Origin of the sequence: Oceanobacillus jordanicus, assembly GCF_022095695.1 — a bacterium.
Classification (GTDB): Bacteria; Bacillota; Bacilli; order Bacillales; family Amphibacillaceae; genus Oceanobacillus_B; species Oceanobacillus_B jordanicus.
On sequence record NZ_JAIFZM010000014.1, the window covers coordinates 1 to 57,671 of the forward strand.

A 57,671-nucleotide genomic window follows, 5' to 3' on the forward strand; every position below is an offset into this window, starting at 1 on the left:
TTTTTGGAGAGTAGGTATCTATCGTCAAAAATTACTAGAATTACTCTCTATAGGCACCAAAGTGGAGTTGTACGACATATAGATAGAAGGAATAAGGAGCAAAATAAGGAGGTTCGTTATGCAATTACGAGAATCTATTCCGGATCTTTCAGGTGCAACAAATTGGCTTCATCAGGAAATTAGAAAAGAAGAATTAGAACATGGTCTTCCCGTTCTTATACATTTTTGGTCTGTGAGCTGTGATTCCTGTAAGAGGAATATTCCAGTTTTAAACTCTGTTACGGAAGCCCATAAGGGGAAAATTCAAGTCATCGCGGTTCATATGCCACGTTCCGAGAAGGATAAAGATCTTAAGCAAGTTGTCCAACAAGCCCAAAAATATAATATCGCACAACCAATTGCAATCGATGACCAATATTCTTTAGCCCATTCTTTTTCTGTTCGGACAGTGCCTGCTTATTTTTTGTTCGATGGGCAAGGGCAACTGAGATATAAACAGACTAGTGGCTCTGCAAGGTTACTAAAAAAGCGCATTGAGCGATTTGTTGATTAAGCTTCATAGCTGTTGTGAAGTCACTTCAACAGAGTAGCCAATACGATTAGCTTTTATAAAGGCATCAAGGAAGCACTTATCTATAGGGTAAGTGCTTTCTTGATGTCTTTTTATATCCTTTTGTCTACGATGAATTTCTGTTTAACACTACATAAGAAGTAAAAATAACCTAACTTGAAAAATAATTTAAAAAATTAAGCAAAAGCAGTAGATATTTATTTCGGAACCCGTTATATTAGTAATTACGGAAATAAACATCCTGAGGGAGGGAACAACTTGAATACGTTTAAAAAGTTAAAGCAGTTTTATTGGCCGTATAAGAAATACTTCATTCTATCTCTAGTATTTCTTGTCTTTGTAACGGCAATTACTGTAGTTTATCCAATTATACTGCAACAAACCATCGACAATGTTGTCTATGGGGATCAATACTCTCTGATTCCATACATTGCAGGAATCTTTATCCTTTTAATGATTGTTAAAGGTTTTGCGACCTATTTTCATCAGTATTTGGGAGATTTATTTGGAATAGTATCTGTTTATAAACTTAGAAATGCATTGTATGGGAAGTTACAGACATTATCATTTAAATACTATGATAATGCTAAAACAGGTGACATCATGTCGAGAATGACAGCAGATGTGGAAGGTTTTCGTTTTTTTCTTTCCGCGGGCTTTGCAGAATTAATCCGGATTGTATTATTAATCGGACTTAGTTTAGCCGTTATGTTTTACTATTCCATTCCACTAGCACTGGTAACAATGGCAGCGATGCCTTTTCTAATTATTGTCGTATTTAAGTTCGATAAACGGGTTCACCCTGCATTTAGAAAGATTAGAAAGTCCTTTGGAAACCTTAACACCAGAGTTCAGGAAAATATTAGTGGCATGAATACAGTGAAATCATTATCACGAGAGGACTTCGAGATTGGGCGATTCTCCAAAAATAACGATAACTACCGACAGAATTACTTAAAGACGTCGTACATTTGGGCAAAGTATTTTCCATTAATGGAATTCATAGGGGACGTATGTGCTGTAGCTTTACTGACCTTTGGAGGATATCTTGTTATTTCAGGAAGCCTAGCTCCTGGTGAACTTGTCGCATTCTTCAGTTTGGTTTGGTATATTATGGGACCATTGATGAACCTAGGGTTTGTCGTAAATCAGTTTTCTCAAGCCAAAGCCTCTGGAGAAAGACTACTTGAAATTCTAGATGCTAAAGAAGATATTGTAGAAAAAGAAGATGCTCTTCAAACGGATATTAAAGGCCATGTTACGTTTAAAGATGTAACACTTACCTATATAGAGGATGATGATGCAGCACTAAAAAACATCTCATTTGATGCACCTCCTGGTAAAGTTATTGGATTGATTGGGGCTACGGGGTCAGGTAAAACAAGTATTACGCAATTGATTACCCGTTTTTACGAAGCGGAACAAGGTGATGTACTAATTGATGGTCGTCCAGTAGTTGATTATGAACTTAAAAAACTGAGGAGCAGCATTGGTTTTGTCTTACAGGAACCTTTCTTATTCTCAACGTCAATTAGGGAAAATATTGCATATGGAAATCCCAATGTGACAGATGAGCAAGTGATTGATGCTGCTAAACGTGCGCAAGCTCATGATTTTATTATGGAAATGCCGAAAGGATACGATACGATGCTAGGAGAGAGGGGGATGGGACTCTCAGGTGGCCAGAAACAACGTATTGCCATTGCTCGTGCTATTTGTGTGGATCCAAGCATCCTCGTCCTAGATGACGCTACCTCAGCAGTGGATATGGAGACAGAATTTAAAATACAAAAGGCCCTTAAGGAAGTAATGAAGGGAAGGACTTCTTTCATTATTGCGCACAGGATATCTTCTCTAAAGCATGCGGATGAAATATTAGTACTTGAAGATGGAAAAGTCGTGGAACGAGGCGTACACGAGGAGTTAGTTTCAAATAACGGAACATATCAACGTATATATGATATTCAATACCAGGACCGGGAAGCAATTCTGGGAACCGTACAAATATAAAGGGGGGATTCGATGGCGAATACTAGTAACGCTAAAGATAAAGACAGACATCTAACGCGATTTCACTATACGGTTGATCAGGCAATTGAAAAGCAATTTAACTGGACACAGATGATGCGTTTGCTCGTCTATCTGAAACCATATTCGAAAAATTATTTACCTGCGGCGATCATTGCCATGATGATATCTACCGCAGTTAGACTAACTGTACCAATTTTAATTGGTAAGGTTGCGATTGATATTGCCATAAAAAACAAGGATACTACAATGTTAACTTATCTCGTGGTTGGCATCGGCCTTCTTTATTTATTAAGCTTTGTAGGAAACACTTTCCGAATTAAGTGGGTAAATATTCTCGGTCAAAATGTTATTTATGACCTTAGACAACATTTGTTTTCTCATGTGCAACGTTTATCACATCGCTTTTTTGATTCGCGATCAGCGGGATCAATTCTTGTAAGAATTATGAATGATATCAATTCATTACAGGAATTATTTACAAATGGAATCATTAACCTGCTAATGGATGTTGTAACATTAATCGGCATTATCGTTATCTTATTTGTATTAAGTCCAAAGCTCGCACTTGCTATCATGGTTATATTGCCGATCATGTTCTATATTTCTACAAAACTGCGGAGAAACATTCGCCGCTCATGGCAAGAAGTGCGCATTCAGCAATCCAGGATGAACTCGCATTTAAATGAGGGCCTCCAAGGCATGCGAATTACACAATCTTTTTCACAAGAAAAGGAGAATGGGGAATATTTTAATGGTGTGAACCATGGTTTCTTTGAAAGTTTTCGTGGTGCTTCAAAGAAGAGTGCGATGTTTAGACCACTCGTTGAGATGTGTAATGCAGTTGGTACAGTTATATTAATTGCTTACGGAGCACATCTTATATTACTCGGTGAAGCGAATGGCGGCATAGAACTAGGAACGTTTGTAGCCTTTGCCTTTTTCCTCGGTATGTTCTGGGAACCAATCTCACGTCTCGGGCAAATGTATAATCAACTTTTAATGGCAATGGCGGCCTCGGAAAGGATTTTTGAGTTTCTTGATGAAAAGCCAAACGTCGACGAAAAGGAAAATTCTTATAACATTGAAGAAATGAAGGGGCATATAGAATTCGATAAAGTGGAATTCTCTTACGAAGAAGGTAGAATTGCTCTCCATGAAATATCCCTTGATATCAAGCAAGGCCAAACAATTGCTCTTGTGGGACATACAGGGAGTGGGAAATCGACTATTGCTAACTTAATCAGTAGATTCTACGACCCTACTAAAGGGGTGGTAAAGATTGATGGGCATGATTTACGAGACGTTAAAATTAATAGCCTTCGTCAAAAAATCAGTGTTGTTTTACAGGATACCTTTATTTTTTCGGGCACTATAATGGAAAATATCCGTTTCGGTAATCCTAACGCAACGGATGAGGAAGTTATGGAAGCAGCTAAAGTAGTTGGAGCAGATGATTTCATTCAGCGGTTAGGAGAAGGATATGGTACCGAAGTTGAAGAAAGAGGAAGTATCTTATCAGCAGGGGAGAGACAATTACTTTCCTTTGCTAGAGCACTTCTAGCGGACCCAACTATCCTCATTTTAGACGAAGCGACAGCAAGTATAGATACTGAAACAGAAGTGAAAATACAAAAGGCGTTAAATAGGTTGCTTAAGGGTAGAACCGCAATTATTATTGCGCACCGACTATCTACAATTAGAGAATCGGATAATATCTTTGTACTTGAAAATGGTAAAGTGCTCGAAAATGGGAACCATGAGGAATTGATGGCTAAGCGTGGAGAGTACTTTGGATTGGTGAAATCTCAGTTCCAAATGCTTGATGCAATGTAAAATTGGAAGGGGCAACTCGAAAAGAGGTTGCTCCTTTTTCGATTCATCATGTATGATAGCTATATCGACAAAGTTGAGTGATGGAGGAAAAATAATGAAACGTGATTATGCAGTAATCGGATTAGGAAGATTTGGGGGAAGTATTTGCCGTGAATTAAGCATGGAAGGAATGGAAGTACTGGTAATTGATAATGATGAAGATAAAATCAATGAATATAAAAATATAGCCTCTCATGCGGTAATCGCAGATGCTACGGATGAAGCTTCATTAAAAGAGTTAGGTATTAAAAATATTGACCATGTTATTGTAGCTATTGGAGATAATATCCAGGCAAGTATTTTGACTACTGTTATTCTTACTGATCTAGGCATTAAGAAAATTACAGTGAAAGCACAAAATGATTATCATGAAAAAATCCTCAACAAAATTGGGGCAGACAATGTTGTTCACCCAGAACGAGACATGGGGAAACGAATCGCCCATAATATAATCTCCAATAATATACTTGATTATTTGGAGCTTTCAGATGATCATAGTATTGTAGAGGTGAAAGCTGGTGAGAAAATGGTTGGCAAGACGTTGATTGATCTAGATATTCGTGCGAACTATGGCTGTAACGTTGTAGCGATTAAGCAAGGGAAGGACATTAATGTGTCTCCTGCTGCCGAGGATGTTCTTGTAGAAGAGGACGTGCTAATTGTAATAGGTTCAGACAAGGATATTTCTCGTTTTGAGAAAAATCTTGTTATCGAAGATTAAGTTAGATTAATTTCGCTGACTATTTATATGAAAAAGCCCGGGAACAATTCCCGGGCTTTTCGCATATTAATTAAACTTCCATTATAATCGGTAGAACCATTGGTCTACGTTTTGTCTTTTCATAAAGGAATGGTGCAATGGTATCTGTAATTTCATTTTTAATTTCAGACCACTGTGTTGTTCTACGTTCCATTACTTTATTCAAATGATTGGAGACAAGTTTCTGCGCTTCATTGATAAGGTCTTCTGATTCTCTCATATAAACGAATCCACGTGAAATAATATCAGGACCTGCAGAGATCTTAAACTCCTTCATATTAATACTAACAACAACGATTACCAAACCTTCCTCAGAAAGGATGCGACGATCACGTAATACAATGTTTCCAATGTCGCCAATTCCGCTTCCATCTACGTAAACAGATCCTGAAGGTATTTTACCTGCAATAATAGCATTATCCTTACCTAGTGCAAGTACATCTCCATTATCCATTACAAAGGAATTATCTTGATCCACAGCACATAATTCTGCCAACTTGGTGTGTTCCTTTAACATACGGTACTCACCATGGATTGGCATAAAGTATTTTGGCTGAATTAATCTTAGCATCAGTTTTTGTTCTTCTTGACTACCATGACCTGAGGTATGGATGTTGCTTAGTTTCCCATGAATTACATCTGCTCCGGCACGGTAAAGTTTATTAATCGTTCTACCAACACTTACTGTATTTCCAGGGATTGGTGAAGAAGAGAATACAACAGTGTCACCAGGAATGATTTGAATTTGCCTGTGTGTACCATTCGCAATACGTGAGAGGGCAGCCATAGGCTCACCTTGTGACCCGGTACATAAAATCGTAACTTCATTTGCAGGAAGTCGGTTTATTTGATTCGCTTCAATAAACGTATCTTTGGGCGCTTGAATATAGCCTAACTCCTGCCCGAGATTAATTGCCGATTCCATGCTACGGCCAAAAACAGCAACTTTACGGTTGTGCTTAACTGCCGCTTCTACAACTTGTTGGAGACGGTAGATATTAGAAGCGAATGTAGCAAATATTAATCTGCCATCCACTCTACTGAAAATATCATGAATGTTAGCCCCGACTACCTTTTCTGACATCGTAAAACCAGGTACTTCACTATTAGTACTATCAGAAAGTAAGCAAAGTACGCCTTCTTTGCCTATTTCTGCCATTCTGGAAAGGTTTGCAGGTTCCCCGACAGGTGTGAAATCAAATTTAAAATCACCAGTGTGTACAATATTTCCCGGAGGTGTCTTAACGACTACTCCATAGGAATCAGGGATACTGTGTGTTGTACGGAAAAAGCTTACAGATGTTTTACGGAATTTTATAACATCATCTTCTTGAATTGGGTTTAATTTTGCATTTCTTAATAGTCCATGTTCATCCAGTTTATTTCTGATTAATCCAAGTGCAAGTTTCCCTGCATAAATCGGCACGTTAATTTCACGGAGAAGATATGGTATTCCACCAATATGGTCTTCATGTCCGTGTGTAATGATTAATCCTTTAATTTTATCTTGGTTTTGCACAAGGTACGTGTAATCAGGAATAACATAGTCAATACCTAATAGTTCATCTTCTGGGAATTTAATTCCAGCATCAATTAAAATAATCTCATCCTGGAATTGTACACCATAGGTATTCTTTCCGATTTCACCTAATCCGCCAAGTGCAAAAACTGCTGCTTGGTCATTCTTAACAAATTTCATGTGTTAAGCGTTCTCCAATTTAAAGGTTTCAGATTGTTTTTCATATTCTAAATGTGCCTCGTCTAGAACATGGATGTATTCAATGTTGAATTTTTTCTCATTTAAACTGGAACGAACTTCTCGGACAGAGTCCGCTTCTACATATGCACACTTTGTGCGTTCTCGAACTGGAATCTCATTCTTTAATTCTTGGTATAATACTTTATAAATCAATCTCATCTCTCCTTACATGATCTTTCTTCATGATTTTTTATTTTATTTGTATTTCTGATTGCCTGATAGCCGATAAAAGCTATCATTCCGTAAATATGACAATCAGAGGCATCTGTTATTTCCGTAGCATTCATATTAGATATTGTACCTTTTTACACTGTGATTGGGAAACCTCAATGGTAGTCTTTTTTACAAGTTGTAGGTACACGTCCTTGGCCTAAAAAGTCTTTCCAGCGTTTCTTGAGCTTTTCTTTCAGGCGTTTTAACACACGAATGCAGCTCCTTTCGAATATTAAGAAAAGCAACAAAAACGTTCTACCGATCCAATCCCTCTTAGTTATAGTATAGTACGAGTTGAGGAATATTGAAATAAAAATACGTTATTTGTTGGAAAAATATTTATTATTTCACTTGGAATTGCTTGCTAGCATGATATATTCTATTTTTCACCTATCGCACTTTCTTATACATATACCGGAGTATTTTCATCATTAAATGGCCCTTATTTTGTATCATTTATTTAAAAAAGCCGAACCATTGATAAAGTTCGGCTTTTTCGCTCGTATCTAGTTTTGGGTCATTCAGTCAATTGCTTTTGCGTTGTCTGGTGCCGAAAATGGGTTCTTGCTGTTTATTCGGTCATAGAACATAATTCCGTTTAGATGATCAATCTCATGCTGGAATACGATTGCTGCATATCCTTTAAGTCTAAGCTTCAATGGATTATTGTCCATATCAGTTGCTTTTACTGTAATTCTTGCATGACGGATCACATATCCTTCAACGGTCCTATCCACGGAAAGACAACCTTCACCTGAAGACAGATATGCATCTTCAACAGAATGGCTAACAATTTTCGGGTTTACTAGACCGTAACTATATAGTTTGCCATTAAAGTCTTCAAAGTGAATAGCAACAAGACGCTTATTAATCCCCAGTTGTGGTGCGGCTAACCCAACCCCAGCTCGTAGATCATACTTTCTTGCTATTTCATCATCTTGGCTATTTCTTAAAAAGGTCAGCATCTCTTCAAGCAACTCCCGTTCTTCTTGCTGAAGAGGAGTTTTTACTTCTTCCGCTGACGTTTCCAAAGAAGGATGTCCTTCACGGACGATATCTTTCATTGTAATCATATTTGGTCACTCCTGCCTGCAAATTTAATTTGAAAATAGGTTTAAGTCAGGTTTTTTTTGCCAGTATGCCAATAGAAACTATCGTAATATGGTTGTTCATAATTAACGAGATAATTCATGCTAAACTTAACATACCATCTAACCTATATAACTTTCGTGCTTTATTTTATCATAACTTGTAACATTTGATCATAATGTTTGACTGGATCACTCTTTTTCAAAGTTTTTCACCAGAGATTTCACATGTTTTATGTTATACTTGGGGGCATACATCAAGATTGAGAGGGGAATAAGCCGATGCCATTTAAAAAAGCATCTATATTATTACTATTAGGCTTGCTTGCCATCATATCTGCCTGTAGCAGCGAATCGACTGAAGAGCAAATTCACGGACATTTAGAAGAGGCTGTAGCCCAGGAAAAAGGATTTGAGGAGCAACAGAGCAACATTACGGAACTTGAACGTCAGGAACAAGACCTATACAGTCAGATTATTGAACTGGGAACAGATGAGATGGATAAGATTAAAGAGCTTTCTGAAAAGGCCACGGAGGTCGTGACAGAAAGAGAGGAAGCACTTGAAGCTGAGAAAGATAGCATCAATTCTGCAAAAGAGGAATTCCAAAAAACAGAGGACTTGATCGCAGAAATCGAGGATGAGCAGTTAAAGGAAACGGCAGAAAATATGTATTCTACCATGATGGACCGTTTTACGGCATATGAAAAACTTTACCAAGTATATGCTACTGCCATTCAACAAGAGAAAGATTTGTATGGAATGTTGCAAGATGAAAGTACGGAACAGGAAGAACTTACAGATCACATCAACACTATAAATGAGAGTTATGAACAAGTCTTAAGTGCAAACGAATCATTTAATGAAAGCACAGCTTCTTATAATGATTTAAAGAAAGAGTTTTATTCTCAGGCAGAAATAGAAGTAGAGTATGAAGACGCTGAGTCCAAAAATGAAGACCAAGGACAAGAAGAGCAAGATCAAAGTGAATCTGAATAATATCATATCATTATAAAGAAGGACTGATTTTATCAGTTCTTTTTTTTATGTGTTAGAAAATGAAAAAATTGCTTGCTGGATGCTGGTTTGTGCAATTCTCAAGGGTAGGTATATTTAGTGAATGGAAGTCAAGATGAGTTGAGTTTCCGTTATCACAAATAATTTAACCTAACCACTACGTTTTTAAACAGACTCTATGTCTTTGCTTTACACCTGTTCAAGTAGATATTAATACAGATTTCGTTCTGAAATATAACAGTTTCTATTTATGGATTTGTATTACTTAATGGTGGGATTCGCTTATATGGGAAGGGTCGAGAAGGTTTCTTCAAAAGCTATCCTTTTTTCAGTATTGCCTTGGAGAATACTCAGCTTGCTAAGCAAAACAAAGTGTTTGACCAAATAGACATTTTAGGCTAGTATTTAATTATAATAATTATTGTACTAATAAATGTCATGGCCCAACTGTAACAGTTTGAAAGATAAATTAAACATAAGATTATAAGAAAATGAAAAAGGGTACAAGATTATTAGTTAATTTGTACAGTTTTTTTATGTTTTGGGTAGGCTAGTAAGGACAATATTATTTAAAAAGGATATAAGAAAGGAAGAGGTGAACTATTTTGAAACACGTACTTGAAAGTGTTGAAAGTCAGTTCGAAATGTTCCAGATTCTTAATGAAGATGGAAAGATTGTCAACAAAGATGATATGCCTGATCTATCAGATGAGGAATTAAAAGAATTAATGCGCAGAATGGTTTACACACGCATACTTGACCAACGTTCTATTGCACTAAATCGTCAAGGACGCCTTGGTTTCTATGCTCCAACTGCAGGACAAGAAGCTTCGCAGCTTGGAAGTCAATTTGCGCTTGAAAAAGATGATTTCATTCTTCCAGGGTACCGTGATGTACCTCAATTAATCTGGCAAGGTCTTCCGCTATACCAGGCATTTTTATTTTCCAGAGGTCATTTCCATGGTAACCAAATGCCAGAAGGCGTTAATGCATTAAGCCCTCAAATTATAATCGGAGCACAGTACGTTCAAACCGCTGGAGTAGCACTTGGTATTAAAAAACGCGGTAGAAAAGCTGTTGCTGTAACATACACTGGTGATGGTGGTACTTCTCAAGGTGATTTCTATGAAGGAATTAACTTTGCAGGAGCTTACAAAGCACCAGCGCTTTTCTTTGTGCAAAATAACTATTTTGCGATTTCTGTACCAGTTGAAAAACAAACAAATGCTAAAACACTTGCTCAAAAAGCTGTTGCAGCTGGAATTGAAGGAATTCAGGTTGACGGGATGGATGTGCTAGCTGTTTATGCTGTTACTAAACATTCTCGTGATCGTGCGATCAATGGTGAAGGTCCAACGTTAATTGAAACATTAACTTACCGTTATGGACCACATACAATGGCTGGTGATGATCCAACTCGTTACCGTACTGAAGATCTAGATAATGAGTGGGAGAAAAAAGATCCACTTGTACGCTTCCGTACATTCCTTGAAGAGAAGGGTATCTGGTCTGAAGAGGAAGAAAACAAAGTAATTGAAGAAGCAAAAAATGAAATTAAACAAGCTATTAAAAAAGCAGATGAATATCCTAAACAAAAAGTGACGGACTTCATTGAAAATATGTTTGAAGAACTTCCACACAATTTGCAGGAGCAAATGGAAGAATACAAAGAAAAGGAGTCGAAGTAAATCATGGCACAAATGACAATGATTCAAGCAATCACTGATGCAATGCGTACAGAACTTAAAAACGACGAGAATGTGCTTGTATTTGGTGAAGATGTTGGTCAAAATGGTGGTGTGTTCCGTGCCACTGAAGGGTTGCAGGATGAGTTCGGAGAAGAACGTGTATTTGACACCCCACTAGCTGAGTCAGGTATCGGTGGATTAGCTGTAGGTCTTGCGCTTGAAGGCTTCCGTCCAGTACCAGAGATCCAGTTCTTCGGCTTCGTATATGAAGTAATGGATTCAATTAGTGGACAGCTTGCTCGTATGCGTTACCGTTCAGGCGGACACCATACTGCACCTGTAACAATTCGTTCACCATTTGGTGGCGGTGTACACACACCAGAATTGCATGCCGATTCTTTAGAAGGTCTAATCGCCCAACAACCAGGGATTAAAGTGGTTATTCCATCTAATCCATACGATGCGAAAGGTCTACTAATTTCAGCAATTCGTGATAACGACCCTGTATTGTTCCTAGAGCATATGAAACTATATCGTTCTTTCCGTGAAGAAGTTCCGGAAGAGGAATATACAGTAGAGATTGGTAAAGCAGAAGTGAAACGTGAAGGAACAGATGTTACACTAATTTCTTACGGAGCAATGGTACATGCTTCTCTTAAAGCAGCTGAAGAACTTGAAAAAGATGGCGTTTCTGCAGAAGTAATTGATTTGAGAACTGTTTCTCCAATCGATATTGATACAATCATCGAATCCGTTAAGAAAACAAATCACGTAGTAGTAGTACAGGAAGCACAACGCCAAGCTGGTGTGAGTGCTAATGTAGTAGCTGAAATACAGGAAAGAGCAATTCTACATCTTGAAGCTCCTGTATTGCGTGTTACAGCGCCAGATACAGTATACTCCTTCTCAGCAGCAGAAGAAGTTTGGTTACCTAACCATAATGACATCGTAGAAAAAGTAAACACTGTATTGAATTTCTAAATAAGTGAACAGGAGGTAGTTATAATGGCATATGATTTCAAATTGCCGGATATCGGTGAAGGTATTCACGAAGGTGAAATAGTTAAATGGTTTGTTAGTGTAGATGACGAAGTAAAAGAAGATGATGTGCTTTGTGAAGTACAGAACGATAAAGCAGTTGTAGAAATACCTTCTCCTGTAGAAGGTAAAGTAACAAAACTTCATGTTGAAGAAGGAACTGTAGCTGTAGTTGGCGATAAACTAATTACATTTGATGCAGAAGGCTATGAATCTTCTGATGATGAGGAATCAGCTGAAGAAGAAGCGCCAAAAGAAGAGAAAAAAGAAACTGCTAAATCAGATGAGAAAGAGGAAAGCAGTGACAAACGTATTATTGCCATGCCTTCAGTAAGAAAGCATGCGCGTGATAATGACGTTAATATTACAGAAGTAACAGGTTCTGGGAAAAACGGTCGCGTTCTAAAAGAGGATATTGATCAATATCTAAATGGTGATCAGCCGTCTGCTCAATCTGAGGCTCCAGCTGCTTCTGAAAAAGCAGAAAAACCTGCAACACAGGCAGCACCAGAGGGTGAATACCCAGAAACTCGTGAAGCAATGAGCGGTATTCGTAAGTCAATTGCAAAAGCGATGGTTAATTCCAAAACAAAAGCACCTCATGTTACACTAATGGATGAGGTTGACGTTACAGAACTTGTTGCACATCGTAAGAAATTCAAAGCTGTTGCAGCAGAGCAAGAAATTAAATTAACTTATTTACCATATGTTGCAAAAGCGCTTGTTTCAGCATCTAAGAAGTTCCCTATCTTGAACTCTTATATAGATGAGAACACAAACGAGATTGTACAGAAGCATTATTACAACATCGGTATTGCGGCAGACACAGAAAAAGGCTTGTTAGTACCAGTTGTGAAGAATGCTGACCGTAAGTCAATCTTCGCCATTTCACAAGAAATTAATGAACTTGGTGCAAAAGCTCGTAATGGTAAACTTGCTCCTGATGAAATGAAAGGTGCTTCTAATACAATTTCTAATATTGGTTCAGCTGGTGGACAATGGTTCACTCCAGTTCTAAACTATCCAGAAGCGATTATTCTTGGAATTGGTCGTATTGCTGAAAAACCAGTAGTAAAAGATGGAGAAATTGTTGTTGCACCTGTACTTGCATTATCATTAAGCTTTGACCATCGTATTGTTGATGGAGCAACAGCACAGTTGGCTCTAAATCAAATCAAACGATTGCTAAGCGATCCACAATTAATTATGATGGAGGCGTAAATTATGGTAGTAGGAGATTTCCCGATTGAACTAGACACACTAGTAGTTGGAGCAGGACCTGGTGGCTATGTAGCTGCCATCCGTGCTGCTCAGCTAGGCCAAAAAGTTACCATAGTAGATAAAGGAGCTCTTGGTGGAGTTTGCTTAAACGTTGGATGTATTCCTTCGAAGGCTCTAATCCAAGCTGGACATCTTACAGAGCATGCTCATGGTACCGAAGAACTTGGTATTAAAACAGAGAACGTAACGGTTGATTTTTCAAAAGTTCAAGAATGGAAGGGCAGTGTAGTAAACAAGCTGACTTCTGGTGTTGAAGGACTTTTAAAAGGAAACAAAGTAGACATTCTTAATGGTGAAGTGTATTTCGTTGACAAAAATACAGCTAAAGTAATGGATGAGAAAAACTCTCAAACATATACATTCAATAACTGTATTATTGCAACTGGTTCAACACCAATTGAAATTCCTAGCTTCAAATTCTCTGATCGTGTACTGGATTCTACTGGTGCACTAAATCTTAAAGAGATTCCTAAGAAAATGGTAGTAATTGGTGGAGGTTACATTGGTACTGAATTAGGTACTGCTTATGCTAACTTCGGTACTGAAGTTACAGTCCTAGAAGGAACAAAAGATATTCTTGGTGGATTTGAAAAACAAATGACGCAAGTAGTTAAAAAACGCTTGAAAAAGAAAAATGTTTCTATCATCACGGAGGCTATGGCTAAAGGTGTAGAAGAAACAAAAGATGGCGTAACTATTTCTTATGAAGTGAATGGTAAAGAAGAGAAAATCGATGCAGATTACGTACTCGTAACTGTAGGACGTCGCCCTAATACGCAGGAGCTTGGTCTTGAGCAAGTGGGTATTGAAATGGACGACCGTGGCCTTGTGCAAATTGATAAGCAATGCCGTACAAATGTTGAAAATATTTATGCGATTGGTGATATCGTTCCAGGTATGCCGCTTGCCCATAAAGCGTCTTACGAAGGAAAAATTGCTGCAGAAGCTATCAGTGGAGAAAAAGCTGAAATCGATTATATCGGAATGCCAGCTGTTGTATTCTCTGATCCAGAATTAGCTTCAGTTGGTCTAACTGAACAAGAAGCAAAAGATGCGGGCTATAAAGTTAAAGCTGCTAAGTTCCCATTTGCAGCAAATGGCCGTGCGCTTTCACTAAATGATAGTGATGGCTTCATGAAGCTTATTACAAGAGAAGAAGATGGACTTGTAATCGGAGCACAAATAGCTGGTCCGAATGCAAGTGACATGATTGCTGAAGTTGGCCTAGCAATTGAAGCAGGAATGACTGCCGAAGATATTGCACTAACTATTCATGCACATCCAAGCTTAGGTGAAATAACTATGGAAGCTGCAGAGCTTGCAATGGGAACACCAATTCATATGATGAAATAATAAGGATCTTGCGTAGACACTACGTAGGCTAAAAAGAGGGCTGCCTCAGAAGTCGATATACGGCTTCTGAGGCAGCCTTTTTATTATTATGGCTTCTAGTATATTCATCCCCTTGTATAGCTCTCAATTAGCCGATAATGGCTGTTTATTGCGATAGTAACTGATCAGTTAGAGCAGCTAGCCTTAGAAGAAACCTGGTGAAACTATCATCTCTGTGAAGCTATACTACCATTTCCAGTCATGATGCTTGTTTAACCCCAAATAAAAGCCGAATGGCGATTCGAAGCTTATGTGGGTATTCCCAACAGGTTTCGATACCATTCGGCTATATATTGCTTATAAGGTGAGATTAACAGCTAGTTACTAGTATAAAAGAAGAGGGAAGAAGTTTCTTTATCCCGGTGCAACCGGCCGTATGACTCCCACTTCAAAACATGAAGCGAAACAGTGATGTTTAATTGGGAGTAAACGGTCGATAACAACCCGATTCGTTCCACTAACAATCAGTGGGGGAAGAACGAAAATCCCCACTGATTGCAGTTTCACTTTATCTCTTCTTAGTAAAGTCAATATCCTTTGCTTCCGCTCTAAATGACTTGATTAAGGAGGCTACAACCAAGATCATGATTATTGAGAAAGGAAAGGCTGCTATAATGGAAGCAGTTTGTAAGGCTTCTAGTCCACCTTGCCATAAGAGTACTGCCGCCGCACTAGACTGCAATAGACCCCATATGAACTTCACAATATTTGGTGGGTATAGGCTGCCATTTGTTGTCTGCATTCCTAATACAAATGTTGCTGAATCTGCTGATGTTATAAAGAAAGTTGTGATCAGCAAAATAGCGATGATGGTCATAACCGTGGCAAAAGGGTAATGTTGTAATACAGAGAATAATGCTGCCTCTGTACCAATAGCATTTACATCTGCTTGGATATTTGCATTTTGGAAAAACTCTAAGTTTATGGCTGATCCTCCAAAAACAGTGAACCAAAGTGCACCAAAGATAGTTGGGACTAACAGCACACCGAGAACAAACTCTCTGATAGTTCTCCCACGAGATACACGTGCAATAAACGTACCCACAAAAGGCGCCCAAGAAATCCACCATGCCCAATAGAAAATGGTCCAACCATTGATCCAAGTTGTATTGTCTTCGTTGAATGGTGTCATTCGAAAGCTCATGCTTGGAAGGTTTTGAATATAGTTACCTAATGTGTTAGTAAATAGATTTAATATATACGTTGTCGGTCCTGCGAATAACAAGAATACCATCAATAAGAAAGCTAGAATTAAGTTAGCATTACTTAAATACTTAATCCCTTTATTTAAGCCAGTCATGGCCGAAGTCATATAAAGTACTGTAACGATCCCAATTATAATTAATTGAAGCGATATAGATTGCTCCATACCAGTTAAAAAGCTTAAACCGCCGCTAATTTGGATTGCACCAAACCCTAGCGATGTTGCTACACCGAATACTGTAGCAAAGACTACGATAAAGTCGACAAGCGTTCCCCACTTTCCACGGATGCGTTCACCAAATAGTGGTTCTAAAATGGCACTTACTACCCCTGGAGATTGCTTACGGAATTTGAAATAAGCAAGGGCTAAAGCAATGGTTGCATAAATTGCCCATGGGTGGAATCCCCAATGGAAGAAGCTATACTGTAACGCCGTTTTTGCAGCATCACTTGTCTCCGCATCCCCAAATGGTGGTTCATGGAAATGTGATAATGGTTCTGCTGCACCCCAGAATACAAGTCCAATCCCCATACCTGCACTAAATAACATAGCAAACCAAGTGAGGTATCCGTATTCAGGTTTATCTCCAGGCCGTCCTAGTTTTATATTTCCATATTTTGAAAAGATTAAATAGATAGCGAAGATGAGAAAGCCTGTTGCGGTGAGTAGATAGAACCAACCAAAAGTCTCGACAAGGTAACTTTGGATAATACTTGTTATATTGTCGAGATTTGCAGTGGGTAGCATACTTTGTGGAATAATTCCCCATATTATAAATAATACTGTGACAATTGCGGATATCCAAAAAACATTCGATACTTTTTTCATATTTTCCCCTCTCTTATATTTTTTTAAATAATAATTATGTAGGCACACAATTAAGTATTAAAACACATTCCTTAATATCCTTCAAACCTAAACATAATATTCCCTAAAAGAAAAATTATAGTCGACTTTACGTTATACCCTTTAACTGGGGGATGAAACACAAAATAACCGGAAAGAGAAAAGAATTGTAATGGCCTGATTTAATACTTTATAATAGAGTAATCAAAATAGTTCAGCAGGAGGGTACATAATGCGACATATTATAATAGGAATTTTATTCGTTTCTTTTCTTTTTTTAGCGGCTTGTAACGATAGTCAAGAAACCAGTAATGAATCTGGAAATGGGGACCAAGAGGAGAATAGTAAGCAAGAGCAGGAAGGTAACAATCAAGAAGACAATAGTAAAGAGGAAGAGGATACAGAGGATGAGTCAACCGCGAAAACAGAAGAGCAGGAAGAAATAGTAAAGGAACCAATTTATAAAGTAGATTCCGAGACATCTTCTATCGTCCCGCTTGACGATAGCGGAGATACAAATGAGAAAGTAGTTTTATTAACAATTGATGATGTACCAGATAAAAATGCAATTAAAATGGCAGAAACCTTAAAGGAGCATAATGCTAGTGCCATCTTTTTTGTGAATGGTCACTTTATTGAGACGGAGGAAGGCGCAGAAAAATTGAAAAAAATTCACGAGATGGGTTTTCCTATTGGGAACCATACTTATAGCCATCCTGACCTTTCCACTTTGTCAGAAGAGGAACAGACAGAGGAAATTGTTAGTGTAAGTGATCGAATTGAGGAGATCGTTGGAGAACGTCCTACCTTTTTCCGTGCCCCTCATGGGATAAACACTGATCATTCTCAAATGGTAGTCAAAGAGGAAGGGATGACTCAAATGAATTGGACATATGGGTATGATTATTTCAAACCGTATGAGGATGTGGAGAAAATAAAGCAGGCCATGATTTCTGGAGAGGGACCGGAAGCTGGTGTCGACTATTCTCTGTTAAAACCAGGTGCAAATCTGCTCATGCATGATAGAGATTGGACGTCTGAAGCATTAGGGGATATTATCGAAGGACTTCGTGACAAAGGCTATGAAATGGTAGATCCAGACTTAATCCAAACAGAAAAGAATACAAATTAAACATTTAGCAGGTTACCAGAAAGGTTGGTAACCTGTATTTATATTTTTTGAAAATTGCCCAACTTGAGGAAATGAATTTATTGTCCTTTCAGGAGAAAAAGATACAAATCTAAATATTCTTATTAGTTAAATCTTTTAATTATTACATACTAATTAGGCTTGATAAATTAATTGTGACATATTATAATTAAATTGTTACACAACATTTAATTGGAGAGGGAGCTGATCCTATGGGTACAATTATTTGTCAGGATTGTCAGGAGATTATTGAACACTTTGAAGGGGAAAAAGTAACAACACTGTATGGCACATGCCAAGGATGTAACGCAGAATAAAAAGAAAGCGCATACTTATTTAAGGATTGCTTATTAAATAATACAGACCCGCATACTAATGTATGCGGGTTTTTTTAATTAAATGCTTTGTATTCTTTTATCACTCGGATAGTCTCAAGTGTTTCATCTTGTAGCCCTTGAACAGGTAAACCGGCATCGATATTTTTCCATATATAGGCAATATTCTCATCGGTAATAATTTCTCCAGGGATAAAAATAGGTATGCCTGGTGGGTACACCATAATAGATTCAGCACTTATTCTGCCAGCAGCCTCTGAAAATGGAATAAGTTCGGTTTCAGAATAAAAAGCATCGCGTGGTGCTAAAGCTAATAATGGAATGTCCGGAATCGTAACCTTGACTTCGTTTTTTGAAGATAAAGGAAGCATCGATTTTTCTAATTCTTGAAGCGCTGAAATTAACTTTTCTATCGTCTGTTCGGAGTCTCCGGGTGTAATAATACATAGAACATTATATAGATCTGATAGTTCTACCTCTATATTATGAGTCTTCCTTAGCCATACCTCCGCATCATACCCTGTGATTCCAAGATCCTTCACAGAGATAATTAATTTGGTTGGGTCAAAACTGAACGCTGCTTCCGTACCTAGAATTTCTTTCCCTGTACAATATATATATTGCAGTTCATTAATAGACTTTCTAGCCTTATTTGCCATACCGATGGCTCGATTGATCTGCGAATGACCCATTGTGGCTAATTGCTTTCTTGCTGTATCGAGAGATGCCATTAATAGGTAGGAAGTGGACGTTGTTGTTAACATAGAAAGTATTGTCTGGACACGTTCATGGGAAATTCGATTCCCTTGTAAATTAAGTACAGAACTCTGCGTTAATGAGCCACCTAATTTATGCACACTTGTGGCTGCAATATCAGCCCCAGCCTGCATCGCAGAAAGCGGAAGGCTCTGATGGAAGTGGATGTGGACTCCATGTGCTTCATCCACTAGCACAGGTATTTCGTAATAATGAGCAATTTCTACAATGGACTCTAGGTCTGCTGCAACACCGAAGTACGTAGGATTAATTACGAGAACTGCTTTTGCATCTGGATGTGCTTCCAGCGCATGTTTTACTGCTCGCGGTGTAATACCATGAGAAATACCGAGTATAGGGTCTAATTCAGGGTGAATGAAAACAGGTACAGCGCCAGAAAATATAATTGCTGACGTCACAGATTTATGAACATTCCTGGGAACAATTATTTTATCCCCTGGACTGCACACGCTCATAACCATAGTCATAATGGCCCCACTAGTCCCTTGAACAGAAAAGAAGGTATAGTCAGCGCCAAATGCATCTGCTGCTAACTCTTGCGCTTCTTTTATAATACTGTTTGGATGATGAAGGTCATCAAGTGGTTCTATATTAATTAAATCCATTTTGAAGGCATTATCACCAAGAAAGGAGCGAAAAGCTGGCTCCGCTGCGTTACCTTGCTTGTGGCCAGGAATATGGAATTGTGTTGGATGTTTCTCAATATGTTCTAATAACCCAGTAAATAGTGGGGTTCTTGTCTGATCTTTCACAGGGGTGCACCTCATTTTAAAATAAAATAGCTAACGTATTATAGCAAATTTACCTGTTAAATACTAGCTTCGTTTTCTTTCACAGTGCCATGTAAGTAATGGTAGTATAAAAAGTATATAAGGAAAGGGGATGGGGGAAGTGAAATGGCAAACAAGGGTAACCTCATTATTGGGGATAAAGTATCCAATTATCCAAGGCGGACTGGCCTATCTTGCCTATGCGGATCTTGCTGCAGCTGTATCTAATGCCGGTGGTCTTGGGCAAATAACTGCAATGAGTTTATCCGATGAAAATCGCCTTCGTGAAGAAATACAAAAAGTTAGGAGTCTAACTGATAAGCCTTTTGGTGTAAATCTTGCTATAGGACAACATGGGCGAGCCTATGAACACATGTTAAATGTTGTTTTAGAAGAAAAAGTACCTGTACTTAGTGTTACGGGAGGTAATCCCAAAGACATACTTAACAAGGCGAAAGGGGAGAATATTAAGACACTCGTTCTAGTTGCAGCTAAAAGACAAGCAGTGAAGGCAGAAGAACTTGGAGCAGACGTAGTTATGGTCGTAGGACAGGAAGGCGGGGGGCATCTGGGGCGGGGAGACGTAGGTACCATGGTGCTAACTCCATATGTAAGGGAGCATGTTTCCATCCCGGTTGTTGCATCTGGTGGAATAGTGGATGGCAAGGGAATGATGGCGGCAATGGCGCTCGGGGCTGAAGGTATTGAAATGGGAACAAGGTTTATTGCCACAACAGAGTGTGTGGATGCACATATGGCTTATAAACAAGCGATACTTCATGCGGATGAGCAGTCGACAGTTGTGATTAAACGTTCTCTTGGTGCGCCTGCCAGGGCATTACGAAATCCTTGGACAGAACAAATAATAGAAGCAGAAGAACGAGGACAGGGCTATCCTGCATTAAAGGAGCTAATTAGTGGGCAGGCAAATCAAAGGTATGCTATTGGTGGAGATGAGAAAAATGGGTTTGGCTGGGCAGGTCAAGGGGCAGCAAGAATTGATAAAGTACTCTCAGCAGAAGAGGTTATCCAATCCACTATAAGAGAAGCAGAAGAAATAAGAATTAAATGGCGATAAGGAGAGGATCGAATGAACTATCAATACCCACTAGATGAGACGTGGAGTAAACAGGAAATAATTGATGTAGTTAATTTTTTCTCATTAATGGAAAAAGCGTATGAAAGTAAAGTTAATAGGCAAAACGTCCTTGCTGTATACAGTAGATTGAAAGAAATTATTCCATCAAAAAGTGAGGAAAAGAAAGTATTTGATGCATTTGAAAAGGAGTCAGGCTACTCGAGTTACAAAGTTGTGAAGAAGGCAAGAGAAACGAATGAAGAACTCTTCTCGATGAAATAAACAATTTCACTTTTTTTCGTCCATCAGAAAAACCTTGCGGAGCACGAAATTGTGGTCTGCAAGGTTTTTGCTAGGCTTCATTGGCTAACTAGCGTTGTTTAAGTGCGAACTGATAAAAAGGCAGTAAGGACTTAAAGGTGTCCTTAGCTGTGTTGATAAAAGAATCCCCATTTGTCACACGAGAGTCTGTTGGGGAAAGATGTCTGCCAATAAGAAATTCTGCTTTTTTGACGTCACGAAAACGGTGAACATCTTTAATTTCTAAAGCTTGTAATGGAATTGATTGTTTTTTCATATGATCTAAGGATACAACGAAATCATCTGGTAGAGCTTTTAACTCCTCATAGTGATCTGTAAAAGCTTGGGCAATTTGCTGTTTATGGTCTAGTTCATATATTAAAGCAAGCCAGATGAAGACATGGTCATCAAACAGACCAATCTGGAAATGTGGATGCTTTTTATATCCCCGTTTATTATCAGCGATAGCCAACCATGTATCATGTGGTGGGTTTACTGTTCTTCTTGCATGCTTAGCAATATGTAAGAACATCTCGTTTTGTGTTTCTGCTGCTAGGTAATCTGTTAACAAACTGCCGACCTCTTGAAACTTTGGTTGAATTCTGTCTTGAATCGCAGCCATTCTTTCCTCTAAACCTTCTATATTAAAGGTGTTAAAATCCTCACTTGCAAACCCTTGGAACGACATAAAAATCCTCCTTATTTCTTTCATCTATGATGGATAATAAAAGTATAGATTATAATAATTATTATTAAGTAAAAGTCTAAACAAGTCAAGTTTTCTAAACCGAGCTGTTTATTACCATTACATATGTTTAAAACAAGCATATTATGGGGAAAGTTATCAAGTAAATAGCTGATTTTCAGAAAATTATTGAACCAAACACAAGGCTGACTCATAAATATATTAAAAGTGATCTGAAAGGTTGTGGAAGAAGTGAAATATGTAATGGAGGCCTTACGTCGTAAAGAAGCGCAGGAAAAGCTCCCTGTAATCCGCATGGAAATTGATTACGAATTAGTATCACTTTATGATGCACTACAAGCAGAGGACACGGTGGAAGTAATTAAGGCTAAGGAAAAACTTGAACAATTAAGAAAGCAATTAATCCAAATAGAAAACGATGAAGACGTTAGTTAATCCCAAAGTGAGATATTTCCGTTTCTAATGACGCACTCTTCTTAATTTGATACTATTAGTATATAGTTTAAAATTGAGTGGAGGTAGCCCAATGAACGCAAATGTACGCGAAACGTTATTTCGACAAGCAAAAGAATGGGTGTTGGAAGCAGGAAGCACCATTCGAACTAAAATAAACGACCCATTGACAATTGATACAAAATCAAATCCAAATGATTTAGTAACCACGATGGATAAAGACACGGAAGCGTTTTTTGCAGGTAAAATAAGAGAAACCTTTCCTGAACATTTTATTTTAAGTGAAGAAGGGTTTGGCGATGAACTCTCCACAATGGATGGCACTATATGGATCATTGACCCAATTGATGGCACAATGAATTTCGTCCATCAGAAGAGAAATTTTGCAATTTCAATTGGTATTTATCACGATGGAATTGGAGAAATTGGCTTGATTTACGATGTTATGGGTGATGTATTATACAGTGCACAACGAACAAAAGGGGCATACAAAAACGGCCAAGAAATTCCGGCATTAAAGACAGATATTCCTTTAAAAGAGGCAATTCTTAGCCTCAATCATTTCTGGTTATGTGAGAATCGCCTGGTTAATGAAAAAGAAATGCAAAGGTTAGTCAAAACAGTCCGCGGGACACGTACATATGGATCTGCGGCACTGGAATTTGCGTATACTGCAGAAGGAATAATTGATGGCTATTTAACAATGAGTCTTGCTCCGTGGGATATTGCCGCAGGTATGGTGATTTTGGAAGAAGTCGGTGGGGTAACCACTACCGCTGATGGAAAGCCTGTTAATATGCTAACAAAAAATTCCGTCTTCACAAGCAATCGATGTGTACAAAAAGAGATTCTCAACGATTTCTTAATAAAAGGAAAAAAGTGATGTCCAACTAGGGATATCACTTTTTTCTTCGTTTTAGAGATATTCCAAATCCCATAAGTGCAAAACCTAATAAGATGAATAACACAATAAGCCAAACATTTCTTAAAGCAATCGCCACGCCGCATCCTACAAACATGAGGATCACAAGACAGGCAAGTAATAACATAGGAAAATTAACCGTTTTCATAACTCCACCTCTATTCTATCCTCCAATAGTATAAACGATAAAAGTATTTGTTTCAAAACCTATTTGGATAACTTTTCTCCACATTGGCATGTATGGATAGGATCTTGTATGATAGAATAGATTTGATAAATGCTATTTTACGGGATTAACGGGGGATTTAGAAATGGAGACAAGCTTCAGTATATTATTTGATACGTACATAGAATATTTTGGTGCAGATCATATTTACTTTACATTTTACTTGTTAAACTTAATTTTTAGTGCGATTGCATTCAAACTTGGATTTGCTAGGAAATTACCACTCCTACAAACGATTTTTGTCTATCTTATGCTTGCGGTTGGGGTTTACGTATTAACGATCTTTAGTATTCTAAAATTGCCCATTACGGAAAGCCTTATCGTTGTATCACTAGTGCTGGGTATTTACCGATATCGGTTACATCGCGAGCGAAATGCATGAAAAAGAATAAAAAGCCAAACGGAGTCGAATTGTAATGACAAGACTCGTCCGTTTGGCTTTTATTTTTGGTTTCCTATTCAATGTTGTTTAGCAACGCTGTTTTAGTAAGAAAAGTATTAGCATTTTTCTAATACTGGTTACTTAGATGAAATCATCTGATCGCTGTTTTTCTTCGTTTAATCTAAATTGCCCAGTTGCAAGTCGTTTCTTTGTGTTATTGCCAATCCTTTCGTGACAGGGGGCGCATAGATACATATGGATACGGCGGTTTCTTAGCCTTTTGGCTTGAAGCGAATTATCTTCTATATCTTCTACCTGATCACATATAGCGCATTTTACCTGCATGTATATCACCTCTAACTTAAAGTCATGATGCATTTCCTTATAGTATAACATATTCCGACAATTACGAAGAAGAATAGGGAGGATGTTTTGTATAATACTAAGTAGGGAAAACGGTATGTAGAAATAAAAACGTAGAGGTGATTTTATGAAAAAGCGTACCATGCTATCGACTGCAGGAGCTGTTGGTGCAATTAGTTTAACTGCGAGTTATTTTCTTAAGGATAAGTCTAACAGGGAAAAGTTAAAACAAGGTGTACGTAAAGTTCCTGGAAAACTAGGAATGGGAAGTAATGATGAAACATTTGAAGATGCTGGAGCTCCAGACCAATCTGGTAATAAAGATTTAGCACAATTTGAAAATGCAAAAATGGTTTCTGAAGGATCACAATTTGGAGTCCAATACTACAATGAGCATAAAAACAACAACGAGATAGAAAATCAGCAAAAATAATGCTGAAACAAAAGAGTTTTGGTAAAGCAAACGCCGGGCGATTATTCGAATCATCTAGGATGGTATTCGATTTCGTCCGGCGTTTTTCATATCAACCAGGCTTATGCCGATATTAAAGCGTAGCAGTTTATCGCGATGCAACCGTCCGTAAGACTCCCACTTCAAAACATAAAGTAAAACGAAGATGTTTAAGTAGGAGTAAACGGACTAACATGCCGATTCGTTCAACTAACAATTAGTGGGGGAAGAATGAAAACCCCCACTGATTGAAGTTTCACTTTATAGGGAGACGTGTCTTGTCGACTATTCATTTTGGTGATTTGATTGTTCTCCTTCTATTTCTTCAAGCTTTTGTTTATCCTCTTTAGGGATAATTTCCTTATTCTGATCTGGTTCTTGTGGCTGATGATCGTTAATTGGGAAGTCTGGCATATATCTACCCACTATAGCTGCTAGTTCATCTACAACTCCATGTACTGGGTGACCTTGTTGTATCTTGTTTCCCATCCCACGAATCCGTTCAGTTATGTCAGCGTCTGCTACGACGATGGCTGATTTACCGTATGGATCATGATAAAGGGCCTCTAACACGGAATATTTTATTGTGCCGACACGTGAACGGTCTAAATCTTTATCCACATCAATTCCCACAACGGCATAGGGTCCTGCAACAACAGAGGCAGCATCGTTTACATTTGGTACATCACTTGCAATCTTAGCCAGATGGGTTGCAATTTGGCTATTATTTAAATTCTTTTGCTCTGCGGGATCAGAATCTTTTACTTGAATATAACGATTGCTGTCGTCCTCTGAGGCAAGCGGCTCTTCTTCCGTCTGCTGACATCCGAAGGTGAATAATAAACTTCCCAATACGAGAAGAACAAACGGTAGCTTCAACTTAACTCCTCCTCATAGTTCTCATACCGTTATTTTGCTTGCAATCCAAAAAAATATACAACGGAAATTTCCGTTGTATATAAATTAATTGATTATCGTATTTAGATGAGAGACACTCCCGAAAGGAAGGGAAGGGATGAAACTGTATTATTCAATCACAATTTTAGAAATATGTTTAATTGGATCTTCGCGATTTGAACCATCTTTAAAATATAAATGGACGGGGCCGTCTTCTTTTAATGGTTTTCCGTCAACGGCAAATAAGAAATAACTATCTTTAAGTGCATCAAGAGAGATTTTAATCTCTTTATCTCCGGCTAGCAAAATAGCGCTTTCTGCTGATTGTTTCGCTTCTGCGTTTGCAATAAAGTCTTCAAGCGGCATGACATAAGAGTTTGTTAATATTTTTTCGCGTTCAAACTTTTTTATGCTTGCATTCACAGGGGGCTTAATATTTTGTTGATAGACTTCCCTGTCCCATCGCTTAGAAGCTCTTTCAAGCTCGTTATCATTTTCCTGTATTTCCTGCTTTTTATTAAATGCTTCCTCAAGTAATACTTTACGATCATCAAATATCCAGACTGTAGGATCTAATGTTATCGAATAGGTAACGTTTCCACTGATTGGTACAATCATTATTTTCACCTCTTTATATGTATCTTGTATAAGGATAGCAGAGATAAAAAAGAATTTCACTTTATTAGTTTAAAATTATATAATTTTATTTGCATTTTTTCGGGTGTAACGATAATATAATATAGAAGAAAGTCTTTTAGTGGAGGGGATATATTTGATGCCTGAGGTGACTGTTAATCATCGTGAAAAAGCCTATGCCCTTCTTAAGGCTGATGCTGATAAAATTTTGCGACTAATAGAAGTTCAAATAGAAAATCTAACAATGCCACAGTGCCCTTTATATGAGGAAGTCCTTGATACCCAAATGTTCGGACTTTCCAGGGAGATCGATTTTGCTGTGCGTTTGAACTTAATCAGCGAGGATGAAGGTAAAGCACTTCTCGAAAATCTAGAGAGGCAGCTTAATATACTGCATGAAGCTGCACAAAACTCTGTGTAATATCAGGGTTTTGTCGTTAGAGCACTTATAAAACTTTGCCTGCGTGTTTACCGGCAAGGTTTTTTTGTACTTTTTAAGCAACCGTTTTGCTAGCTAAGCGATCCATTTTAATTATAAGAGTATAACGAGGCTTTCTATTATTAAATTGGTAGCATAAAAATTGAGCAAAATGGGAATATATTAGAATCTATTGTAGTTATACTAGATTACCCAATTCCCTTGAAATGGTTCTTTACTTTTAAATTATGTTATAATGATAGAATATTCGATGGCGTTCATTACCTTATATTGGGGAGAAGCAAGATGTTACATAGACTTAGAGATTACGATTTTATTTTAATTATTACACCATTACTATTAGCTGCTTTTGGCGTGGTCATGATTTATAGTGCAAGTATGGTCACCGCAGTAGTAGAGGGTCATGAAAGTACATATTACTTATTCCGTCAGTTACAGTGGTTCAGTTTGGGGCTTGTCGGGTTTATTTTCTGTAGTATTTTTCCATATAAATATTACCATAAGCTTATGAAGCCTATTGTACTAGTTATTATCGGTTTATTATTAGCCGTGCTTCTATTTGGAGATGTTCGAAATAATGCTAGATCGTGGCTCTCTCTTGGGTTTATTAACCTGCAACCTGCTGAGTTTGCTAAATTGGGATTAATTATGTATCTTGCTTCTGTCTATTCCAAAAAGCAGGAATATATTAATGACTTTAGCAAGGGTGTCCTCCCCCCACTGATTTTAACCTGTATCATCTTAGGGTTCATTGTAATGCAACCAGATATAGGAACTGCTTCGATTATTTTTATAATCGTAAGCACAATTATTTTTAGTTCCGGTATTCGCTATAAACATTTAATGCTATTAACAGTTGTGGGTGTAGGGATCATTCTCCTTGCGTTGCCTTATATGGTGACAGATGAAAGAATAACGCGATTTACTGGAGCATACCAACCCTTTGAAACACCCGATACTGACGGTTACCATCTCATTCAATCCTATCTAGCCATAGGGGTTGGTGGTTTAACAGGGGAAGGTCTTGGGCAGAGTGTCCAGAAACTTGGGTACTTAATGGAGGCACACACAGACTTTATTATGGCTATTGTTGCAGAAGAACTTGGGTTTATTGGTGTACTAATTGTTATTGGAATGCTTGCCTTAATTGTACTCCGTGGCATTTTTATCTCTCGTAAATGTCGAGATAGCTTTGGAGCACTTCTCGCTTTGGGGGTTTCTTCCATGGTAGGTATTCAAGCCTTTATTAATTTAGGCTCTATTAGTGGAATTCTTCCGATTACTGGTGTGACATTACCATTTATTAGTTATGGTGGTTCATCTCTGTTGGTTCTAATGATTTCGATGGGGATTTTAAATAATATTGCTAAAAAAGTAAAACAACAAGAACAGCAAGATGTTAATCACAATCAAGCACATGATCACTCTACTGGCAAAAGAAATTCATCTCATTTTACTGGAGGAGGAAGAAAATGGCAGAATCAAACCAGATAAACAAAGTATTAGTCGCAAACAGAGGGGAAATCGCAATACGTGTCTTCCGAGCCTGTACGGAGTTAAATATTCGAACGGTTGCTATATATTCGAAAGAAGACACAAGTGCTTATCACCGTTTTAAAGCGGATGAAGCTTATCTGATTGGTGAAGGAAAAAAACCAATTGATGCTTATTTAGATATTGAAGGTATTATTGACCTGGCAAAAGAGGTAGGGGTAGATGCCATACATCCGGGTTATGGATTTTTATCAGAAAATATTAAGTTTGCAAAGCGCTGTGAAGAAGAAGGAATTATATTTATTGGTCCTACCAGCAAACATTTAGAAATGTTTGGAGATAAAGTGAGGGCACGTACACAGGCTATACAAGCCGGATTACCAGTAATTCCAGGTAGTGATGGCCCAGTAAATTCACTTGATGATGTGGAAGCTTTTGTAAAAGAACATGGTTATCCTATTATCATTAAAGCCTCGCTAGGTGGTGGCGGACGTGGTATGCGGATTGTTCGTAATAATCAAGAATTACATGAAGCGTATGACAGAGCTAAGTCAGAAGCGAAGGCAGCATTTGGAAATGATGAAATCTATGTTGAGAAATTGATAGAAAACCCGAAACATATTGAAGTTCAAATAATTGGTGACCAACACGGTAATATTGTCCATCTTTATGAAAGAGATTGTTCTGTACAGCGGAGACATCAGAAAGTAGTAGAGGTAGCGCCAAGTACGTCCCTAACTGAAGAAATTAGACTGGAAATATGCGAAGCTGCTGTTAAACTATCCAAAAATGTGGACTATGTTAATGCAGGAACAGTAGAATTTCTTGTTACTAACAACGCATATTACTTTATAGAGGTTAATCCGCGAGTACAGGTAGAGCACACCATTACTGAATTAATAACTGGCTTCGATATTGTACAAACACAAATCAAAGTAGCTGAAGGAAAGAACTTACATGAATCAGATATCGGGATCCCGGCTCAGGAAGAAATTAAGACAAACGGCTATGCAATTCAGTCGCGTGTAACAACAGAGGACCCACTGAATAATTTCATGCCAGATACTGGGAAAATTATGGCGTACAGAACTGGTGGAGGATTTGGCGTAAGACTCGACGCAGGGAATGGTTTCCAAGGGGCGGTTATATCGCCACATTATGATTCGTTATTAGTTAAAGTCTCGACTTGGGCTCTAACTTTTGACCAAGCTGCACTCAAAATGGTCAGAAATTTGAAAGAATTTAGGATACGCGGAATAAAGACAAATATCCCATTTCTTGAAAATGTTATACAACATCCCAACTTTCTTTCTGGGGAGTACAATACTACCTTTATTGATGAAACACCTGGGCTGTTTGTATTCCCTAAGCGTAAGGACCGTGGAACAAAGATGCTTAGCTATATTGGTCATACAACAGTCAACGGTATAGAAGGAATGCAGAAAAAAGAGAAACCAAACTTCTCTGAATTAGTAATACCTAAAGGATACAGTCAAGCATCTACTGGAAAAGGGACAAAGCAAATTTTAGATGAACAAGGACCAGAAGGACTTGCAAAATGGATGAAAGAGCAAAAAGAAGTATTGTTGACAGATACAACATTCCGAGATGCACATCAGTCCTTACTCGCTACAAGGGTGAGAACGAAGGATCTGTTGCAGATTGCTGAACCAACTGCTGCATTACTTCCGAATTTATTTTCTGTGGAAATGTGGGGGGGAGCGACATTTGATGTTTCTTACCGATTTCTTAAAGAAGACCCATGGGATCGACTTTTAAAGCTGCGTGAGAAGATGCCTAATCTATTATTTCAAATGCTTCTTCGTGCAAGTAATGCAGTTGGGTACAAAAATTACCCCGACAACCTTATAAATGAATTCGTAGCTAAAAGTGCTAACGCTGGTATTGATGTTTTTCGTGTCTTCGACAGCCTGAACTGGGTAGAAGGGATGAAGCCGGCTATTGAAGCAGTGCGAGAGACAGATAAAATTGCCGAGGCGGCCATGTGTTATACAGGGAATATTCTTGATAAAGGCCGTTCGAAATATGACCTAACCTATTATAAAAATCTGGCAAAAGAGCTTGAGAGCGCAGGTGCACATATACTCGGAATTAAAGATATGGCTGGTCTCCTAAAACCTGAAGCTGCTTATCAACTTATTTCAACGTTGAAGGAAAGCGTCGACCTACCTATCCACCTTCATACACATGATACGAGTGGGAATGGAACATTTATGTATGCTAGGGCAATAGAAGCTGGGGTAGATGCAGTAGACGTGGCAGCAGGTTCAATGGCTGGATTGACATCGCAGCCGAGTGCTCAGTCTCTCTATCACGCATTGGAAGGGACGAGCAGACAGCCGAATTTGGATATCGAAGCATATGAATCATTGTCCCAGTATTGGGAAGGTATCAGAGATTTCTACCAGGATTTCGAAAGTGGAATGAAATCACCACATACAGAAATTTATGAGCACGAAATGCCTGGAGGACAATATAGTAACTTAAAGCAACAGGCAAAGGCGGTTGGCTTGGAAGATCGTTGGAATGAAGTGAAAACGATGTTTAGACAGGTAAATGATATGTTCGGAGATGTAGTGAAAGTGACACCTTCCTCAAAGGTAATTGGCGATATGGCATTATTTATGGTGCAGAACAATCTAACCGAAGAGGAAATATATGAACGTGGTGAATCCATTGATTTCCCTGAATCTGTTATCGAGTTTGCCAAAGGTGATATTGGGCAACCATACCAAGGCTTTCCTAAAAAATTGCAAGATATTATTTTAAAGGGTAGAAAAGCAATTGAAGTTCGTCCAGGCGAATTGCTTGAACCAGTTGACTTCTCAAAACTTAAAGAGGAGTTGTTTAATAAACTGGGAAGACAGGTTACCAGCTTTGATATGATTTCCTATGCGTTGTACCCGAAAGTATTTATGGATTATTATACTTTCTATGAAAAATACGGTAACATGTCTGTCCTCAATACGCCGACTTTCTTCTATGGTATGAATCTTGGAGAAGAAATCGAGGTAGAGATAGAGCAGGGGAAAACGTTAATTGTCAAGTTAGTATCGATTTCAGAAGCGCAAGAAGATGGCACACGCGTTGTCTATTTTGAGTTAAACGGACAAGCAAGGGAAATTGTCGTCAAGGATGAAAACATTAAATCAAAATTAGCTGTAAAGCCAAAGACAGATAAAAGTAACGACAAACAATTAGGCGCCACAATGCCGGGAACAGTGATTGAAGCTATGGTGAGTAATGGAGATAAAGTGGAAAAAGGGGATCATCTCCTACTTACAGAGGCAATGAAGATGGAAACAACTGTTCAGGCTCCATTTGATGGAGTAGTCAAAAAAGTTTATGTTTCAAGTGGGGATCCAATTGCGGTAGATGATCTGTTAATAGAGTTTGAATAGATATGCATATAAAAGTGCGGCAAAGATCCGATTGGATTCTGCCGCACTTTTTACATGGTTTTCTTTGTGGAAGTATTGGCTTGTTCTTTTTCATACTTTGCACTTCTAGTTGCTTGTAGTACAAAATAACTTATCATTCCGAAGAAACACGATATGATGAGTGCGTGGAGAAGTGCAATTCCTAAATTTAATACAGTAAAAATTATCATAGCGCCAGTAAACACTTGTAAGGAAATAAGTGAAAAGGCGGCGATCCATCCCCAGAACATCACCTTTTTATCCCTGTAGTGACGAATCATGCGAATGGTGAGCGTTAAGGTCCAAAGGAATAATAAACCCGCGGCAAGTCGATGGCCCATTTGAATCCATTGCTCTGTACTGTATAAATTAAAAGCAAATGGTGAAGCATTTGTACAGAAGGGCCAACTCCCGCAGACCAAGTTTGCTTCCGTATGGCGAACGAGTGCACCTGTATAAACAACACAGATAGTGTACACAGTGAGTAGGTAAAATTCAATACGGTGCTTCTTTTTAATAAATAATGACCTAGCATCAAATTTCTTATCAATTTCAAAGATGAGAAGCGTCAAAAGGAATACAGAAGCGAATGAGACAAGTGAAATTCCGAAATGGGCAGCCAAAGCAAAGTCAGACTGGCCCCACATAACTGCAGCGGCACCGATCAACGCTTGTAAAATAAGGAAAAAAACAGACATAGCAGACAGAAACTTTACTTCTCTTATGTTCCCTAAATGTTTCCATGAGAGCACAGCTAACAACACGACAGCGATCCCAACAATTCCTGATACCATTCTATGGCTTAATTCAATGACGAGTTCAAAGGAAATGTTGGTGGGAATAAATTGACCCTCACATAAAGGCCAGCTCTTTCCGCATCCATCACCAGAATCTGTTTTCGTTACAAGTGCACCACCTAGAAGGATAAGCAGCATTCCAATCGTAGCTATAAGGGATAAGCTTTTTAATGTTTTAATCATCTTTCAACCCCACTTCATTATGGAAAATAGTTATAGTTTTGTTATATATGTAGAAAATTGTTCCTGAATTCAATCCGACATAATGACTATAGGAGTAAAAAGGTAAAAAGGTGCCGGACACAATAGCTATCGTACCATGAATAGACTGTTTTTTCACTTAGGATTAATAAAAAACCTTGCATTGTTGTTCGTTGTTTGCTAGAAATAAACTAGATGATTTTCTTACATATACATAGTTTAACGTGATAAACAGCTAATAGGTAGCCAACTTCACAATGATTTGAAAAGGTAATCTTTTGAAAGCCTTCTCACAAGTTTCATAAAATTGTCACATAAATTATACCCTGTTAACTGTAAAATAATGTTGAAGTTATTAGATTGTTATACCATTCCATGATACAATAAAAATAATGGTCTATTACAATTTAAGAACTCTGATAGAAAGAGTGAATGGCTATAAAGTGCCATCTAACTGGAATATGAAGGGGGGAGACAAAATGGATAAAATAGAGACAACATCTTCACCAGAAGTAGCCACATTAAGTGTATCTAATAAAAAAAGCCATGTTACATTTGCTGATGTAAAGGCACTAGTTAAAGTAGGAATTGTTAATTCAAACTTAATCACTGTATTCACTGGGTTTTGGTTAGCCCTTTATTTTACAAACACCCCTTTTATGGCAAAATGGGATGTTTTCCTACTAACGATAATTGGAAGCACACTTGTAATTGCCGGTGGTTGCATACTAAATAACTGGTATGATGTAGATATTGACCCCAAAATGGCTCGTACAAAAACGAGACCTACCGTAACCGGAAACATATCTTTAAATATAGCATTAGCACTAGGAATAATATTCTCAGTTGTAGGATTTAGTTTGTTAATGTTCACCACACTAGAGGCAGTCTTATTTGCCTTCATGGGTTGGTTTACGTATGTAGTGTTATATACAATATGGTCAAAAAGAAGGTACACACTAAACACTGCTATTGGCAGCTTCTCAGGAGCCGCACCGCCGTTAATTGGTTGGGCAGCAGTAGATCCAAGTTTCCATGTCGTGCCATTTGGCTTTTTCATTATCATGTTTATTTGGCAAACACCACACTTTCTTGCATTAGCTATGAAAAAATGCAAAGAATACAAAGAAGCCGGTATTCCGATGTTACCGGTCGTAAGAGGTTTTGAGATCACTAAACGGCAAATTGCAATTTATATTGCCTGCTTATTACCACTCCCTTTTTACTTGGCTGAATTAGGAACTGTATTTATTGTAGTAGCTACCATTCTAAATATTGGTTGGCTTGTGCTCGCAATAAGAGGTTTCTTTATGAAGAATGATCTTAAATGGGCAAATATGATATTTATTTATTCGTTAAATTATTTGACAATTCTATGCCTTGTTATGGTATTGGTAACCATTGATTCACCGTTTAGTTAGTTATTGTCCTTTATAATAAACATATATAAGGAAACAACAAGAGGAAAGAGAGGTATAAATAAATGATAGGTTGGATGGGAAAAAGAAAACCTTTATTTCTTTTCGGTATGCTGGCATTGCTTCTTGCTGGCTGCGGGAAAGAGAATCTAACGGCTTTCGAACCAAAAGGGTATGGCGCTGAGTCATCCATGAATCTAATTATTCTTTCGATAATTATCATGGCGTTTGTTTTAGCTATTGTATTACTCGTTTATGTCATTACATTGGTTCGCTTTCGTAAAAAGAAGGGGCAGGAGAATTTCATTCCAAAACAGGTTGAAGGAAATAAAACACTGGAAACTGTTTGGACAGTAATTCCAATTATTCTAGTGCTAATCTTAGCCGTGCCCACAGTAGTGGCAACTTTTGACCTAGCTGATAAATCAGAGGCACAAGATGGCATCAATGTAGAAGTAACCGGGAACCAATACTGGTGGCACTTTAATTATCAAGGTGATGAAGTGCAAACAAGCCAGGATTTATACATTCCTACTGGCGAAAGAGTTTATTTAAACATGAAATCTTCAGATGTTATTCATTCATTCTGGGTTCCAAGTATATCTGGAAAAATGGATGTTAACCCTGAGAACGTAAACACAATGTATCTTGAAGCACATGAAGAAGGCGTTTATTGGGGGAAATGTGCTGAACTATGCGGCCCTTCTCACTCACTTATGGACTTCAAAGTAATAGCAGTTAGTCCAGAGGAATACGATCAGTGGATTTCTGACATGCAAAGTGTTGATCCTGAGGCTAATCCAGAAGATGCAGTAGCTCAAGATGGAAAAGCATTATTTGAAGAGAAAAGCTGTGTGGCTTGCCATGCTATTGGATCTTCTCCAAATGCAACTGGACCAAACCTTACAAACTTCGGTGACCGTACCAAAATTGCAGGGTACCTTGAGCCAACAGAAGAAAATCTAGTTAAATGGATAACGGACCCTGAGTCAGTTAAACCAGGGAATAAGATGACTGGTAACTATCCTGACGTTTCAGAGGAAGAAGCAGAGCAAATTGCTGCTTATTTACTGCAGTTAAGTCCTTCTGATATCACCACTGAAAGCGCAGGAAACTAGAAGAATACAGAACAAATACGGGATGGAAGATGTAAAAGGGAGGTTTATAATTTGAGTATTGCAGCTGCTCAGAATAAAGGATTTCTTGCTGCCGTGTGGGATTACCTAACAACAGTTGACCATAAGAAAATAGCAAAGTTATATCTATTTGCTGGTGGTTTCTTTTTCCTGCTAGGCGGACTTGAAGCTTTGTTTATACGTATACAATTAATAAGCCCGGAAAATGATTTCCTTACTGCTGGCTTGTATAATGAAATGATTACAATGCATGGAACAACAATGATATTTCTTGCTGCCATGCCATTGTTACTAGGTTTAATGAATGCCATCATGCCTTTGCAAATTGGGGCACGTGATGTAGCATTTCCGTTTTTAAACTCATTGGGATTTTGGTTATTCTTATTTGGTGGAGTCTTGCTTAACTGCAGTTGGTTTTTAGGCGGAGCTCCTGATGCAGGTTGGACTTCGTATGCACCATTATCGATTCAATCACCTGGACATGGTGTTGATTTTTACATAATGGGACTGCAGATTTCCGGTGCTGGAACCTTAATAGGTGGTATTAACTTCCTTGTTACGATTGTAACGATGAGAGCACCAGGAATGACATATATGCGTATGCCGTTATTTTCATGGACTACGTTTGTGACAAGTGTATTAATCTTGTTTGCTTTCCCAGCATTAACAGTAGGGTTATTCCTACTAATGTTTGACCGAATGTTTGGTGCGGCTTTCTTCGATGTTACGCTAGGAGGAAACGCAGTCATTTGGCAGCATCTATTTTGGATTTTTGGACACCCTGAAGTATATATCCTGATTTTGCCTGCATTTGGTATCTTCAGTGATATAATCTCAACTTTTTCAAAAAAGCGGTTGTTCGGTTATACGGCAATGGTATTTGCTACCATCCTAATCGCATTTTTAGGATTTATGGTATGGGCCCACCACATGTTTACAGTTGGGCTTGGTCCTGTTGCTAACGCTATTTTCGCAATTGCTACAATGGCGATTGCAGTACCAACAGGTATAAAAATCTTTAACTGGCTAGGCACAATGTGGGGAGGAAGCATTACTATTAATTCGGCAATGCTTTGGACACTTGCATTCATTCCATCCTTTACTATTGGTGGTATGACGGGTGTAATGCTTGCATCTGCAGTAGCTGACTACCAGTACCATGATACTTATTTCGTGGTAGCTCACTTTCATTATGTAATTGTTGGTGGGGTAGTATTTGGAATCCTTGCTGGGTTGCACTACTGGTGGCCAAAAATCTTTGGTAAGATATTAAATGAAACATTAGGTAAATTATCTTTTTGGCTGTTCTTTATCGGTTTCCATTTAACGTTCTTTATTCAGCATTTTCTAGGACTAATGGGTATGCCTCGTCGTTATTGGGTATTCCTAAAAGACCAAGGACTGGATACAGGAAACCTTGTAAGTACCATTGGTGCTTTTCTAATGGGTGTCGGTGGATTGATTTTTGTCATTAACATTATTTATACAAGTGTGAAGGGCGAAAAAGCACCTGCCGATCCTTGGGATGGTCGTTCGTTGGAGTGGGCAATTCCATCTCCACCACCATTCTACAATTTCAAACAGACTCCACTTATTCGTGGGCTAGATCCATTATGGATTGAAAAAACGGAAGGTAAGGGTAAAATAACCCCAGCAGAACCTCTTGGCGATATTCATATGCCGGATGCTTCTATCTTACCGTTTATAATGTCATTTGGATTTTTCATAGCAGGATTCGGTTTTATCTATCAGGTTGACCATAAAGGGTGGTTGGCAGCAATATTCGTTGGAATGGGAACAGCATTAATTTGTATGCTAATTAGATCTCTGAAAGATTACCATGGCTTCCATATCCACAAAGAAGAACTCGAAAGGGAGGCTGACTGATATGAGTCATGATCATTCCTTAAATCCAGAAACAATGCCACAGGAACCTGAAAAGGCTACACTGGAAGGTAAGAACAAATTTTTGGGGTTATGGTTTTTCCTAGGCGGAGAAACTGTCCTATTTGCTAGCTTATTTGGTACGTATCTTGCCCTAAGAAATTCTACAGCTGGTGGGCCTGCAACGACGGATTTATTTGGTCTAGAACTTGTCTTCGTTATGACGATGTTGTTACTGACAAGTTCTTTGACAAGTGTTTATGCGATGTACCAGATGAAAAATAACAATTTCAAAAAAATGCAACTATGGTTGGGGATCACTGCCCTTTTAGGTATGGCCTTCCTTGCTTGCGAACTATATGAATTTTATCATTACATTCACGAATATGAATTTACTTTCCGTTCCTCAGCGTTTGGATCTGCTTTTTATACGTTAGTTGGTTTCCATGGAGGCCACGTAGTTTTCGGTCTTAGCTGGCTAATTGTATTAATGGTCCGAAATGCAAAAAGAGGACTAAATTTATACAACGCACCAAAGTATTATACCTTTAGTTTATACTGGCACTTTATTGATGTCGTTTGGGTATTTATTTTTACTGTTGTATACTTAATGGGAAAGGTGGGTTAACCAATGGCTGACAACATCGATACCAATAAGGTTAATTCTTTTCGCAAACAAAAGAGTAAGGATGAAATGAAAAAACAGCTTATCTCCTTTGCGCTGATGATTGGTTTTACAATCATAGCGTTTGGAATCGTAGCTACGGATGCAATCGACAAAATGTTCGTTGTTCCCTTGCTACTTATCCTAGCTGTCGTACAGGTTGCATTTCAGTTTTATTACTTTATGCATATGAAGGACAAAGGACATGAGTTACCTTCCATGATGATTTACGGTGGTATATTTGCTGCTTTATTAACCATTGCGGCACTTAGTGTTATCGTATGGTGGTAGGCTATAATTTTACAGCGGATGAATATTTAAAGGCTGGGAGAAATCCCAGCCTTTTCTTTTAGCTTATAATGTACCACAAGATCTACCTCACTAGAATACGGGGTTAATTAATAAGACCTCTGTTTTGTATAACGTGGTGGATTTATAAAGGCTTTCGTTTTAAAATCGTCACATTATAAGCGTGTATCTTACTAGATAATACGTTATAATGATAGGGATAAACTTAACTTTATGGAGTGGGTAAAGATGTGGCTTGAACTTCAAATATTTGGCTTCCGAGCATTATGGAGTCCTTACTTTTTCCTGTTTGTGTTAGGACTAGCTATTGCATACTTTGTCATAACAGGGCCCTACCGTGAGAGGTTTGGTGGGCATGACAAACCAACTAGAAAACAACAGGTGTTTGTTTATACTGCCTTGGCTCTTTTATACATTGTAAAAGGATCACCGATCGACTTATTAACACATATTATGCTTTCTGCACATATGGCACAAATGGCTATATATTACTTAGTGTTTCCTATCCTCTTAATTAAAGGGATTCCTGCGTGGATTTGGAGAAAAGTTGTTTATTTACCAGTGGTGCGTCCTGTACTCAATTTGCTGACGAAACCGATTATTTCGCTGTTATTATTTAACACGTTATTTTCTGTTTATCACATGCCAATCGTGTTTGATTTTGCTAAAACTTCGCAAATCGCACATACCACAATATCACTTACTATTTTGGTAGCTGCATTTATCGTCTGGTGGCCAATTTTATCACCATTAAAAGAAGCAAAATCGTTACGACCCTTAGTTAAAATTGGCTATATCTTTGCTAATAGTGTACTGATTACACCAGCTTGTGTGTTAATTATATTTGCTGATCATACGTTATTTGATACATATACCCAGGGTGGTGCTTGGATACAGGCGATGCAACTTTGTGTACCTGGAGATGTTATTCAGGGTTTGAGTGGACAGCTGTCAGGACCTCAGATGTTTTCCGATATGAGCCCATTAGAGGATCAGCAATTGGGTGGTATTATCATGAAAATTATGCAAGAAATTACGTATGGGGTTATTCTTGCACGAATCTTCTATGGTTGGTTTAATGCCGAAAGTTTGAAAGTGGACCCTATTCCAGCGGAAACACAAAACTATTAATACTGACTATTTGAGTTAATTATGGAAAGGAATTTTGAATTATGCCTTTTTTACCTACAATAAGTACATTTTTCATCGTATTAAGTGCTATTTTAGTGGCATTTGGTTGGAGATTTATAGTGAAGGGAAAAGCTGCAACACATAAGAAAACCATGATTGCAGCTGCTATTAGTGCCTTAATATTCTTTATCATTTATGCGTCTCGGACTGTTTTTGTTGGAAATTCAAGCTTTGGTGGTCCAGAGGAGTTAGAAATTTATTATACGCTGTTTCTAATTTTTCATATTTTCCTGGCGACTTCTGGAGCGATATTTGGGATCGTAACACTAACGCTTGCATTTAAACGGAAAATAAAGAAGCATAGAAAAATTGGACCGGTTACAAGTATTATTTGGTTTTTCACAGCAATAACCGGTGTGATGGTCTACTTATTGCTTTATATATTTTATGATAGTGGTGAAACTACCAGTATGATAAAAGCGATATTAGGATCTTAATCTATTATTGTGAAAATGATTATAAAAACAGACTATAAAAAAGTGAGTACCAGTTAACTGGACTCACTTTTTCTTTTTACACTATACTTTGATATTCCACTTAATAATCCCTGCTTCTTTGGCTGAGTTAAAAGCAATTACAAGTAATGGCCCAATTATAAAGCCGAGAATTCCCAACAGCTTTAATCCAATAAACATAGCAATTAAAGTTGCTAATGGTGAGAGACCAATGTGTCGCCCCATTACTTTCGGTTCGACGATTCTCCGGATCGCTAGCAGTATGATAGCTAAAATAGATAATTGGATACCAGTTGAGACATCTCCTGCAAGTAGCATGACCAATGCCCATGGGCCCAATACGATTATGGAACCGATTATAGGAATAATATCGACAATCCAAATGATGAGTGACATCACGATTGCTACTTCCGGTACGATTATAAATAAACCGATTAGGGAACCTACGAGAATAAGCAAACTAACAAGAAACTGGGCTTTAAAGAAACCAAGAATAACGCTCGCAAGTCGTTTATTCATAAAGGATACTTTTTCAGCGGTCTCTTTTGTCATTAAATTATACGTTTTTGCTTTTAAGATTGGGAGCTCAAGCATAAATAGGAACAATGCAATCAGATATACGAGAAGACTGATTAAGTACTGTGGTACTTGTGCTACGATCTGAGCAATTCTGTCTAGGGTAATCTTTTCTTTTGCAGTAGTACTCAAGTTAACAAGGTTCTGTTCAATGCTGTCTGAAACTTGGTTAACAAATTCAGAAGGAAGGTCGTCTGTGTATTGCTCTAGATCCGTTTCCCAATCTTTATAAATTTCGTTTAGTTTATTAAAGTGGGATGGAACGTCCTCAGCAAAATTCACGACCTGTGTTACTGCTTTTGTTACAATAAATGTTCCAGCTACTCCTGCTATTAGAAGAAAGAGCAAGAAGATAATTGTAACAGAAGCTTTTCTGCTAAGTCTAATTCTCTTTTGAAATAAGCGAACCAATGGGTTTAAAATGAGTGCTGTAATAAAAGCAACCACTAATGGAATAGAGATTGGCAAAATAAACATAATTGCAATTACCAAAATAATTCCAAGAATAATTAATGTCCAATGGTGTTTTTTAATATTTCGCAGCAACGGTATACGATAGCTCCTTTCAATACAGCTTAATATGTATGGTTATTAAAAATATAGCACTAATTCGTTATTTTGAACAGATTTAAAATGAAACTTCAATCAGAGGGGGTTTTGGTTCTTCTCCTACTGATTGTTAGTAGAACGAATCGGGGTGTTAGCGTCCGTTTACTCCCACTAAAATCTCACGGTTTCACTTCATGTTTTGAAATGGGAATCTTACGGACGGTTGCACCGGGGTAAAAATAAATTACGGACGGTTTATTCTTTTCTAACTTTCCAATGTATTTGGTATAGATCGGTAAAAACCAACTACTATTATTCAGTAGTTGGTTTTTACATTAGTTTTTATATTGATCTAATTCTTCTTTGACTTTCAACACAATACTTTTAGCGCGTTCCACTAGGTTTTCTGGGAAATTTTCATTCTCACCATATTCAACACCATGTGGATAATAATGCTTCCCAAGCAGTGGGGTCATCAATTTGATTACGGCATTACCACGATCTACATCGCCTTCCGTTGCATACCCTTGTAAGCGAATATAGTATGTAACATTTTTTTCTTTGGAATCTACTCTGTAATCATAGGTGACACGGTCATAATCCCATTGGCCTGCACGTACAAAAGCATGTTTTGCAGTTAAGTGATCCAGTGGTTTTAAATCAATTAGTACGTCTTCAAATCCAGTATTTTCGATTCTCAATTTCGTTCACCTCACATATTTGTCCTCATTAAACTATAATAATATGAAATGGTATAAGTTGCAAGGGATGTTGATCACAATGGTTTCGTTTTCAATAAGTAGCTTTTTTGAATAGATTATTCATGTAAAACGTGTTAAATAATAGAGAAACAAGAATGGTTTCTATTTCTTTCTCATATAGATAGTAATATACAAGATAGGAGGGGTCGCTATGCGCTTCGTTCGTATAATTGCAGCACTATTATTAATCGCTATGATTGGATTCTATTTTATCGAACAATCTGATAGATCAGTGGAAACGAGCACAAAAGACGTAGAAGATAATTTTGCAAAAGGTAGAGAAAGTTTGCTTAAGTCTAAGGTGGTGCCTGAAATGCCTGTTCTTACCAATGGTGGGGCACTGTTTCAATGGATAGGTGAAAATACAGAAAACTTAACAGAACAGCTTGGTGAGCCATTAAGAAAAGATAAAAGTGCGTACAACTATACGTGGTGGATTTATTCAGACGAGAAGGATCAATATATACAATTTGGTGTGGAGGAAGGCGCAATCCAGACAGTCTTTGCTACGGGAGATGGTATTGATATAGGTCCCCTAAAGATTGGACAATCTCGCCAAGACGTCAAGGAGGCGTTAGAAACGCTTGATAAGGATTTAGATTATGAAACAGAGGTTGCGTATGAAAATGGTATTTCTTCTTATCGCTTTCAATTGAAGGAGGAAGATTTAAGCAAACGGCCGCTCATCAAATTAGCAGACAATCTGTTCCTGCAAGCCTATTTTGACACGTTTACTGATCAATTATCTTCAGTACGAATACTAACAGGTGAGGTATTGCTACGTCATCGACCATATGGTCTCGAGTATCGAGGTGATTTGCCTGATGAACCTTCCTTTTCGAATGAGGAATGGGAAGAGATTGAAACAGGAATGGAGAAGCAAATTTATGATATTACAAATGTAATGAGGTCAAATCATGACCGGTCCGTTTTGAAAGAAGAAAATTCGGTCTCTTCAGTGGCTTTTACTCACAGCAAGGATATGGCGGAAAACAATTATTTTTCTCATTATAGTCAGGACGGTTCCGGTTTAAAAGAGAGACTAGCCGTTGAAGAAGTTTATTATACATCAGCTGGTGAAAACATTGCTGCACAATACCCTGACGCACCCTCTGCCATGTTAGGATGGTTGAATAGTGAGGGGCATAGGGAAGCTTTATTAAATGATGCCTATACCCACCTTGGGGTAGGGGTCTATCGTTTATACTACACACAAAACTTTCTCCAACGTCCTGAATAGACGTGAAGGAATCCAATTAAACGCAATTCAAAATGCTGGACGATAACTTTCATGCCATTAGCTGAAGAAAAAATCGTTTGGCATTTTTGCAGTAGTTTAAGATACATAATCAGTGAAGCCATGTAGTGGCCTACTTGAACTACTATAAATAGATATCATTTGAATTTCGCTTTCACAGTATCTCTAGAAGGACATAAAATATAGTACAGATGACTATATAGCTGGAGGTGAATAGATTGAGCAATAAGCTGCATCCCTCTGTAGTTGAATTTAAAACGTTTATTAACAAACATCCAGCGCTGATCAAGAAAATCAGAAAAAGTGGGAGATCATGGCAGGAATACTATGAGCAATGGGCATTACTTGGAGAAGATGATCCACTATGGGATGAATATAAAGAGGCAGAAACAGAGTGGGAAAAGGAAGAGCAAGATGAGGGTGAAGGGTCATTTGAAAAGAACAAAGAGCTTTTCTCCAATTTAATAAAAATGACGGAGAATATGGATTTAAATAAAGTACAAAAACAAATTGATTCATTCAACAATACTATTTCCGTTGTTCAAGAGTTACTAGGACAGTTTAAGCAGTCTGATACAAAATCTGAACCTGTAGGAAAGAATGGTTTTGGCTGGTTTAAAGATTAAGGAGAGGAAATAATGGATAAGACATGTCTTTTATACCTTGAAGAAAATCCCCAGATAGCACGCTTTGTGCGATATAACCCTGTTTGGTATAGATATCTTTCTAGGGATCCTTCCCGTATAAGTGAATTACCGAAGGAAGCGAAAGTATTTTATGGCAAAACAATTCCACAAAAAGTAGAGAGATTTAGCAATCAGATGCAGATGGTGGGCATGATGCTTCAATTTGCAGGCGCAATGAAGGATTAATATATTTTCAGGAATGAAATATAATGATAGAATGGGGGTGGAGGTGCTTAGGCATGATTGCTACTTTAGAATATGTTGATATTCTTGATCGATCAGAGCTGTTGGGGAAAATGGTACTTGATTCCGATGTTATGGAATCATACAATAACTCCCTGCAGGAATTAAATGAAGACAAGGAAGCGCAAAGGCTTATAAAAGCTTTTAAAGATATAAAAGTACATTATGAGGATGTACAACGATTCGGAAGATACCATCCTGATTATAACGATATTATGAAAAGGGTGCGTTCCGTTAAGCGAGAGATGGACATGAATGAAAAGGTCGCTACGTTTAAAATAGCTGAACGCAATCTTCAGAAATTGCTTGATGAGATTAGTGGCCATGTGGCACTAAGTGTTAGCGAGCAAATTAAGGCCCCTAAAGATGGTGGAGCATTGTCAGACAGTGGCTGTGGCTGCGGTAGTGGCGGCGGTTGTGGCTGTGCATCTTAAACAGATGATCCTTTTTTCGAAAATACAAAGATGGTGAGGAATTAGCTATGCGAACGATGCGCCAGGGTATTATTGTCTGGTTCCAACATATGAAAAACCTAAAGCATATTAAACGTTACGGTCATTTTCTATATGCATCCAAGCGTCTTAAATATGCTGTGCTTTATGTGAACCAAGAAGAGCTAGAAAAGGTAGAACATAAGCTTAATAAATTGTCGTATGTTTCAAAAGTGGAAAGATCTTATAAGCCATTTGTGGAAACAAATTATGAGAATGCTAAGCCAGACAAGGCAAAACAGTATGATTATAAGATGGGTATATAATCATCATCTCGAGAAGCCAATACATTTTGCTGAATAACTTGTAACAGGGTTATTCAGCTTTTTATGTTCTATTTTAAAAATCAAGAACAAAAGCGCAAGCGCCCGTTTTAAGGAACGCCGACCAAGTTCGCCTCGTCCTGAGGCAACGTCGGCATGACCCGGATCCTCCGGGCCCACGTAGCGAGTGGAGCGAATCAACTGAGATAAAGGAATCATGCTCCTGCAAAAGGGGTATGTCGGCGTTGGCCGGCAAGGACGTTTTTAGTCGACCGACCTTAATTGAGGAACCGATGATGACTTTCACCCTACGGGTATAAGGGCGACTAGGCCTCTGGTTTTCACCAATCGTCAAGTCTTCTTTTCACCCTCGGGTATAAGTGCGACTAGGCCTCTGGTCTTCACCAGTCGGCAAGTCTTCTTTATCGTAGGGAGATTTCGTGAAGTCGCCTAGTTTCTGGGTGCTGGAGCTGGACGTGGCTACTTCAGTTGTTTTGTTATCCACAGCTTACGAATTTTATAATTTCCTAGACAATAAAAAAAACCTGCAGATATTCATCTGCAGGTCCCTTCGTTGCTTTCTACATAGAAAACAAAAAGGCAAAGGGAGAGGAGAAACCGGAGGAAGAACTTATGGGGAAGTGTAAGTCTTCTCCGTGTTTTGAAACAACCAAACTAACCATTAGCTGTCTCAATATGCTATTATGGTCAAGTAAACAGATTATATACATGCACATAGCTGATTTTATTTTTAATCTTAAACGTTCTATTTTCCTAACGCTTTATATGTGTGGTAGGATTAATTTCGAGAACTGCTGGACAGAGGTGGTAAAATGCGCGTAATAGCAGGAGTACATAAAGGAAGACAATTAAAAGCTGTACCGGGAAAATCAACCAGGCCGACTACAGATAAAGTAAAGGAAGCAATCTTTCAAAGGATGGGGCCATTTTTTGAAGGTGGTTCTGTTTTAGATTTGTTTGCAGGAAGTGGGTCATTAGGGATTGAAGCACTTAGCAGGGGAATGGAGTTTGGGATATTTGTTGATAAACATCCAAAGGCGATACATACTATTGGCGAGAATCTACGGTTACTAAAATTAGATGATCGTACGGAGGTATACAGGGCGGAGGCGTCTCGGGCTCTTCAAGCAACTGCGAAAAGAGAGTTGAAATTTGACCTGTTAATACTTGACCCTCCTTATGGTAAGGTCGATTATGAACAAATACTTCGTGATAGTTTAAAGCTAGACATTTTAAACCAGTCTGCTATTATTTATTGCGAGCATGACCCTGCCGAAAGCATTCCTTTCGACCAACAACAGTTCACTTTAATAAAACAGGATAACTACGGTGGAACAATTGGAATAACTATTTTACAAAAGAATTAGAAGGGAGTACTGACCTTGACCAGATTGGCAGTTTGTCCAGGTAGCTTTGATCCTTTAACCCTAGGGCATCTAGATATTATCCAACGCGCTGCAAAAGTGTTTGATCACATCATTGTGGCAGTATTTAATAACCAATCAAAAGCTCCATTATTCAGTGTGGAGGAAAGGATTGAGTTAATAGAAAAATCTACAAAACACATTCCGAATGTTACGGTAGACCACTCCCATGGTCTGTTAATGGATTATGCTCGGGAAAAGAATGCCCAAGCAGTTATTCGTGGACTTCGGGCAGTGAGTGATTTTGAGTATGAAATGCAAATAACTTCTATGAATAGGAAGCTTGTGGAGGATATTGAGACCTTTTTCATCATGACAAATAATCAATATTCTTTTCTGAGCTCAAGTATTGTTAAGGAAGTTGCTAAATATAAAGCAAATGTGTCTGATCTTGTACCGAAGCCCGTTGAGGAAGCTCTCAATAAGAAATATCGGTAACCTTAACAGACTTCAAGTTTTAGATGATCCTGCTAGCGAGGGATCATCTTTTTTCATGGAAAAAGATGAATAGAGTGTAATATAGGCGAATCTTTCCTCATTATCTATAAGTGCGAGGAAAATAGCGATATGCTATGCTCTTGATCTACGGTATAGTAGAACGGCTGTCAAGGCTAGGAAGAGTAGGGTAATAACTGGTCCAATGTTTTGCATTATCGTCATTAATACAACCCAGCTGTTTTCTGCATCTTGATTGAAAACAGGCATATCATTTAGTTCAAAGGTCTGTTTATTCAAATAAAGAGGAATGTACAATACCACTGTAAGAATACTGGCTAGCGCACCATGTAAAAATCGGGCCAAAAAATAGGGTTTAAATCGTATATCGGTTCCGGAAAGAATACTAGCTACCTGTGCCTGTACTGAAAGCCCATTAAACCCCATAATAAAGCTAACAAGTACTGCTTGGGAAAGAACAGTGGCTGTTTTCTGGGAAATCATTTGTGCTCCAATCGTGATTTCAAATAGTCCTGAAAAAAGAGGAAGTGCCATATCGATTGGTATAGAAAAGATCGATAAGATAAATTGAAATATGATAGCAATAAGTGGTGATAGCCCAATTAAGAAAAATAACTTGGTCAAAACCGAAAAAAGAATAATAAATCCTCCAACCATAACAAGGGTTTTAATCGAGTTTATAACGGCATCTCCCAATATCTGCCCCAAGGCCCTATCATCACTAATTCTCATTTCGTGCATCTCGCAGAAAGCTCTTTTTATAGAAAACTTCTTCTCTGTCTTTTTATGGCGCGTGGCGTTTCTTTTTTCTTCTGCTCTTCCATAAAAACGCATGCATAACCCCACAAGTGCATTACTACCATAATGGCAGACTGCAAGCAAAACACCCAGTTTAGCATCATGAAAAAATCCAATGGAGACAGCTCCGATGATAAACAACGGGCTAGAAGCATTTGTGAAGGAGACAAGCCGTTCTGCTTCCACTCTTGTTATTTGTTCTTCTTCACGAAGTCGTGCAGCAATTTTTGCCCCTGTTGGATAGCCACTTGCCATTCCCATTACCCATCCAAAACTCCCAACACCTGGTACATTAAACAATGGTCGCATAATAGGTTCGAATAGGACACCGATAAAACGAACGACTCCAAAGCCAATAAGCAATTCAGAGGTAATAAAGAAGGGAAGTAAGGAAGGGAAAACTACTTCCCACCATATATTAAGCCCTCGAATACTTGCTTCAAAGGAGTCATTTGGAAAAGCTATAAGTGAAAATGCCACAAAGGTAGTTATACTGGCTAAAATTATTGTTTTAAATACTTGTTTCAAAATATGAAGCCCCCTAAGTGTGATAAGCCTTGCTCTGTACTTCTTTTTCCGATAGTAGTAGAATAATGCTAGCCTCTTTATTTAAGTTGTTGATGGATTTCTTGTACAAGCTTATATCAATATACGCACATACATAGGCGATTTATGCCATACACTTTTTAAAGTATAAAGACATATAGAGCCAGACAGCGTGCAGTCAGGATCTGAAGGCAACGTAATTTGGCGAAGCGATGATAGAACAACTCATATAAAAGAGATTAAAACCGAACTATTTTATTGCAAATAGTTCGGATTATTTTACAGGCGTGTGCTTTTAGCCCGGTCTGTTCTTCATGTCGTCTCTGCTTAAAATTCAACTTCTGCAAAAAACTAGATGTCATAATTTCAGAGTGTTTTAGGATTTTGATTAATCACTTATAAGCTGTTTTGAAAATAGTTTTTTCGGAAAATAAAGAGGGAACTGGAAGGAGTCTTATAATGAAATTTACAAAGAAGCAAATTATTACCCTGATTATAGTTGTGATTATTGCGTACTTTATAGCTGCATTTAAATTACCATTTTATATTTATAAACCGGGTGGAGCAGATGCTCTTAATCCAATTGTTTCAGTTGAAGAGGGTTATCAGAGCGAAGGTGATATGCACCTAGTTACAGTAAGTGGAGGACAAGCTACTCCGATTCAATATGTGTGGGCAAAGCTTCTTCCACACCATCAAATCCTCCCGATCGAAGAGGTAAGGCCAGAAGGTATTTCGGACGATGAATACATGCATGCACAGCTACAGATGATGGAAAATTCTCAGGAAGCTTCCACCGTGGTGGCATATGAGGCAGCGGACAAGGAGATTACAATCGACTATAATGGTGTCTACGTTGTTTCAGTTGTGGAAGGCATGCCTGCAGAGGGAAAATTGGCAATGGGAGACAGGATAATTGGAATTGACGGGGTAGACGTTAAAGAAGCGGATGACCTCATTAGCTATGTAGAAAGTAAAAATGCGGATGAGACTATAGAAGTAGAATTTGTACGTGATGAGGAGACTCAATTTGAGGAAATACAATTACAAACCTTCGCGGATACTGAAAATAAAATTGGCATTGGTATTCAACTCGTAACAGATAGAAGTGTCTCCGTTGATCCTACAATAGAGTTCTCGAGTGGTAGCATCGGTGGGCCAAGTGCTGGTCTTATGTTCTCGTTGGAAATATATGATCAGTTGACAGAGGAAGATATAACAAAAGGTTACGAAATTGCGGGGACTGGTGAGATCGATTATGATGGAACTGTTTACCGGATTGGTGGTATTGATAAAAAAGTAGTGGCTGCGGATAATGAAGGAGTGGACATCTTCTTTGCACCGAATGAGGAAGGCAGAGAAGACTCCAATTATCAGGTCGCTTCAGAAACAGCGGAAGAGATTGGTACTGATATGAAAGTTGTTCCAATTGACACATTTGAAGATGCTTTAGACTATTTAGAGAAGCTTGAGCCAAGATAAAGTGAAACTTCAATCAGTGGGGGTTTTCATTCTTCTCCCACTGATTGTTAGTTGAACGAATCGGGGTGTTAGCGTCCGTTTACTCCCGCTTAAACATCACAGCTTCACCGGGATAAATATAGAATAAAAGACCTTCCAATAGGAGAAGGTCTTTTATTTGTTAATTAAAAGTGGGGGCATTAACTCTTGTTTTTTCAATTTATGCCGAATAGCTGGAGTGAGTATGCTGTAGTAGGCATTGCTGGCCCTTTCTTCTAATTGTAATAAGGGATTATCCTGGCGTGATAGTTTAGAAACCAATGGTACATTCATTTGTTTTTTAGCTTTGTTAAGATAAGCTTGTCCGTTTTTTGTTAAACCTAATATACGAACATAAGGAACGCTATGGTTACTAACTAAAGGCGCAATTTCTTCTTTTCTTACGTTTGCTAGAATAAAAACAAAAATACGTTGGAGTCTAGTCCAAGTATAGCGTTTTGTTTTTACAGCTTCTACCCATTCATGGAAGGAGCGAGCATGCATTGCCGTCTTTTTAATTCGATGCTCCAGTCCTTCTTCGACACCATGGATGTTAGCAAGTTCTCCCGGAGTCATCGTCATAACACGATACTGGAGGAGGTCAAAGTAATGCTCCCAAGTGTGCCATTGTCCTGATTCGCTTTTGTATTCAGTTAATTGCTCAATTGTACTAGTTGGTATTGCGTGTGCCACTTGATTCGTAATCGTATTGTGCTCATTGAGAGCTTTGCGAATACTTGTTGCACTAGCTATCGATCCTGTGATGGCTTCGTCGTGATAGCCGCTGTTTGTTCGCTTAATGGTAAGGGGTTCTATCTTATATTCATTTTTTAGGATTGTCTTAACATAACTGTAACCAAGGATATTATTTGGCTTTGTAAGGTCCATACTGTCTTCAGATAGCCCAATTTCCTGATAGGCATGTCGACTGGCTTCAGGGAAGGAGAAACCTTTGGCTAATTCTGCTTTTAATGTCGTACGATAAAGTGCCTCACTGCCTTTTAAGTACTCATAGCTGTTTGTGAAATCAGATGCGTTGCCCGATTCACTACCGAAGCAAATACTTGATACACCAATTTCATGTAATGTATGAATGGCCCCTTTTGCAAACAGATCACTACTTTGCACTGCAAAAGCGAAGGGGAGTTCTATTACAATATCGACGCCTGATAAAAGTGCTGCTTTTGCCCGGTAAAACTTATCCATTATTGCAGGTTCTCCTCTTTGGAGGAAGTCGCCACTCATTACAGCAATGATACAGTCAGCATCCGACGCTTTACGGGCCTCCTGAATATGATAGGCATGTCCATTATGAAAAGGATTATATTCTACAACTAAGCCACATGCTTGCATTATAACAACCCCTGTATGTAAGATGGTAATTATTGTATCAAAAAAAGCTACTTTCTGCACGATTATCCCAATTAGGAAAGGGAATAATGGGAATATAGTCTGCTGTATTCCTTGGTACGAAATAGTGAGCCTGTTTTTTATTAACTCAAGATATATTATTAAGTAAATGTGTAAAGAAAATATGTTGACAAAAGTCTATTTTTCTTTTAAAATAACTCTTGTTGCCTAGAGGTGATTACATTGAAATTAACATTGGCGCAAATTAGAAAAAGTGCTTATAGTGAACCTTTCGCTTTTGATGAAATGGTGAACGTTTCAGATTTAGAAGCAATGAACAACGATATTCGGGAAATAAACCCAGTTCGTGTTCAGGGACAGTGCTTCTTGCAGGGTGAACAAATTATTGTTTCATTTAAAATAAGCGGAAAGATGATTTTGCCATGTGCACGTACATTAGTGGATGTCGATTATCCCTTTGAGATCAAAGTGGATGAGGTATTTACCACATCCTCTTACTATGATGAAGAGGAAGAAATTCATCCAATTGACGGGGAGGTACTTGACTTAACTCCCCATATAAAGGAGAATATTCTCTTAGAGGTTCCTTTTCGGGTTTTTGCTGAAGATACAAGTGGTCAGGATGCTGCTCCTTCTAAGGGTGCGGGATGGGAACTTGTTTCTAAGAAACCAGTAGAAGAGACGATCGACCCACGTTTTAAAAAACTAGAGTCATTATTTGAAGATAAAAAGGAAGACAAGTAAGGATTACTGTTCTGTGTTGTTTTCTTTTTATGAAGGAGGTGTAAGTCATGGCAGTACCTAAAAGAAGAACGTCAAAAAAAGTTAAAAACCAACGTCGTACTCATAAGAAATTACACGTACCTGGCATGGTAGAATGTTCAAATTGTGGAGAGTTAACTAAGCCTCACCACGTTTGTAAAGCATGCGGGCAATATGATGGTAAAGAAGTAGTAAGCAGCTAATAAATAGTATGCGTAAAAACAGGACACTATGTGTGTCCTGTTTTTTTATTGTCTAGGAAACTATAATGTGTGTGTTCTATCGATATCAAAACAACTGAACGTGCCATGTCTAGTTCCAGCACCCAGAAACTATGCGACTTCACGAAAATCGCCCTTGCCGGCCAACGCCGACATACCCCTTTTGCAGGGGCGTGATTCCTTTATCTCTTGCGGGGGAGCTCCATTAAAATCGCCACTTTGCGTGGCAACATGGAACCACCTGGCATGGCCAGGCGCACTCGCTACGTGGGCCCAGAGGATCCGGGTCATGCCGACGTTGCCTCAGGACGAGGCGAACTTAGTCGGCGTTCCTTAATACGGGCGCCCTGCGCTTTTGTTCTTGTCAGAAAATCGCTTTACACTTTTTGTTCCTCTTGCTAAAAGGTTCTGATGCTAGAGGCAAGCTAGATTGTAAATGGAATGCCAATAAGAATCCTTTATGAATTGAAATGAGTTAGTGATTCAGCTGTCTATTAAGAATGGAAATTAAGTGGGTTACTTACTTACAGCCTTTAAAAAAAGTAGCTAAAAGGCAATATCATATTCTATCACTCCTATTTTTTGCATACATTGATAGCAAACGTATAAGGAGGGATGGTATGAATGCGACACGGCAGGATGCATGGACGCAAGACGAAGATATCATATTAGCTGAAACAGTTCTTCGACATATAAGGGAAGGGAAGACACAGCTGGAGGCTTTCAAAGAAGTTGCTAAACAGCTCTCTAGGACATCAGCAGCATGTGGATTTAGATGGAATGCAACTATCCGGAAGCATTATCAGGACGCTATACAATTTGCTAAGGAGGAAAGAAAACAGGGCGATAAGAAGCAATCCTGGGCTCACGCTGAGGGGAGTAATCCGGAACGGGATACAATTGAAACAGCGATTTCCTTACTCGAGAAGATGAGAACTGGATTTTTGGATGATTTACCTGGTAACAAGCTTGAGCAGGAGAAACGTATTGAGCGTCTTCAGCAAGAAAATGAACAGCTTCGCCAACAATTACTAAGGTATGATAATGCTTGGAAAGAGATGGGGAAGCTTTGGGATTGGGTGAAGACAGGCGCTTCTAATTAGAATGCTTTCTATAAATAAAGAACAATACAAGATGGTTTACTTCATACAAAGCAATTATAAAAATACCCATAAAAAGACATGAATGGAATCCTCATTCATGTCTTTTCGAATTATAGAGTGTAATCCTCTTATGTGGTTTCCTTTTCTTTTACACCTTCTGGCATCCAAATAAGCGGGTTTTCACCTAGGTCACGCTCCATGTCATAGTGCGCTTTTTGAAAACCCATTTTTTCCCAAAACGTATGAGAGTTAATTCTCGGGTTTGTTTTAATTGGCAGGTTGTAGCTTTTTGCAAACTCTACCAACGCTTTCCCGTAACCTTTGCCCTGATAATCTGGTAAAACTTCCAGCTTCCAAAGGGTCAAATAGTCCTGCTTGGGTTCGAAGTATGCATCATATTTCTTCTGCACTTTATAAAGGCTCATTCTTGCAACAAGATTATCTCCAATATAGATTCCGTAAAACGGTGAGTCGTTATAATTTTCAACCATCTTGTTTTCTAAGTCCTCAAGCATGGAAAGCTCCTGGTTCCCGTATTCCTTAAAATATTTAAACTTTTCAAGTGTTTTATAATTGATTAATAGATTCTCTACCTTTTGTTCCATAAAAAGCATCCCCTTTGTGTGTCGTATCATCTCTTGATATTCTGACCATTCCATGTCAATCCATAATGTAATCGTTTACTATATTCGGGTTTCTTTTTAAGCTTCTGTTAAAAGAAGTTTTAAGTAAAGATGACATGGTTTTAGGTTACAGTATAATTATATTATAGAAAAATTCTGATGGAATTGAAAGGATTAAATAATGTTCCTTTTCAGTTTCTTTATAAAAAGGGCAACTGAGTTCCCCGGATATGTAACAGGAGCTGGCTTTCTTAGTGGAAGAAAGTGGATCATTTAGATATGCACTTTGTTACAATATAAGTTAGAATAACAGGAGATATGAGCAGAAGGGACTAATGGAATAATGATACACTTTATAACTTATATCAGTAGTATATTTATTGTTGCTCCCTTTTTGGCAACGTGGTTAATTTATCTGGGTGCGGTTAAGCTATATAAACAGAAAAGGCGTGCTTTTTTCGCGGCGGTAAACGTTAGTACGCCATTTTATATGATTGCTATGTTGGTGTTGCTATCACACTTATTTAACATCAATGCAACCGGAATGTTGGTCATAGTACTACTCTTAATGTTGATGAGCATTCTTTATTTGCAGTGGAAATATAACACAGAGGTAATACTGGGAAAGGCATTTAAGCTCCTGTGGCGTATTTGCTTTTTACTGTTTTCCTTTCTTTACCTTTTACTGATCTTGTATGGATTGATGGACCGAATCTTTTTCTATTAAGAAAGCGCCAAACAGAATACATGAATTTTCAGGTGGATTTATGTACAATACATATTGGACATTACGAAATAAAAGGAGCACGGGGTCTATGCAGGTCGAGACACTACAAATACATAATGAAAGTAAATTACTAAAGGATTACCGTAACAACGACCCGAATATTATGCGATTTTTTGATTACCACCCATATAATGACTTCAAAAAACGTTTATCAGAACTTGAAAACCGTTCGTTTGATAGGGAGAAGCTTACTGATTTATTAAGAGTGATGAACAGCAAATGGGGCGCACCACAATCCTCGTTAGATAATATAGCAAAACTAAAGCAGAGAGAAAGTGTCGTGGTTATTGGTGGGCAGCAAGCAGGGATTTTAACTGGCCCGATGTATACGATTAATAAGATTGTCTCTATTATTCAGCTTGCAAGGCAGCAAGAAGAGGAGCTAAATATTCCTGTTATTCCTGTTTTTTGGATAGCTGGGGAAGATCATGACTTTGCTGAAATCAACCATATTTTTGTGCCAGAAATTCCTAAAATGAAAAAGTTTAAGTTATTTCAACAGGCATTAGGCAAGCAATCAGTTTCAGATCTTGAGTTGGATAAAGAAGGAACAGAGACCTGGATTTATCAATTATTTGAACAGCTGGAAGAGACCACGAATACCAAGGAACTATTCAAGACCATTTTGTCCTGTCTTGATGTGGCGAAATCCTTCACAGATTTTTTTGCGCGTCTCGTTTACAGCTTGTTTCCTAATGAGGGACTTGTTCTTATTAATTCAGCTGACAAGGAGCTTAGAAAAGTAGAGTACAAACAATTCACCTCTCTTATCCAGGCGCAGCCCGAAATAAGTAAGGGAGTTTACGGTGCAAGTGAAGACTTAAATCAATTAGGTTATTCTATCTCCTTGGAGTTAGAAAAGGAGGATGCTCATCTTTTCTATCATGAAAACGGAGAAAGAATACTACTTGTAAAAGACGAGGAAGATATGTGGGTCGGTAAACAAAACGAAGTCCGTTTTACTACAGAAGAATTACAAGAGATTGCAGTTAAGCAGCCATACAATTTGAGTAATAATGTAGTGACCCGTCCGATTATGCAAGAGCTGTTATTTCCAACACTAGCGTTTATCGGGGGTCCCGGCGAGGTTGGGTATTGGGCGGTATTAAAGCCTGCATTTAAAGCAATGCAAATGAAGATGCCTCCAGTCCTGCCACGACTATCTTTTACCTTTATAGACCGGAATGTGGAGAAGGTTTTGTCTAAATATAGTATTCATGTTGAACATGCTGTCAATTATGGCGTAGAAGACATTAAACAAGACTGGCTGAATAAAAAGCAGGACCCGCCAATTCATGAGCTAAGTGTAGATATAAAGCAAAAGATCAAAGATATACACAAGCCATTGCGTGATGCGGCGAAAGGGGTACGCGCTGATCTTGGAGATTTAGCTGATAAAAATCTCCTTTATTTACAGGATACCATTGACTTTTTAGAAGGCCGAATAAACAAGACAATAGAGGAAAAGTACGCTAGGGAAATAGAAGAATTTGATTTGATTTCATTGTCATTAAGGCCTGAGGGAGGATTACAAGAAAGGATTTGGAATCCTATTTTTTGGCTAAACCATCATGGAACACAATTTTTACAAAGCATTATCCATCAAGATCTTTCGATGAAAGAGTCCCATTTTGTAGTATGGTTATAGTCCCCACCATTACCCACCAATAATATTAATACATGAGAAGAGCTGCGCAGCTTTGCTGTGACAGCTTTTTTTGTGTTGTTTAAATAGCTCGGTAATTGTACTTTTTATAGAAAGTTAATAATTAGTGGGAAACTAGTGGTGAATAGTGGGGGGATGTGGTAATATATATTTATGAAAGTGGGGCGAACTATATGTTCATGGGCGAATTCCAGCATAACATTGATGCAAAAGGAAGAATTATCGTTCCTTCCAAGTTCCGTGACGAGCTTGGTGAGACATTTATTGTAACGCGTGGACTAGACAAGTGTCTGTTTGCCTACCCCATGAATGAATGGAAATTATTAGAAGATAAGTTAAAAAAACTCCCACTTACTAAAAAGGATGCCAGAGCTTTTACTCGGTTCTTCTTTTCAGGAGCTGTTGAATGTGAAGTGGACAAGCAGGGAAGAATAAATCTTCCACAGCCGCTTAGAGGTTATGCAGCATTGGAAAAAGAATGTGTGGTAATTGGTGTCTCAAACCGTATAGAGTTCTGGGCAAGTGAAAATTGGGAAGACTATTTTAATGACTCTGAAGAATCCTTTGCAGAATTAGCAGAGAATCTAATGGATTTTGATATTTAACTTATCCCTTAGTTGCTAATGTGAAAGGAATTGACAAAAGTAGGTGGATCGTATGTTTGAGCATTATAGTGTATTAAAGCAAGAAACAATAGAAGGATTGGCAATAAAAGCTACTGGTACATACGTTGATTGTACAGTCGGTGGCGGAGGGCATTCGGAAAGTATTGCATCACAGCTTCAAGAGGGTGGACGATTAATTGCCTTTGATCAGGACGAGGATGCTTTGCAGGCAGCCAAAGAAAGACTTTCAGCTTATAAAGATCGTATTTTGTTTATCCATTCAAATTTTAGTGGACTAGAACAAGCATTAATGGACCACGGAATAAACGAAGTGGATGGCATCTTATTTGACCTAGGTGTGTCTTCTCCACAGTTAGACCGAGGCGAGAGAGGGTTCAGTTACCAACATGACGCGGTCTTAGACATGAGAATGGATCAGAATAGTGAGCTAAATGCTTATGAAATTATTAATAACTGGCCTTATCAAAACCTCGTCTCCATCTTTTTTAAATATGGTGAGGAGAAATTTTCTAAGCAGATTGCCCGTAAGATCGAACGGCATCGTGAAGAAAAGCCAATTGAAACAACACATGAGCTAGTAGAAATCATTAAAGAAGGAATTCCAGCTGCAACCCGCCGTAAAGGTGGACATCCTGCTAAACGCGTATTTCAAGCGCTTCGGATAGCAGTAAACGATGAATTGCAAGTCTTTAATGATGCGCTGCACCAGGCAGCAAGAATGACAAGCTTGCACGGAAGAATTGTGGTTATTACCTTCCATTCACTTGAAGACAGATTATGTAAGCAAGCATTTAAGAAATGGAGCACCGCAAAACCTACACCGCGGAATCTGCCAATTGTTCCAGAGTCTCATGAGGCACCATTTAAGGTTATAACTAGAAAACCTGTGATTGCGGGTGACCAAGAACTTGAAGCGAACCGCAGGTCACGTTCTGCAAAACTACGAATTATTGAAAAAGTAAAGGCTTGGGATGAATCATTTAACTATGAGGAAGGGTGGAAAAAATAATGAGCGCAAATCATGCACGTCAATGGCAACAGCCAAGGACCCAGCAAAGACCGGAAAAACAAGAAAAAGTTGCAGTAAAAGTTCAACGGCAAGGTTGGATTACAAAGGGAGAAAAAGTAATCTATTCGGCAGTAGGAGCAATGTTAATTGCAACTGGCATATTTGTCGTTTCCTTCTCATCCAGTACTGATGCATTAAACCGTGACATGCAAAGGTTAGAAAAAACAGTACAAACACAGCAAACGACCAATGAAGGGTTGCTTTTTGAAATGAAGGAATTAAGCAGGCCTGAACGTA

59 protein-coding genes (1 of these 59 running past the window's edge) are annotated in these 57,671 nt (G+C 38.3%); 43 read left to right on the forward strand and 16 right to left on the reverse strand.

Annotated features, from left to right (window positions below; translation table 11 throughout):
• Window positions 1-118: 118 nt before the first annotated feature.
• The 4 genes from K3T81_RS14910 to K3T81_RS14925 all read left to right on the forward strand — a co-directional run bounded on the left by K3T81_RS14910 (window position 119) and on the right by K3T81_RS14925 (window position 5,195).
• Window positions 119-553 (forward strand): TlpA family protein disulfide reductase, encoded by a 435-nt coding sequence (locus K3T81_RS14910; protein WP_238020821.1) that lies wholly within the window; start codon window positions 119-121, stop codon window positions 551-553.
• Between the two features lie 276 nt (window positions 554-829).
• Window positions 830-2,581: an ABC transporter ATP-binding protein gene (locus tag K3T81_RS14915; protein WP_106896529.1), complete on the forward strand. Its 1,752-nt coding sequence runs from the start codon at window positions 830-832 to the stop codon at window positions 2,579-2,581.
• Between the two features lie 12 nt (window positions 2,582-2,593).
• Entirely contained in the window at window positions 2,594-4,435 is a 1,842-nt protein-coding gene (locus tag K3T81_RS14920; protein ID WP_238020822.1) for an ABC transporter ATP-binding protein, read from the forward strand.
• A 94-nt stretch (window positions 4,436-4,529) separates the two neighbouring features.
• On the forward strand, window positions 4,530-5,195 hold the full coding sequence (locus K3T81_RS14925; protein ID WP_036573381.1) for a potassium channel family protein: 666 nt from the start codon (window positions 4,530-4,532) through the stop codon (window positions 5,193-5,195).
• A 70-nt stretch (window positions 5,196-5,265) separates the two neighbouring features.
• Here the strand turns inward: K3T81_RS14925 and rnjA are convergent, their stop codons facing one another.
• The 3 genes from rnjA to def all read right to left on the reverse strand — a co-directional run bounded on the left by rnjA (window position 5,266) and on the right by def (window position 8,279).
• Complete coding sequence (gene rnjA / locus K3T81_RS14930) at window positions 5,266-6,933, reverse strand: ribonuclease J1 (RefSeq protein ID WP_106896531.1); 1,668 nt, start codon at window positions 6,931-6,933, stop codon at window positions 5,266-5,268.
• 3 nt (window positions 6,934-6,936) lie between these two features.
• Entirely contained in the window at window positions 6,937-7,146 is a 210-nt protein-coding gene (locus K3T81_RS14935; RefSeq protein ID WP_106896532.1) for a DNA-dependent RNA polymerase subunit epsilon, read from the reverse strand.
• 581 nt (window positions 7,147-7,727) lie between these two features.
• Window positions 7,728-8,279: a peptide deformylase gene (gene def, locus K3T81_RS14940; RefSeq protein WP_106896533.1), complete on the reverse strand. Its 552-nt coding sequence runs from the start codon at window positions 8,277-8,279 to the stop codon at window positions 7,728-7,730.
• Window positions 8,280-8,576: 297 nt separating this feature from the next.
• Between def and K3T81_RS14945 the strand changes: the two genes are divergently transcribed.
• The 5 genes from K3T81_RS14945 (at window position 8,577) to lpdA (ending at window position 14,671) form a co-directional block, all read left to right on the forward strand.
• Window positions 8,577-9,293: a YkyA family protein gene (locus K3T81_RS14945; protein WP_238020823.1), complete on the forward strand. Its 717-nt coding sequence runs from the start codon at window positions 8,577-8,579 to the stop codon at window positions 9,291-9,293.
• Between the two features lie 662 nt (window positions 9,294-9,955).
• Complete coding sequence (gene pdhA, locus K3T81_RS14950) at window positions 9,956-10,999, forward strand: pyruvate dehydrogenase (acetyl-transferring) E1 component subunit alpha (RefSeq protein WP_234368495.1); 1,044 nt, start codon at window positions 9,956-9,958, stop codon at window positions 10,997-10,999.
• A gap of 3 nt (window positions 11,000-11,002) precedes the next feature.
• Window positions 11,003-11,980 carry an alpha-ketoacid dehydrogenase subunit beta gene (locus K3T81_RS14955; protein WP_238020824.1) on the forward strand — a complete coding sequence of 326 codons (978 nt, stop codon included), beginning with the start codon at window positions 11,003-11,005 and terminating at the stop codon, window positions 11,978-11,980.
• Between the two features lie 24 nt (window positions 11,981-12,004).
• Window positions 12,005-13,258 carry a dihydrolipoamide acetyltransferase family protein gene (locus K3T81_RS14960; protein WP_238020825.1) on the forward strand — a complete coding sequence of 418 codons (1,254 nt, stop codon included), beginning with the start codon at window positions 12,005-12,007 and terminating at the stop codon, window positions 13,256-13,258.
• Between the two features lie 3 nt (window positions 13,259-13,261).
• Window positions 13,262-14,671, forward strand: coding sequence for a dihydrolipoyl dehydrogenase (gene lpdA / locus K3T81_RS14965; protein WP_036573366.1), 1,410 nt, complete (start codon window positions 13,262-13,264; stop codon window positions 14,669-14,671).
• 547 nt (window positions 14,672-15,218) lie between these two features.
• Here lpdA and K3T81_RS14970 read toward each other — a convergent pair.
• The gene (locus K3T81_RS14970) at window positions 15,219-16,742 is read right to left on the reverse strand and encodes a glycine betaine uptake BCCT transporter (RefSeq protein WP_238020826.1); all 1,524 of its coding nucleotides are present in this window, start codon (window positions 16,740-16,742) and stop codon (window positions 15,219-15,221) included.
• A 250-nt stretch (window positions 16,743-16,992) separates the two neighbouring features.
• On the opposite strand from K3T81_RS14970, the gene K3T81_RS14975 reads away from it, so the two are divergent.
• The gene (locus K3T81_RS14975; RefSeq protein WP_238020827.1) at window positions 16,993-17,892 is read left to right on the forward strand and encodes a polysaccharide deacetylase family protein; all 900 of its coding nucleotides are present in this window, start codon (window positions 16,993-16,995) and stop codon (window positions 17,890-17,892) included.
• A gap of 230 nt (window positions 17,893-18,122) precedes the next feature.
• Window positions 18,123-18,227 carry a GapA-binding peptide SR1P gene (locus tag K3T81_RS14980; protein ID WP_081779346.1) on the forward strand — a complete coding sequence of 35 codons (105 nt, stop codon included), beginning with the start codon at window positions 18,123-18,125 and terminating at the stop codon, window positions 18,225-18,227.
• A gap of 74 nt (window positions 18,228-18,301) precedes the next feature.
• On the opposite strand, the gene K3T81_RS14985 is transcribed toward K3T81_RS14980, so the two are convergent.
• Complete coding sequence (locus tag K3T81_RS14985) at window positions 18,302-19,774, reverse strand: aminotransferase class I/II-fold pyridoxal phosphate-dependent enzyme (protein WP_234368476.1); 1,473 nt, start codon at window positions 19,772-19,774, stop codon at window positions 18,302-18,304.
• A 139-nt stretch (window positions 19,775-19,913) separates the two neighbouring features.
• Between K3T81_RS14985 and K3T81_RS14990 the strand changes: the two genes are divergently transcribed.
• Together K3T81_RS14990 and K3T81_RS14995 are read left to right on the forward strand one after the other, a co-directional pair.
• Window positions 19,914-20,870, forward strand: a complete 957-nt coding sequence (locus K3T81_RS14990) for an NAD(P)H-dependent flavin oxidoreductase (protein ID WP_238020829.1) — start codon at window positions 19,914-19,916, stop codon at window positions 20,868-20,870.
• 12 nt (window positions 20,871-20,882) lie between these two features.
• Window positions 20,883-21,152, forward strand: a complete 270-nt coding sequence (locus K3T81_RS14995) for a UPF0223 family protein (RefSeq protein WP_106896541.1) — start codon at window positions 20,883-20,885, stop codon at window positions 21,150-21,152.
• An 88-nt stretch (window positions 21,153-21,240) separates the two neighbouring features.
• Here the strand turns inward: K3T81_RS14995 and K3T81_RS15000 are convergent, their stop codons facing one another.
• Window positions 21,241-21,858, reverse strand: coding sequence for a YktB family protein (locus tag K3T81_RS15000; RefSeq protein ID WP_106896542.1), 618 nt, complete (start codon window positions 21,856-21,858; stop codon window positions 21,241-21,243).
• A gap of 249 nt (window positions 21,859-22,107) precedes the next feature.
• On the opposite strand from K3T81_RS15000, the gene K3T81_RS15005 reads away from it, so the two are divergent.
• Together K3T81_RS15005 and K3T81_RS15010 are read left to right on the forward strand one after the other, a co-directional pair.
• A complete protein-coding gene (locus K3T81_RS15005) occupies window positions 22,108-22,311 on the forward strand; it encodes a hypothetical protein (RefSeq protein ID WP_106896543.1) in 204 nt (67 codons plus the stop codon).
• A gap of 91 nt (window positions 22,312-22,402) precedes the next feature.
• Entirely contained in the window at window positions 22,403-23,212 is an 810-nt protein-coding gene (locus K3T81_RS15010; protein WP_238020830.1) for an inositol monophosphatase family protein, read from the forward strand.
• Between the two features lie 16 nt (window positions 23,213-23,228).
• On the opposite strand, the gene K3T81_RS15015 is transcribed toward K3T81_RS15010, so the two are convergent.
• Window positions 23,229-23,399 carry a DUF5325 family protein gene (locus K3T81_RS15015; protein ID WP_159033242.1) on the reverse strand — a complete coding sequence of 57 codons (171 nt, stop codon included), beginning with the start codon at window positions 23,397-23,399 and terminating at the stop codon, window positions 23,229-23,231.
• A gap of 163 nt (window positions 23,400-23,562) precedes the next feature.
• Between K3T81_RS15015 and K3T81_RS15020 the strand changes: the two genes are divergently transcribed.
• Window positions 23,563-23,859, forward strand: a complete 297-nt coding sequence (locus K3T81_RS15020; RefSeq protein WP_106896545.1) for a YlaH-like family protein — start codon at window positions 23,563-23,565, stop codon at window positions 23,857-23,859.
• A gap of 141 nt (window positions 23,860-24,000) precedes the next feature.
• Here K3T81_RS15020 and K3T81_RS15025 read toward each other — a convergent pair whose 3' ends face one another.
• Window positions 24,001-24,204, reverse strand: coding sequence for a YlaI family protein (locus tag K3T81_RS15025; protein WP_036573340.1), 204 nt, complete (start codon window positions 24,202-24,204; stop codon window positions 24,001-24,003).
• Window positions 24,205-24,349: 145 nt separating this feature from the next.
• Between K3T81_RS15025 and K3T81_RS15030 the strand changes: the two genes are divergently transcribed.
• Entirely contained in the window at window positions 24,350-24,655 is a 306-nt protein-coding gene (locus K3T81_RS15030) for a hypothetical protein (protein ID WP_106896546.1), read from the forward strand.
• 303 nt (window positions 24,656-24,958) lie between these two features.
• Here K3T81_RS15030 and K3T81_RS15035 read toward each other — a convergent pair whose 3' ends face one another.
• Together K3T81_RS15035 and K3T81_RS15040 are read right to left on the reverse strand one after the other, a co-directional pair.
• Window positions 24,959-25,552, reverse strand: coding sequence for a YhcN/YlaJ family sporulation lipoprotein (locus tag K3T81_RS15035; protein ID WP_106896547.1), 594 nt, complete (start codon window positions 25,550-25,552; stop codon window positions 24,959-24,961).
• A gap of 147 nt (window positions 25,553-25,699) precedes the next feature.
• Window positions 25,700-26,188, reverse strand: a complete 489-nt coding sequence (locus tag K3T81_RS15040; protein WP_106896548.1) for a hypothetical protein — start codon at window positions 26,186-26,188, stop codon at window positions 25,700-25,702.
• 157 nt (window positions 26,189-26,345) lie between these two features.
• Between K3T81_RS15040 and K3T81_RS15045 the strand changes: the two genes are divergently transcribed.
• The 3 genes from K3T81_RS15045 (at window position 26,346) to pyc (ending at window position 31,561) form a co-directional block, all read left to right on the forward strand.
• A complete protein-coding gene (locus K3T81_RS15045; RefSeq protein WP_036573332.1) occupies window positions 26,346-26,627 on the forward strand; it encodes an Fpa/YlaN family protein in 282 nt (93 codons plus the stop codon).
• Between the two features lie 303 nt (window positions 26,628-26,930).
• Entirely contained in the window at window positions 26,931-28,139 is a 1,209-nt protein-coding gene (gene ftsW / locus K3T81_RS15050; RefSeq protein WP_106896549.1) for a putative lipid II flippase FtsW, read from the forward strand.
• Window positions 28,118-31,561 carry a pyruvate carboxylase gene (gene pyc / locus K3T81_RS15055; RefSeq protein ID WP_106896550.1) on the forward strand — a complete coding sequence of 1,148 codons (3,444 nt, stop codon included), beginning with the start codon at window positions 28,118-28,120 and terminating at the stop codon, window positions 31,559-31,561. Before ftsW ends, pyc begins: the two co-directional genes overlap by 22 nt.
• Before the next feature lie 50 nt (window positions 31,562-31,611).
• Here pyc and K3T81_RS15060 read toward each other — a convergent pair whose 3' ends face one another.
• Window positions 31,612-32,559 (reverse strand): COX15/CtaA family protein, encoded by a 948-nt coding sequence (locus K3T81_RS15060; RefSeq protein WP_238020831.1) that lies wholly within the window; start codon window positions 32,557-32,559, stop codon window positions 31,612-31,614.
• Window positions 32,560-33,056: 497 nt separating this feature from the next.
• Between K3T81_RS15060 and cyoE the strand changes: the two genes are divergently transcribed.
• The 7 genes from cyoE to K3T81_RS15095 all read left to right on the forward strand — a co-directional run bounded on the left by cyoE (window position 33,057) and on the right by K3T81_RS15095 (window position 39,616).
• Entirely contained in the window at window positions 33,057-33,998 is a 942-nt protein-coding gene (gene cyoE / locus K3T81_RS15065; RefSeq protein WP_106896552.1) for a heme o synthase, read from the forward strand.
• Window positions 33,999-34,060: 62 nt separating this feature from the next.
• A complete protein-coding gene (coxB, locus tag K3T81_RS15070; RefSeq protein ID WP_106896553.1) occupies window positions 34,061-35,113 on the forward strand; it encodes a cytochrome c oxidase subunit II in 1,053 nt (350 codons plus the stop codon).
• A 51-nt stretch (window positions 35,114-35,164) separates the two neighbouring features.
• Window positions 35,165-37,018 (forward strand): cytochrome c oxidase subunit I, encoded by a 1,854-nt coding sequence (gene ctaD, locus K3T81_RS15075; RefSeq protein WP_238020833.1) that lies wholly within the window; start codon window positions 35,165-35,167, stop codon window positions 37,016-37,018.
• A 1-nt stretch (window position 37,019) separates the two neighbouring features.
• Window positions 37,020-37,643 (forward strand): cytochrome (ubi)quinol oxidase subunit III, encoded by a 624-nt coding sequence (locus tag K3T81_RS15080; RefSeq protein WP_106896555.1) that lies wholly within the window; start codon window positions 37,020-37,022, stop codon window positions 37,641-37,643.
• Between the two features lie 3 nt (window positions 37,644-37,646).
• Complete coding sequence (ctaF, locus tag K3T81_RS15085; RefSeq protein ID WP_106896556.1) at window positions 37,647-37,970, forward strand: cytochrome c oxidase subunit IVB; 324 nt, start codon at window positions 37,647-37,649, stop codon at window positions 37,968-37,970.
• Between the two features lie 246 nt (window positions 37,971-38,216).
• On the forward strand, window positions 38,217-39,119 hold the full coding sequence (gene ctaG, locus K3T81_RS15090) for a cytochrome c oxidase assembly factor CtaG (protein WP_238020836.1): 903 nt from the start codon (window positions 38,217-38,219) through the stop codon (window positions 39,117-39,119).
• Window positions 39,120-39,160: 41 nt separating this feature from the next.
• Complete coding sequence (locus K3T81_RS15095; RefSeq protein ID WP_106896558.1) at window positions 39,161-39,616, forward strand: DUF420 domain-containing protein; 456 nt, start codon at window positions 39,161-39,163, stop codon at window positions 39,614-39,616.
• An 81-nt stretch (window positions 39,617-39,697) separates the two neighbouring features.
• Here the strand turns inward: K3T81_RS15095 and ytvI are convergent, their stop codons facing one another.
• Both ytvI and K3T81_RS15105 read right to left on the reverse strand, forming a co-directional pair.
• A complete protein-coding gene (gene ytvI, locus K3T81_RS15100; protein WP_238020843.1) occupies window positions 39,698-40,756 on the reverse strand; it encodes a sporulation integral membrane protein YtvI in 1,059 nt (352 codons plus the stop codon).
• A 338-nt stretch (window positions 40,757-41,094) separates the two neighbouring features.
• On the reverse strand, window positions 41,095-41,460 hold the full coding sequence (locus K3T81_RS15105; protein WP_036573307.1) for a YugN family protein: 366 nt from the start codon (window positions 41,458-41,460) through the stop codon (window positions 41,095-41,097).
• Between the two features lie 211 nt (window positions 41,461-41,671).
• Between K3T81_RS15105 and K3T81_RS15110 the strand changes: the two genes are divergently transcribed.
• The 7 genes from K3T81_RS15110 to coaD all read left to right on the forward strand — a co-directional run bounded on the left by K3T81_RS15110 (window position 41,672) and on the right by coaD (window position 46,344).
• A complete protein-coding gene (locus K3T81_RS15110) occupies window positions 41,672-42,760 on the forward strand; it encodes a CAP domain-containing protein (protein ID WP_238020845.1) in 1,089 nt (362 codons plus the stop codon).
• 227 nt (window positions 42,761-42,987) lie between these two features.
• On the forward strand, window positions 42,988-43,404 hold the full coding sequence (gene ylbD, locus K3T81_RS15115; RefSeq protein ID WP_420830844.1) for a spore coat protein YlbD: 417 nt from the start codon (window positions 42,988-42,990) through the stop codon (window positions 43,402-43,404).
• A gap of 12 nt (window positions 43,405-43,416) precedes the next feature.
• Entirely contained in the window at window positions 43,417-43,650 is a 234-nt protein-coding gene (locus K3T81_RS15120; protein WP_106896562.1) for a YlbE-like family protein, read from the forward strand.
• A gap of 53 nt (window positions 43,651-43,703) precedes the next feature.
• Window positions 43,704-44,141: a YlbF/YmcA family competence regulator gene (locus tag K3T81_RS15125; protein WP_106896563.1), complete on the forward strand. Its 438-nt coding sequence runs from the start codon at window positions 43,704-43,706 to the stop codon at window positions 44,139-44,141.
• A gap of 47 nt (window positions 44,142-44,188) precedes the next feature.
• Window positions 44,189-44,464: a YlbG family protein gene (locus K3T81_RS15130; RefSeq protein WP_042223881.1), complete on the forward strand. Its 276-nt coding sequence runs from the start codon at window positions 44,189-44,191 to the stop codon at window positions 44,462-44,464.
• 830 nt (window positions 44,465-45,294) lie between these two features.
• Entirely contained in the window at window positions 45,295-45,849 is a 555-nt protein-coding gene (rsmD, locus tag K3T81_RS15135; RefSeq protein WP_161465526.1) for a 16S rRNA (guanine(966)-N(2))-methyltransferase RsmD, read from the forward strand.
• A 15-nt stretch (window positions 45,850-45,864) separates the two neighbouring features.
• A complete protein-coding gene (gene coaD / locus K3T81_RS15140; RefSeq protein ID WP_036573289.1) occupies window positions 45,865-46,344 on the forward strand; it encodes a pantetheine-phosphate adenylyltransferase in 480 nt (159 codons plus the stop codon).
• Window positions 46,345-46,476: 132 nt separating this feature from the next.
• Here the strand turns inward: coaD and ylbJ are convergent, their stop codons facing one another.
• Window positions 46,477-47,688, reverse strand: a complete 1,212-nt coding sequence (ylbJ, locus tag K3T81_RS15145) for a sporulation integral membrane protein YlbJ (protein ID WP_106896566.1) — start codon at window positions 47,686-47,688, stop codon at window positions 46,477-46,479.
• A gap of 477 nt (window positions 47,689-48,165) precedes the next feature.
• On the opposite strand from ylbJ, the gene K3T81_RS15150 reads away from it, so the two are divergent.
• On the forward strand, window positions 48,166-49,188 hold the full coding sequence (locus K3T81_RS15150) for a SepM family pheromone-processing serine protease (protein ID WP_238020848.1): 1,023 nt from the start codon (window positions 48,166-48,168) through the stop codon (window positions 49,186-49,188).
• 153 nt (window positions 49,189-49,341) lie between these two features.
• Here the strand turns inward: K3T81_RS15150 and K3T81_RS15155 are convergent, their stop codons facing one another.
• Entirely contained in the window at window positions 49,342-50,559 is a 1,218-nt protein-coding gene (locus tag K3T81_RS15155; protein ID WP_238020850.1) for a nucleotidyltransferase, read from the reverse strand.
• 240 nt (window positions 50,560-50,799) lie between these two features.
• Between K3T81_RS15155 and K3T81_RS15160 the strand changes: the two genes are divergently transcribed.
• The 3 genes from K3T81_RS15160 (at window position 50,800) to K3T81_RS15170 (ending at window position 52,663) form a co-directional block, all read left to right on the forward strand.
• Window positions 50,800-51,321: a YceD family protein gene (locus K3T81_RS15160; RefSeq protein WP_238020852.1), complete on the forward strand. Its 522-nt coding sequence runs from the start codon at window positions 50,800-50,802 to the stop codon at window positions 51,319-51,321.
• A gap of 47 nt (window positions 51,322-51,368) precedes the next feature.
• Window positions 51,369-51,542, forward strand: a complete 174-nt coding sequence (rpmF, locus tag K3T81_RS15165) for a 50S ribosomal protein L32 (protein WP_036573267.1) — start codon at window positions 51,369-51,371, stop codon at window positions 51,540-51,542.
• A 638-nt stretch (window positions 51,543-52,180) separates the two neighbouring features.
• Complete coding sequence (locus tag K3T81_RS15170; RefSeq protein WP_106896570.1) at window positions 52,181-52,663, forward strand: RsfA family transcriptional regulator; 483 nt, start codon at window positions 52,181-52,183, stop codon at window positions 52,661-52,663.
• 128 nt (window positions 52,664-52,791) lie between these two features.
• Here K3T81_RS15170 and K3T81_RS15175 read toward each other — a convergent pair whose 3' ends face one another.
• The gene (locus tag K3T81_RS15175) at window positions 52,792-53,268 is read right to left on the reverse strand and encodes an N-acetyltransferase (protein WP_106896571.1); all 477 of its coding nucleotides are present in this window, start codon (window positions 53,266-53,268) and stop codon (window positions 52,792-52,794) included.
• A 361-nt stretch (window positions 53,269-53,629) separates the two neighbouring features.
• Between K3T81_RS15175 and K3T81_RS19695 the strand changes: the two genes are divergently transcribed.
• From K3T81_RS19695 to ftsL, 5 genes are all read left to right on the forward strand, one after another.
• A complete protein-coding gene (locus K3T81_RS19695; RefSeq protein ID WP_420830846.1) occupies window positions 53,630-54,013 on the forward strand; it encodes a DUF3397 family protein in 384 nt (127 codons plus the stop codon).
• 88 nt (window positions 54,014-54,101) lie between these two features.
• Window positions 54,102-55,721: a bacillithiol biosynthesis cysteine-adding enzyme BshC gene (bshC, locus tag K3T81_RS15180; RefSeq protein ID WP_238020858.1), complete on the forward strand. Its 1,620-nt coding sequence runs from the start codon at window positions 54,102-54,104 to the stop codon at window positions 55,719-55,721.
• A 191-nt stretch (window positions 55,722-55,912) separates the two neighbouring features.
• On the forward strand, window positions 55,913-56,344 hold the full coding sequence (gene mraZ, locus K3T81_RS15185) for a division/cell wall cluster transcriptional repressor MraZ (RefSeq protein ID WP_036576323.1): 432 nt from the start codon (window positions 55,913-55,915) through the stop codon (window positions 56,342-56,344).
• Between the two features lie 52 nt (window positions 56,345-56,396).
• Complete coding sequence (gene rsmH / locus K3T81_RS15190) at window positions 56,397-57,374, forward strand: 16S rRNA (cytosine(1402)-N(4))-methyltransferase RsmH (protein ID WP_238020861.1); 978 nt, start codon at window positions 56,397-56,399, stop codon at window positions 57,372-57,374.
• Window positions 57,374-57,671 carry the 5' portion of a cell division protein FtsL gene (gene ftsL / locus K3T81_RS15195; protein ID WP_106896575.1) on the forward strand. The gene runs 83 nt beyond the window's last position, so 298 of the gene's 381 nt are visible here — the first part of the coding sequence; its start codon is at window positions 57,374-57,376; its stop codon lies beyond the right edge, outside the window. Before rsmH ends, ftsL begins: the two co-directional genes overlap by 1 nt.

What these genes read in the sequence shown, in the direction of transcription:
- K3T81_RS14920 (WP_238020822.1), top strand. Translation starts at nt 2,594, where the DNA reads ATGGCGAATACTAGTAACGCTAAAGATAAAGACAGACATCTAACGCGA.
- lpdA (WP_036573366.1), top strand. Translation starts at nt 13,262, where the DNA reads ATGGTAGTAGGAGATTTCCCGATTGAACTAGACACACTAGTAGTTGGA.
- K3T81_RS14975 (WP_238020827.1), top strand. Translation starts at nt 16,993, where the DNA reads ATGCGACATATTATAATAGGAATTTTATTCGTTTCTTTTCTTTTTTTA.
- rsmH (WP_238020861.1), top strand. Translation starts at nt 56,397, where the DNA reads ATGTTTGAGCATTATAGTGTATTAAAGCAAGAAACAATAGAAGGATTG.
- K3T81_RS15060 (WP_238020831.1), bottom strand. Translation starts at nt 32,559, where the DNA reads ATGATTAAAACATTAAAAAGCTTATCCCTTATAGCTACGATTGGAATG.
- K3T81_RS15125 (WP_106896563.1), top strand. Translation starts at nt 43,704, where the DNA reads ATGATTGCTACTTTAGAATATGTTGATATTCTTGATCGATCAGAGCTG.
- K3T81_RS15000 (WP_106896542.1), bottom strand. Translation starts at nt 21,858, where the DNA reads ATGTCGTTCCAAGGGTTTGCAAGTGAGGATTTTAACACCTTTAATATA.
- K3T81_RS15095 (WP_106896558.1), top strand. Translation starts at nt 39,161, where the DNA reads ATGCCTTTTTTACCTACAATAAGTACATTTTTCATCGTATTAAGTGCT.
- K3T81_RS15030 (WP_106896546.1), top strand. Translation starts at nt 24,350, where the DNA reads ATGAAAAAGCGTACCATGCTATCGACTGCAGGAGCTGTTGGTGCAATT.
- K3T81_RS14925 (WP_036573381.1), top strand. Translation starts at nt 4,530, where the DNA reads ATGAAACGTGATTATGCAGTAATCGGATTAGGAAGATTTGGGGGAAGT.
- K3T81_RS15080 (WP_106896555.1), top strand. Translation starts at nt 37,020, where the DNA reads ATGAGTCATGATCATTCCTTAAATCCAGAAACAATGCCACAGGAACCT.
- K3T81_RS15170 (WP_106896570.1), top strand. Translation starts at nt 52,181, where the DNA reads ATGAATGCGACACGGCAGGATGCATGGACGCAAGACGAAGATATCATA.
- K3T81_RS15025 (WP_036573340.1), bottom strand. Translation starts at nt 24,204, where the DNA reads ATGCAGGTAAAATGCGCTATATGTGATCAGGTAGAAGATATAGAAGAT.
- K3T81_RS14970 (WP_238020826.1), bottom strand. Translation starts at nt 16,742, where the DNA reads ATGAAAAAAGTATCGAATGTTTTTTGGATATCCGCAATTGTCACAGTA.
- cyoE (WP_106896552.1), top strand. Translation starts at nt 33,057, where the DNA reads ATGGATAAAATAGAGACAACATCTTCACCAGAAGTAGCCACATTAAGT.
- K3T81_RS15120 (WP_106896562.1), top strand. Translation starts at nt 43,417, where the DNA reads ATGGATAAGACATGTCTTTTATACCTTGAAGAAAATCCCCAGATAGCA.
- K3T81_RS15150 (WP_238020848.1), top strand. Translation starts at nt 48,166, where the DNA reads ATGAAATTTACAAAGAAGCAAATTATTACCCTGATTATAGTTGTGATT.
- K3T81_RS15040 (WP_106896548.1), bottom strand. Translation starts at nt 26,188, where the DNA reads ATGATTGTACCAATCAGTGGAAACGTTACCTATTCGATAACATTAGAT.
- K3T81_RS14960 (WP_238020825.1), top strand. Translation starts at nt 12,005, where the DNA reads ATGGCATATGATTTCAAATTGCCGGATATCGGTGAAGGTATTCACGAA.
- mraZ (WP_036576323.1), top strand. Translation starts at nt 55,913, where the DNA reads ATGTTCATGGGCGAATTCCAGCATAACATTGATGCAAAAGGAAGAATT.
- K3T81_RS14910 (WP_238020821.1), top strand. Translation starts at nt 119, where the DNA reads ATGCAATTACGAGAATCTATTCCGGATCTTTCAGGTGCAACAAATTGG.
- bshC (WP_238020858.1), top strand. Translation starts at nt 54,102, where the DNA reads ATGCAGGTCGAGACACTACAAATACATAATGAAAGTAAATTACTAAAG.
- K3T81_RS15045 (WP_036573332.1), top strand. Translation starts at nt 26,346, where the DNA reads ATGCCTGAGGTGACTGTTAATCATCGTGAAAAAGCCTATGCCCTTCTT.
- rpmF (WP_036573267.1), top strand. Translation starts at nt 51,369, where the DNA reads ATGGCAGTACCTAAAAGAAGAACGTCAAAAAAAGTTAAAAACCAACGT.
- coxB (WP_106896553.1), top strand. Translation starts at nt 34,061, where the DNA reads ATGATAGGTTGGATGGGAAAAAGAAAACCTTTATTTCTTTTCGGTATG.
- rnjA (WP_106896531.1), bottom strand. Translation starts at nt 6,933, where the DNA reads ATGAAATTTGTTAAGAATGACCAAGCAGCAGTTTTTGCACTTGGCGGA.
- K3T81_RS15130 (WP_042223881.1), top strand. Translation starts at nt 44,189, where the DNA reads ATGCGAACGATGCGCCAGGGTATTATTGTCTGGTTCCAACATATGAAA.
- K3T81_RS15010 (WP_238020830.1), top strand. Translation starts at nt 22,403, where the DNA reads ATGAACGCAAATGTACGCGAAACGTTATTTCGACAAGCAAAAGAATGG.
- ctaF (WP_106896556.1), top strand. Translation starts at nt 37,647, where the DNA reads ATGGCTGACAACATCGATACCAATAAGGTTAATTCTTTTCGCAAACAA.
- pyc (WP_106896550.1), top strand. Translation starts at nt 28,118, where the DNA reads ATGGCAGAATCAAACCAGATAAACAAAGTATTAGTCGCAAACAGAGGG.
- K3T81_RS15110 (WP_238020845.1), top strand. Translation starts at nt 41,672, where the DNA reads ATGCGCTTCGTTCGTATAATTGCAGCACTATTATTAATCGCTATGATT.
- def (WP_106896533.1), bottom strand. Translation starts at nt 8,279, where the DNA reads ATGATTACAATGAAAGATATCGTCCGTGAAGGACATCCTTCTTTGGAA.
- K3T81_RS19695 (WP_420830846.1), top strand. Translation starts at nt 53,630, where the DNA reads ATGATACACTTTATAACTTATATCAGTAGTATATTTATTGTTGCTCCC.
- ctaG (WP_238020836.1), top strand. Translation starts at nt 38,217, where the DNA reads ATGTGGCTTGAACTTCAAATATTTGGCTTCCGAGCATTATGGAGTCCT.
- pdhA (WP_234368495.1), top strand. Translation starts at nt 9,956, where the DNA reads ATGTTCCAGATTCTTAATGAAGATGGAAAGATTGTCAACAAAGATGAT.
- K3T81_RS14955 (WP_238020824.1), top strand. Translation starts at nt 11,003, where the DNA reads ATGGCACAAATGACAATGATTCAAGCAATCACTGATGCAATGCGTACA.
- K3T81_RS15015 (WP_159033242.1), bottom strand. Translation starts at nt 23,399, where the DNA reads ATGAAAACGGTTAATTTTCCTATGTTATTACTTGCCTGTCTTGTGATC.
- K3T81_RS15020 (WP_106896545.1), top strand. Translation starts at nt 23,563, where the DNA reads ATGGAGACAAGCTTCAGTATATTATTTGATACGTACATAGAATATTTT.
- K3T81_RS15175 (WP_106896571.1), bottom strand. Translation starts at nt 53,268, where the DNA reads ATGGAACAAAAGGTAGAGAATCTATTAATCAATTATAAAACACTTGAA.
- K3T81_RS15155 (WP_238020850.1), bottom strand. Translation starts at nt 50,559, where the DNA reads ATGCAAGCATGTGGCTTAGTTGTAGAATATAATCCTTTTCATAATGGA.
- ftsW (WP_106896549.1), top strand. Translation starts at nt 26,931, where the DNA reads ATGTTACATAGACTTAGAGATTACGATTTTATTTTAATTATTACACCA.
- rsmD (WP_161465526.1), top strand. Translation starts at nt 45,295, where the DNA reads ATGCGCGTAATAGCAGGAGTACATAAAGGAAGACAATTAAAAGCTGTA.
- K3T81_RS14995 (WP_106896541.1), top strand. Translation starts at nt 20,883, where the DNA reads ATGAACTATCAATACCCACTAGATGAGACGTGGAGTAAACAGGAAATA.
- K3T81_RS14980 (WP_081779346.1), top strand. Translation starts at nt 18,123, where the DNA reads ATGGGTACAATTATTTGTCAGGATTGTCAGGAGATTATTGAACACTTT.
- K3T81_RS14945 (WP_238020823.1), top strand. Translation starts at nt 8,577, where the DNA reads ATGCCATTTAAAAAAGCATCTATATTATTACTATTAGGCTTGCTTGCC.